This window comes from Chryseobacterium sp. FR054 (assembly GCF_056844565.1).
On record NZ_JBXDSA010000003.1, the window covers coordinates 1 to 57,671 of the forward strand.

Sequence of the window (57,671 nt, forward strand, 5' to 3'; positions counted from 1 at the left end):
TGATCTTTATATCTTCCGCTTTCATACTTCACTACTTTCTGTCGTTTCGTTCCGTATTTGCGAGTGCAAAAGTAATAACTTATTTCGTAATGACCAAATGTTTTGAAGAAAATTTTAAAGTTTTTTTTTCGTAACCTTAAATCCTTCCAAACCTCAATCTTTAACTCCTGCGCTTCCCGGTAAACCGGACTGCAAAGGTAAGCTTTTTTAACAAATCTCACAAACTTTATTTTCTAAAGTTTTTAAGAGACGTCTTTGCTTAATTATAGTGTATTATTAATGTCTTCTGCGCTTACTGAGCAACTCTCGTTTTCAGTGGGGCAAAGATAGCAACTTATTATAACGCAAAACAAGTTGAGTTAACATAAAATTTACATTCACGTAACGAAAAAAAGCTAAACAACTGTAATACAGGAAGAAAAATATTAAACTAATGTTTAATTATTTTGCTGAAGAATTTTTAAAATTACGTTTTACTGTTTTTTTGGCTGATAAATCAGGCTTAAAAACTCTGCATAAGATTTTTCCAATCCGATAATATCTCCTGATTTAAGATTTAACCCACCTACTCCTGAAGTATCGGATTTAACTTGAAGTGAGGAAATCTGGAAGTACAGATTCTCCTCTGCTGTTTTAGGCTGAACTTTAATGGTAGAACCTAATAATTTTTTTGTTGACATGGTATAGATCTCTCCGGGAATGATTTCCAGCATCAGATAAGATCTTGGGGAAAGAATGTAATCTTTTCTGTTGATATTTATTTTCTGATCTTTTTCCGAAGAGGCAAATATATGAAGCATTCCTTTCTGCCCTTCCAGTTTTTCTTTGGGTATATAATATAAAGCGAGTTTATAGTTGGCAGGATTGAATGGCTGGGGTGACCCGTCAACATTTTCAAAAGGTTTTAAGGTAATTGAATTGGCTCCGATCTCTTTTGCCTTTTTATAAATCATTGAAAAAACTGCGGCATCATCTTTTGAGAATCCCTGCACATCAATTTCGCCTAAATATTGGGCATCTGTAACAGCATCCGGTTTTTTGTATAAAAATTTATCTGTATTATCATTCACTTTCTCCACTTTCGTCAGATATACGTTTTGTGCACAAACCAGCTGGGCACATAATACAGAAAAGGTAAGCACTAAGTTTTTCATATCTATTATATTATTGCATCAGGATTTTGACACATTCTTCCAGGCTGTTTTCCCAATGTTTCGGTTCTATTTTATAGGTTTCTTCTATTTTATCCAGAGACATGGTACTTCTGGCCGGTCTTTTGGCGGGAGTGGGATACTGTTCCGTAGTGAGTGCATTTAATTTTACCGGAGAGTTTGAGAATTCCGCTATTTTCTTTGCAAAATCGAACCATGTTGTTTCGGGATAATTGGAAAAGTGGAATATACCAAAGGTTTTGTAAGGTGTTTCAATAATGTCCATAATAGCTTCGGCCAGATCGTTTGCATTGGTAGGCTGGCCAAACTGATCGGCTACAATTCCCAGTTCATCTTTTTGGGAGAACAGATTGAGCATGGTTTTCACAAAGTTTTTATTAAACTCGGAATACAGCCATGAAGTTCTGAGAATAATGGTCTGCGGGTGGATTTCCAGCGCCAGTTCTTCTCCTTTTCTTTTTGAATGTCCGTACACTCCGGTTGGATCGGTAAAATCATCTTCTGAATAAGGGAGATTGGTATTTCCGTCAAAAACATAGTCTGTGGATACATGGATCAGAATACTTTTATACTCTGTGCATGCCTGGGCCAGATGAGCCACTCCATATGCATTTACGGCAAATGCTTTTTCACTTTCTTTTTCTGCGAGGTCAACAGCTGTATATGCAGAAGCATTGATACAGTAATCCGGTTTATTGTCGTAGAAGAAATCATTAACCTGATCTTCGTCTGTAATGTCCAGTGTTTTTGAATCGGTAAATATAAACTCATAAGCATGTTCGAAATCAGGGGCTAATTTTCTGATACAATTTCCCAATTGTCCGTTGCTGCCTATTACTGCGATTTTTTTCATCTTTAACTTTATATGTGGGTTGTGGTAAGGAATGGTCCTAATCTGTTATGAATTTTTTGCGTTCTGTGATCTCAGGAATTTAACTCTCGGCTGAAATTCTTTTTGCTCAAGATCTACATAGAATTTCATGAAAGTTTCTTTTATATCTTCCGGATGAACTTCGGATCTTCTTGTTTTTACATTGAAGTAGATCACGGTAACCCATAAAACGGCATGAACTGTTTTTTCGTCCAGGCTTTTCATCAGAATCTCTACTTTTGCCGTTCTGTCCTGCACCTCAATGGTTTTACTGCTGATCACTACCTGGGTATTATACCGTACTTCTTTTAAATAGGCAATTTCATTCTGAATGGCAATCCAGGTACAGCCGGTCTGCTTGGTGTATTCTTCATAGGTAAATCCATAAAATGTTTCTACATGATCTTCTCTTGCATTGAACATATAGTCCAGATATTTCACATTATTCAGATGTCCTATCGGATCGCAATCACTGAAACGCACTTTTACCGTTGTTGATACTTCTTTTTCCATAGCGCAAAAATACAAAAAAAACCGCCTCTAAAAGGGGCGGCAGGATTTATAAAACTTTGTTAAATTCTTAGTTAATTCCTAATTCTTTTTTTACAGCAGCAGTAGCATCGATACCTGCTTTGTAAATGAAAGCCTGAGAGTTTGAATCCATGATATAATCATAACCATTGGCTTTAGCTACTTTCTCAACGGCATCGTTCAGTTTCTTTTCGATTGGTCCGAAGATCGCATCCTGTTTTGCTCCAAGATCTTTCTGAGCTTTTTCCTGCATTTGTCCGATTTCTTCACGGATTTTACCTAATTCAGCTTCTCTTGCTTTGTTTTCATCAGCAGTTTTCTTAGGAGCCTCCTCAGTATACTGCTTTAGTTTAGCTTCTCCTGCATCTACTCTTTTCTTAATTTCGGCTTGTTTAGTATCTAAAAATGTTTTTAGTTCAGCATCAGCTTTTTTCTTTTCGGGCATTGCATTAAGAACTGCAGATACATCTAAAGTAGCCATTTTCTGAGCTTTTGCCATACCTACTGATACAACCATCATCACCGCTGCAAATAATACACTTAATTTTTTCATAACTGGTTAATAAATAATTTAATTTGTTTTTTAGATTTCAAATGTAAGCAAAAGTTAATTGATGTTTTTATTTTTTACTTTTGCTGTTACTTTTCTCTTTTTTTTCTGTTCCTTTCAACAGAATATCAAGAACTTTCTCGGTATAATCATACTTTTTCTGGAGAAAAAGAACATTGTTACTTGTTTTATCAAGAACCGTGCCCAATCCGTTTTTCTCGGCCATTGTTTTGATGGCTCCCCAGATCTGATCCTGGAAAGGTAAAACGAGATTGGTTCTGAGTTTTGTAATTTCTCCGTTGGCCCCGAATCTTAAACTTGTTGTGGTTTTGATATTTTTATCAAGGTCCATTACCTCTTTTTCTCTAAGTTTCAGCTGATCTCCTATCAACAGAACCTTTTCACTTTCAAATGCGGCTTTTTTCCTTTCGTACTCAGACTGCAGATTCTGAAGTTCAGACTGCCAGGTATCGATCTGGGCATTAAGTCTTGCTTCTGCTTCTTTGTACTGAGGCATTTTATTCAGAATTTCATTAGTATCCACAACACCTATTTTCTGGGCTTTGGAAAAACCAATAAGCAGTAATAATACTAATGTGAAAGTTATTTTAAAGTTCTTCATATCTTATGAATTATAATGATTGGTTCATCAGGAAGTGGGTTTTCCATCCGGATGGTTCTGTACCGGAAATCGTTTTATCAAATCCGTACGCGAAATCGAACCCGATCAGACCAAATGCTCCCATATAGACTCTTACCCCTACTCCTACTGATCTTTTCAGCTGGAAAGGATTGTAAGTGCTCCATGAGTTCCATACGTTACCACCTTCCGCAAAAGTAAGGGCGTAGATTTTTGCAGTCTGGCTCATTGAGATCGGATATCTTAATTCCAGGGTGAATCTGTTATAGATGGTTCCTCCTCCCTTCTGGGTAATATCTTCTGCTTCGCCACCATAGGTAGATGCATTTTCATATCCTCTTAACGGGATAAGTTCACGACCGTCATATCTACCCCCGAAAAGCCCGGTTCCTCCTACATAGAATCTTTCGAAAGGCGGTGCTCCAAGCTGTTTGTTATATCCATCCATGAATCCCATTTCGGCGGAGGATCTCAGCACGAGTTTTCCTGCAATTTCGTTGTATACGTCAGCTTTAAATTTGATTTTGTAGAATTCCATCCATTTATATTTATTGATGGGACTCATTGTGGAGTAATCTTTATTGCTGAATAAGGAATAAGGAGGAGTTAACTTTGCGGTAAGTTCTATATTGGATCCCGTTGTAGGGAAAATAGGGTCTACCCCTGCAGAGTTTCTGCTTAACCCTAAGTTGATACTGAAGTTATTGGCATCTCCGTTATATTCTGTTGTATCTCCGAACTGGAAAGGATAGTTTTTAAAGTTATATTTCTGAAACTGGATTCCGGTATATAATGAGAAATAATCATCGGGCCAGCTCAGCAATCTGTTCAGACCTGCTGATGCGGAGAAGATATTTAATTTCTGGGCATTTCCGTAGGTATCATTATATTTCACTCTGGAATTGTTCACACTTACAGATAGCGCCGTCTGTTTTGTTCCGAATAACCACGGTTCTGTAAATGAAATTCCATAGTTCTGGAAGTACTGCCCTGCCTGTGCCTGGATAGACAGCGTCTGGCCATCTCCCTGAGGTACCGGCTTGAAGTCTTTAAATTTCAGGAAGTTTCTCAGAGAGAAGTTACTGAATGTAAGCCCCAGTGTACCGATAAAGCTGTTACCTCCGTAACCTGCCTGTAACTGTACCTGAGAAGCTCCTTTTTCAACCAGTTTCCAGTTGATATCTACGGTGTTATCCTGTTGATTAGGCTGAATATCCTGTCCTACCTGCTGAGGATCAAAGAAGGACATTCCTGCCAGGTCAAAGTAGGTTCTCTTGATTTCTGTCTTTTTGAAAAGTTCTCCCGGCTTTGTTCTCAGAGCTCTCAGTACAACGTGGTCATGGGTTGTTGTGTTCCCCTGCCATGTTACTTTATTCCAGGTAGCCTGCTCTCCTTCATTGATTCTGATCTCAAGATTTACGGCATCGCCTGATACGGATTTTTCTACCGGAGTTACATTGGAGAAAAGGTAACCGTTATTCATATAAACAGACTTGATGTCTGAATCGTCTTCCTTACCTCCGTCTTCACCAACTTTTTTGTTGAAACCTACGGCATCGTAGATATCTCCTTTTTTGTATCCCAATAATCTCTGTAAATATTCCGTAGGGTATACGGTATTTCCGGTGAATGTAATATCTCCGATGTAATATTTCTTACCCTCATTCAGTTTTACATTGATCTCGTAGTTGTTTCTTTTGTTTCTCCATACGGAATCGGATACGATTGCCGCATCTCTGTATCCTAATGAGTTGTAATAGTTGATAAGGCTTTGCTTATCTTCCTGATATTTATCTTCAATAAATTTTGAAGACTTCAGAATACCTCCGATTCCAAATCTCTTCTGCTTGGTTTCTTTGAAAGCTTTTTTTCTAAGTTTAGCATCGGAAACGCTCTGGTTGCCTTCAAATTCGATATGGTCGATTTTAATTCTTTTTCCTTTATCGATATTGATGGTCCAGTCTACCATAGACGGATCGTTTGCATTTACTTTATCCTGAATGGTAATTTTAGCATCTGAGAAACCCTTTTTTATATAGTCTTTAGGTATTTTGGTCTTAAGACTTGATATCAGGTTCTGAGTGATCTTGGTACCCGGTTTCAGGTTATTATCTTTAATGAACTTTTCATTTTTAGATTTACCGATGCCTTTACCGGTGAATTTTACTTCTCCAAGGTCTTTAAGGTCTTCCAGATAGAATCTCAGGACAACAGTCTGTCCTTCAATGCTCTGAACATACACTTCTACTTCTGAAAAAGACTGGGTATCCCATAGTTTTTTAACAGCATTACTGATTTTCTGTCCTGGAATATCCACAACTTCACCTTTACTTAGACCTGTAAAACGTAAGATCTGAGCTGGTGTATATTTTTTGACCCCATCTACAACAATGTCCTTAAGTGTGTAAGTTCCTGCTTCATTTTCTGCATGTACAGCACTGTTTACTTTTGTACTGTCCTGAGGAGTTACTTGTCCATAAAAATGTGCAGAAGCAGCAAACATTATGATGGGTAATAGTCTAAACTTCATTTTATCGAGTCTTTCTTTTCTTTAAAATTTATTGGGCTTTTATCTGATCGCCGGTAAGTCCGTATCTTCTTTCTTTGTTTTGATAGTCTACAATACACTGAAAGAAAATATCTTTGGTAAAGTCCGGCCATAGGACATTTAAAAACTGCAGTTCTGCATAGGCAATCTGCCAAAGGAGGAAGTTGCTTATTCTTATTTCTCCGCTGGTTCTTATCAAAAGGTCTACGGGAGGAAAGTTTTTGGTATAGAGATAGCTTTCAAACAGTTTTTCGTCAATATTTTCTGTCTCTATTTTTCCTTCTTTCACATCAGAACTTATATTTTTCACGGCTTCCAGGATTTCACTCTGGGATCCGTAGCTTATTGCCAATACTAAATTTCCTTTTGTGTTTTCTTTGGTAAGCTCTACTACACGTTCAAGCTGTTCTTTCACAAGGAGAGGAAGTTTATCCAGATTTCCTATCACGTGCATTCTCAATCCTTTGCTGAAGATCTCGTCGGCTTCCAGCAACAGGGTTTCCACCAGCAGATTCATCAGGGTATTGACTTCTTCTGTGGGGCGGCTCCAATTTTCGGATGAAAATGTGTAGAGTGTTAAATAGGGTATATTGATCTCATTGCAGGCATTAATGGCATTTCTTACTGCATTAATGGCATTTTTGTGACCGAAAGTTCTTTCTTCGCCACGGGATTTTGCCCATCTTCCATTGCCATCCATAATGATGGCTACATGTTTTGGTAAATTCTCAGAATTTATTTTATCTTTAATCAACGACATATCCATTAATCACAATAACAAGGAGGTCTTCCGAAAGAGTACGTAAGTCCTAAGCTGAAAGTATTCATCCAGTCTTTGGATCTTCCGTCACCAATATTTCTTTTTCCGATAAACTCTTTCTCTCTTTCTTTGGAAACGGCATAATAATTTCCGGACTGCAGCAGTGAACCGCCGGTAGCAGGATCCAGTATATCTGCATTAAAAGAAGACTTCACATCTTCTGATAATATTTTACTGTGATCCAGCTGATCAGTCAGGGTATATCTGAATGTAGCCTCCGCAAAGATTGCCCAGTTATGGTTAAACTTATATTTCAATCCTACTCCAAAAGGAATATGCATTGTCACTTTTTTCCCCAATGAATATTCTTCGGTAGTTTTGAAGTCTAATTCGTTGAGAGGAGCCTGCGCCACTCCGTCTGCATCTCTTCTGAAGTCGTTCACAAGGGTTGCTTTAGGAGCGTCAAACATCAAAGCACCGATACCTCCGAAGATGTATGGGCTTACCATGCTCAGCTGCTCGTTATTTACAGGAAAAAAGTTGTATTCGAACATTAAGCTTGCCTCGTATACATTGTTTTTTCCGTAAGAGTTTCTTTTCACTCTGTATTCTTCTTTTGCCGCTTTATCATTGAACTGAACCTGATTATATCCCAGATCCAATCTCACAGTCTGATGCGGGTTAAAATTAAATCTATATAAAATGCCTCCATAAAACGGAAAGCCCCATTCTGACACTCTGTCTAAATCCAATGGCTTTTGTAAAATATAATTGGTTCTCCCTACGTCCCCTACAAGATTACTCATCCCCAGGCGAACTCCCAATTCATTTCTTTGTGCTTTAACACTTACCATTCCGAGGAAGGCAAGGAAGCTAAACAATAATTTTTTATTCATAAAAGAATATGGATTTATGGTTATTTTAAAATTTAATTTTTGCAAATATAAAACATTTTTATATTAATGATATTCTTAATGTTTAGTTAAAAATAAACAAAAAAACATAATTTGTTATAAAGTAAACGGCAAAGTAACGAAAATATTCTTTTTTTCACAGAATTCAATTACTTAAAATATAAAGAAACCCCCAATGGATGAGGGTTTATCACTTTATTTTTTATTAAATATTGTCTGTACCTTATTCCTTATTTTTATCAGCAGAGGTTCTTTATAGTTTTTATCTTCATCAAAATATCCGTAGCCATAGCCATATCCGTAGCCGTATCCGTATCCATAACCGTAGCCCTGCTTGGTATTATAATCGTTATAAATAAGTCCAAGATGGCTGATCTCATTGGCATGGTATTTTTCCGTGATCATCTTCAGCATATATTTTTCGGTATATTCATGGCGTACCACATAGATATTGGCATCCGAATATTTCATTAATTCATAAGAATCTGCAACAAGTCCCACCGGCGGAGAGTCGATGATGATGAAATCATATCTTTTTTTCAGTTCATTTATAAATCTGATATTGCTTTCACTCATCAGAAGTTCCGACGGGTTAGGCGGAATAGGTCCTGATGTGGCAACATCCAGATTCGGGATCCTGGTTTTATTGATGATCTGATCTATATCTACTTCTCCTGTAAGGTAATTTGAAATACCATATTTATTATCAATATTGAAGTCTCCGAAAATTTTAGGTTTTCTAAGGTCCATTCCCAGAAGAATGGTCTTTTTATCGCTGAGACCTATTACTGATGCCAGGTTGATGGAAACATATGTTTTTCCTTCTCCTCCGATGGATGAAGTTACCAGAATAATTTTTCCGTTTCCGTTTTCGTTGCCTTCCATCAGGAATCTCATATTGGCCCTGATGCCACGGAATGCTTCTGACACGGATGATTTAGGCTGTTCAAGAACAGTCAGCATATTCTCATTGGTATTGTTTCCAATTACGCCCAGAAGAGGAATTTTGGTTGCACTCAACAGTTCTTTAATGTTACGGATCTTGTTATCCAGCACTTCCCCAATCAGGATAAATACCATCGGAAGCAGCAACAGTCCCATCATGATGGCCATTTTTATACCTTTTACGTTGGGTCCGATCGGAGCCTGCCCAAGATTCTTGGCCGGGTCAATCACTGTAATATCAGACTGATTGGTAGCCACCTTCATCTGAGCTTCGTTCTGTCTTCCCAAAAGGCTGTTGTAGGTTGCTTCAATCATGTTATACCCTCTTTCAGCATCCAGATATTTTCTTTCTTTTTCCGGATATGAAATGAGATCGGAATTGGCATCTGCCACCTGGCGGTCTATCTTATTGATTTCATCATAATATCTGGTATAATAATTTCTCAGGCTGCCGGATGATCCCATTCTTGCCTCATTGATAAGCCTGTTGATTTCTTTCATAGGCTCCGAATTGGGCTTATAGATGGTAGCCATTTCTCTTCTCTTGGTGTAGAGCGCTTTCAGTTCGCTAACGGAAGCCGAGAAGAATCCATCTTCAAAACCAGCCGCATTGGTGCTGATCATTTTTTCAAAATCCTGAGACTGAAGAGTATTTTTAATATTGTTCAGTGAGCTGATCTTGCTTACAAGGTCTGCTTTCTTTGCTTCAAGTTCCTTGATCTTTTCCAGTGACTTTTCATCTCTGTCTTTAATGTTATAAAGCTTTTCGGATGTCTTCAGGAAGTTGAGAACCGCCGCACTTGAATCCAGTTTTTTACGGATATTATCCAGATTTCCCTGAAGGTAGAGTTCCGTATTTTTATTAACTATATTCTTATCTGCAAGTCTTTTTTTCTGAAGTTCTGTAACCGATTTATTCAGAAAGTTTACTGTACTGTTAAGATTATAACCTTTTTTGGTGATAAACATGATCGTATTGATCTCCCTGTCGAAATCTACCCCTATTGTTGATACAATTTCATTCACACTCTGATTGATGGAAGTAAGATTGACGATAATGTTATCTACTTTAATTTTGGGAATTTCCGGGTTTTTAAGCAGTTTGAATCTCAGATTCGGGGTATTATACCATTCGTTAACCTTAATAATTTTATTGGCAGGTCTTGCATAGGCACTCACGGAATGGAATCCTTCGGTTTCATAATTGTACAAACTGGTAGACTGGCCTTCTTCAGGAAGAACCACTTCGAAAGAATCTCCACCCTTCGGAATCAGGGTAATCGGGTAATTAACCTGCTGAAGGTGTTTTTTATCAATCTGCAGGAATACCGGAGAATCTGTTTTATCGATATAGGTTGATTTGATTAACCCTTTGGTAGAATAATTCGTGAAAAGATCCAGTTCTTTTACCAGAAATTCGTTATGGGATCTGGAAAGAAGCATCTTTTTAAGATAAATTCCATCCTGATTCCCGCTCTGTCCCCAAATAAAGTTGATGGACTGATTGGGTGTAAAATAACTTGATGTATTATTGGAAATACTCAGAGAAAGGTCTGAGGCAAAAATATTCTGCGCGTAATATTTGCTGTATACCCATGAGATAGCATATCCGAGGAACAGCATGAAAACAAACCAGTACCAGTTCTTAAGTATACGTCTGAGAAAATGCTCAACATCAAATAATGCAAACGATCCGTACTTCTCCTTCTGGGGCTCGTTCTTCCCTATTTTTTCGTCTTTACCTGGAATCATGATTAAAGGTTTTTAAGAAGGAGATAAATTGATAATGCGGTGGTGATCACCGATACTCCGGTCGTTAAAGTCTGTACAGGATCTTTTCCGAATCCGTTAAGACTTTTTCCTCTGGTATTAAGATAGATTTCATCTCCGTTCTGTACATAATAATAAGGAGAGTTCATAATATCTTCACGGGTAAGGTCTATCTGAGCTTTTTTAATTCCTTCCGGAAATTTTCTGTGAATAACGATGTTTTTACGGTCTACCGTTCTGTTTAATCCACCGTTAATAGCCAAAGCTTCTGTGATGGTGAGTGTATTCTTATGAACCACTTTTTCTCCTGAAAGCCCTGTTGTTTCCACGTCTCCCAGAATGTAATAGGTAATTCCGTCTGTATTTAATCTTACTTCTGCTTTTCCTTCCTGGAAGTTTTCATTTACTTTATCCTGAAGTTCTTTGGTAATATCTTCAAGGGTTCTCCCTTCCGCTTTAATATATCCGATCCCGAATACATTAATATCTCCTTTGGAATCTACTTTCAATCCGTTGAAATAGAAGTTGATATTCCCTCCTGTACTTGATCCGCCTCCACCGGCTGCTCTTCCTCCGGCCAGAGCCGTGCTTCCTGCACCTCCCCCTGTTCCTCCGGAAGTATTGAGACTGGAATAAAACTGAGCAGCATCTCCTTTGGGAGTGGTTACAATATTAAGATTGAGAATGTCATTTTTGGTAATTCTGTAAACGGGAATATTGTAGGGAATAAGACCTTCTTCATTAATCACCAGGCTTTCGCTCGGCTGCATGTATCTTACATCTTTCTTGGTGATGCAGGATGTAATAAAAAAGGGTAATATTAAAAATAAATACTTAAAGTTCTTCATCATATTTGAATATTGTATGCAAAAGTAAAAATTATATTGATATTTTCTTGTTATTTCGTAAACGATAGATAAGATCCGGCAGATAAGCCCCTGAAAAGCCCAGCAGAACAATAATCAGCAACAGCAGGTTGATGTTCATATGTCTTAAGTAATAAGCTACCGCCACAATAAGAAGGTAATAAACAATAATATAAAATGTGGCCCTTCTATGGGTAAGGTCCAGTTTCAGCAACTTATGGTGGATATGGTTCTTATCTGCATCAAAAGGTGATTTTTTGTTACAAAGTCTCACAATAATTACATTCAGTGTATCTACGATCGGCAGAATGAGAATTGCTACTGCAACAGCCGGTGCCGACTGCAGATGGTACCTCGGAATATTCGGAAGTTCCTTATCTATAAAAATATCAATGAAACAGATGGAGGTAAATGCCAGGAGAAACCCCAGGAGCATAGAACCCGTATCTCCCATGAATATTTTATTGGTCCTGTAATTGGAAAGGTTGTAATACAGAAATGCCAGAACGGTTCCGATAATAACAACAGAAAGAACAACCAGCGGATAATTGTATTCTCCCAACCTGTAATAACTGATCCCGAACAGACCGCTGCAGATCACAGAATATCCTCCGGCCAGCCCGTCTATACCATCAATAAGGTTAAAAGCATTGATCAGTACAATAAAAGTAATGATGCTGAATAGTATACTTACCAGATATCCCAGTTCATAGATCCCGAATATCCCGAATAAGCTTCTGATCCGGATATCCGAACCAATGACCACCAATGACGATACAACGATCTGAGCTACAAGTTTCTTATAGGCCCTCATCACCACAATATCATCCATCACCCCGATATACAGGAGAATGATCAGTGAGGCAAAAAGGAATTTATAGAGATCAAAAAGCTCGTATGCAAAGATGGATGCGCAGATCCCGATGGAATAAAAAATAGCAATTCCTCCTAAATTAGGAACTTTCCTGAGATGTGAACTTCTCACTCCCGGCTCATCCATCAGATTTTTCCTTCTGGAAATCTTCACTATGGTGGGAATGGAGAAAAAAGTAATTAAAAAAGAGAATACGAAACCCAACCCTATTTTCACATAAAAAATAGAAATCCCCGATTCGCTTAAGAACAATTCAAAATTCTTCATTTTTTTCCTTTTCAAAGCACATATCGCCTCTAATGAAAACAATGACAAGAGATTACAAAATCCGTTCGTTAAAGTTTTACTGCCCGAAACAATTGTACCTGCATTTGTGTTTAGATCAATTTTCTTATCAATTTCTTCTGTCCTGCAAAAAACAACAGATAAAAAATCTTTTTTTTCAGTGGCAAAGATAAAAGATAATTCTTACCAAAACGACTATACCTCAATATATCTTGAATTTTTATTTCCCTTTCCTTCATGAAAACTGTCAGATCATCAGCCATTTTATAAAAAACCGCTTCATCTTTCACGTAAGCAAGGTAGGCCAGAAAAGAATAGACTCCCTCAAAAATCTGAAAATTCTTCAGTTCTTTTCTTTTATGGGAATACCCTGATTTTTCAAAAACGTTTTCTACATCTTTTACCGCTTTCAGAATATCAATTCCTTTTTCCGTATGGGTTTTGGTGATTGAATCGGTACGCTCCAGATACTGGTAATGGAAATTCTGGGTCTGTGCAATGACACTGCATTCCAGCAACAGCTGCGGAATAAGCTGAATATCTTCAAAATGGACTCCTTTTTTGAATCTTTTCTGCTGAAAAAGTTCTTTTTTAAAGAGCTTGTTACAGGCAAAGTAGCTGAGATCCGAAAATACCGGAAAATGATCTTCCAGTATAATTTTTTCAGGCATATTGGGGAGCTGCGTCAGCTTCTGGGTGATTTTTCCGTTCTGATCCACTTTCTGAATATTGCAGATCACCATTTTGGCATCATGTTTTTCCGCCAGCTGCACCATTTCTTCAAACATGGTTTCCTTCACATAATCATCACTGTCTACAAAACCTAGATATTCACCTGAAGCTCTTTCTATTCCGAAATTCCGGGCATCACTGAGGCCTCCGTTTTCTTTGGTAAATGCTTTTATCTTTACTGGAAACCTTTCAGCATAATCCTGAATAATCTTTTCTGAACCATCAGTACTGCCGTCATTCACGGCAAGGATCTCTATATCCTGAAGACTCTGGTTCACTAAGGAATCCAGACATTTTGCCAGATAATTTTCAACGTTGTATATGGGAACAATAACGGTAACTTTCATCGGTTGTTTTGTAGGTTGACTATACTTTCAGCAAGAAAATCGCTGAACTTCTGATATCCCTGTTCATTCAGGTGAAGCGGGTCTGCATACAATCCTCTGTCTTTATTAAAATCAGAGCTTACTTCATCGAAATTCAGGAGAACAATCCTGTTTTCCAGGCCGTTTTGTTTTAGTGCTTTCAGAAGCGCGTTCCGGTAATCTTTGATCTCAAATTCCTTACCGTTATTCAGAACAAGTTCAGCACCTTTATTGCTCAGGCTGCTCAGGATATTTTTTCTTTCAGAATCTTCTTTAAGACCAAATTCAGGAAGGGGGATCACAACCGGTTTAATACCATAATGCAGCAGTGTACTGATCATCATCACCATATGGTGGGTATAAAAATCCGGACCGACGTGAGTGGCAGCATCATTTACACCGGCAATAATGATACAGTAATCCGGCTTTTTCTCAATAACTTCTTTGGAAGAGAACTCTTCTTTCCTGTTTTTGAAGAGGTTTTCATAAATACGCTTAGTCTTTGCCCCCGGATTTCCGGATGCATACACTTCGGCATGGATTCCCTGTTCCATAAGTTTGGTTTCAAGAAGAGAATCCAGATTCTGCCGGACAACCCAGCTGTCTCCGATAATTCCTATCTGAAGCCCATTCTCGGGTTTTGTGTCGGAAGTAAAATATTTTTCCTGATCAGCATAGGAGTATTTATTCCAGAAATAAGCTGTACAGAAGAGCCCGATGAGCAGTACGGCAATAATTAAAATCTTTTTTTTCATCTGTGTGTATGGATATTAAAAGGTCAGCCTGGGATTAAGCATTCCTCTTTTTGCTTCTTCAAAATCTCTTTTTGAACAGGGAATACAGTTTTCTATATTCTCATCGTCGCCGAAATACCACAAATTACTGAATGTATCCCGCTTAAATGCGTACTGATCTTCTCCAATCAGGACATAAAACATTTCGTAATGCCTTTCCTTCGGATGCGATCTCTGGATATTGATCCCTTCGATAAGATACCAGATCATCTGTGCCAATAGCTGATGGTTCAGCTGGTTTTCGGTATAGATATTATAATTAAAAATTCCTACGGCTTTCAGGTTGCTGCTCAGTCCTATTTCTTTCATATAGGCACAGATTTCTCTCCGGTTCAGCCCGTTTACCTGTGGGTTTACAGAGAAAGGCTCACCAAAGCTTTCAATGGCATCACAGTTTACGGTTACCAGATCGGCTTTTCTGAAGAAAGGCTCTGTTTTCTCTGTGGAATTCATCATTTCTGCCAGACGGATAATATCAAACTGGACTTCTTTGATCAGTTTCACAGAATCCGCTTCATTAAGATGTTTCTGATACCCTAAATGGTGATAATTCTTAATAGAAAAATTTTTGGAACCTAAAATCTTTCCTAAGAATGTATATTCATTGATTTTTTCTCCCTGCTGAAGAGAGATAATATTGCTGATCTGGGTATAACTGATATTTTTCTGATGAAAATTCAGCGTTGAAAACAGTGAAAAGGCAAAATCGTTGGAACCTCCGATGATCACCGGAAGCGCTCTTTTATAATGGCAGGCAGAAAGAACTTCCTGCAGAATGTAATGGGTATCCTGAACCGACTTTCCAGATACCAGATCTCCAAGATCTACCACCGGAATTTCAAAATCAAGTTGCGAAAGCTTATAAAACTCTTTTCTTATCGCTGTAAAATCCTGTACCTCGGCATCACCATCCACCCCTCTGTAATCAGATACAAAGAGAAGAACAATGCTGTCTTCTTTTATATTTTTTGTGATCCTGCTGCCAATCTGCCAGCTTTCTGTTTTGAAATTTCTTGGTGAAATGATAAAATCTTCAAAATCCATATTGTAATCCAAAAATTGTGAAAAGTGATACTTTGTTGATACGGCAAACATACAAAAAAACCGCTGCAAGTCTGTATGAAGTCTTGGTTTATTGACAAAAAAAGCCGTCAACACTGCTGTTAACGGCTTCGTATCATTATTTTATGTTTATTTCTTCTTAGCAGCCGGCTTTTTCACAGCTGTGGTTTTCTTGGCTGCGGTCGTCTTTTTAGCTGTTGCTGTTTTTTTCGCTGCCGGCTTCTTCTTTTCTGCAAAAGCGTTTTTATCCTGATCGGTGATCCATTTTTTCACTTCATCCAGAGAAACTTCTTTCAGTTCTTCAGCCTCGTACTTGGTATCGTCCTTTTTCTTCGGAATTTTGAACATGGCTTTTCCGAACTTTACGAACGGGCCCCATCTTCCGTTTTCAATGGAAATTTTTTCTTTTTCCCACTGTTGGATATATCTGTTGGCTTCTTTTTCCAGCTTGGCATCGATCAATTCATTGATGTCGCTCTGGGAAAGATTGTCAAAATTATACTTTTTAGGAACGTTCACAAAAATATCCCTGTATTTGATGAACGGGCCGAATCTTCCTGAACCTTTCGTTACCGGTTCCCCTTTATAAGTCGCAATCGGTGCGTCTGCTTTTTTCTTTTCATGAATGATCTCTTCAGCTCTCGCCTGATCAACGGATAACGGATCTTCCCCCTTCGGAATGCTGATGAACGTTTCGCCCCATTTTACATAAGGTCCGAATCTTCCGACTCCCACAGAAACCGCCTGTCCTTCAAATTCATTCAGATCGAAAGGAAGTTTGAACAGTTCCAAAGCTTCTTCAAAAGTGATCGTGGCTATATTCTGTCCCGCCATCAGGGATGCAAATACCGGTTTTTCTTCATCATCGGTTTCCCCGATCTGAATCATGGCTCCAAATCTGCCGATCCTTGCATGAACATTTTTACCTGTTTTCGGATCTACTCCTAACAGCCTGTCTCCTGTGGCACGGTCTGCATTTTCTTCTACATCTTCAATTCTCGGATGGAATTTTGAATAGAAATCCGTCATCATTTCCTTCCATTTCTGATCTCCATTGGCAATCTCATCGAATCCTTCTTCCACTCTTGCCGTGAATCCGTAATCCAGGATTTCTTTAAAATTATCGGTAAGGAAATCATTAACCACCTCCCCTATATCTGTCGGAACAAATTTATTTTTATCTCCTCCGAATTTTTCTTCAAGAACTGCTTTTTTGATCTTATCCTGCGTTAAAGTCATTCTGATGACCTCCCGGATCTGCGGCTCAATCTCACGCTTATCCACATATTCTCTATTCTGAATGGTCTGAATAGTCGGTGCATAAGTAGAAGGACGGCCAATTCCCAGCTCTTCAAGTTTTCTTACCAGCCCTGCTTCCGTATATCGTGCACTTGGCTTGGTAAATTTCTCAGATGCCGTGATTGTTTTATAGTTTAAAACCTCACCTACTTTTACTTTTGGAAGTAGTTTTTCGTTGTTTTCCTCATCATCATCTTCTGTTTTCACGATTCCGTAAGCTTTCAGGAATCCGTCAAAAATAATTACTTCTCCCTGTGCTTCAAAGCTTTGCGAAAGTGAAGCATTTCCTATTTCAATAACCGTCTTCTCAATTTTGGCATTCGCCATCTGGGAAGCCAGTGTTCTTCTGTAAATTAACTGGTATAATTTATTCAGCTGGGCATCACCAATACTTTTCACCCCGAAATCCGTAGGACGGATCGCTTCGTGAGCTTCCTGCGCCGATGCCGATTTAGTGGTATAGTTTCTCGGTGAAGAATATTCTGCTCCGTATTCTGACGTGATCTGTTTTTTAGCTCCTTCAATAGCTTCCTGGGAAAGATTCACAGAGTCTGTTCTCATATAGGTAATATACCCTTCCTCATACAGCCTTTGTGCCAGACGCATGGTATTGGTCACATTATATCCTAATCTGGAGGAAGCTTCCTGCTGCAGGGTAGATGTGGTAAATGGTGCAGACGCAGAACGGGTTCCGGGTCTTGTTTCAACATTCAGAACTTTGAATTCTGCTGTTCTTGCCTGTTCCAGAAATTTTTCAGCTTCTTCTTCCTTTTCGAAATCTTTTTTTAGTCTGGCAGCAATTTCCTGCTCTGTTTTATTTAGGAAGATGCCGTCCAGTTTGAAACTCGCTTTCGGAACAAACTCACGGATCTCTTTTTCTCTTTCAACGATTAATCTTACGGCAACAGACTGTACTCTTCCGGCAGATAATCCCGGTTTTACTTTTTTCCAGAGTACAGGAGACATTTCAAAACCTACGATTCTGTCCAGTACTCTTCTAGCCTGTTGGGCATTAACAAGATTCTGATCAATATCTCTCGGATTTTCAATTGCTTTTAGAATGGCATTTTTAGTAATCTCGTGGAAAACAATTCTTTTTCTGTTTTCAGGCTTTAGCTTCAGTTCATCTGCCAGATGCCATGCAATGGCTTCTCCTTCGCGGTCTTCATCGGAAGCCAGCCATACCATTTCGGCTTTCTTTACTGCTGCTTTCAGTTCGGTTACCAATTTCTTTTTGTCTGCAGAAACCTCGTAATCCGGATCAAAGGTGGCAAGGTCTATTCCCATTCCTTTTTTAGGCAGATCACGGATGTGTCCGAAACTGGATTTCACGTCAAAATCCTTTCCTAAATATTTCTGAATAGTTTTTGCTTTTGCCGGAGACTCTACGATTACTAAATTTTTCGACATTCTAAAAATTTTTGCAAAAGTAAAGCTTTTTTATTATATACATTTTGTTATATCAGTTTAATTTGGCAATTAGATACGTTTAACATATATTCCTGAAGACACTTTCAGGTATGTAAAGTCCTTTATACAGTATTGATTAGCTTAAAAACAGGCCAGGGATATAGAATTTTTCATCAATGGCAATAGATGCAAAGTATATGAACATGATAAAAGCAGGACACAAACAGTCCTGCTTTTCATTTGCTGTATCAATGCTTAATGATTTTCATTACTGCTTCAGAGTTATTTATTCTGATCAGATAGACTCCGGAGGTTAAAGAAGAAACATTGGTTTTTCCGTTTTCAAATTTCCCGGATTTTACGAGCTGCCCTGAAAGATTGTAGATCTGGTAAGAATAGTCTCTATCCTGCACTGCATTAATGTAGAGCATATCCTTAACCGGACTTGGATATAAATTGATCTTCGTGTCTTTTAGTTCTTTCAGATCCTGAGTATTGAGAACTTCAGGGAATTTATTCACAGAAAGCGTCATAATCTGAGCACCGGGAACAGGACCTTCCTCTTGTCCTTCTGCATTGTATTTCATTTTTACACACCGGCAGCTCATTCCGAAATAAGGGTCATTATTATCATGAAAAGCAATGAATCGGTTGGCCGTAGAAGCCGCATCAAACAGAATATTAACCGCTCTGCCCATATAATTGGAAACCAAAGCTCCTGTCCAAACTCCGGGATACTGATAATTGATGCTGCCAAACGTTCCCTGAGGAGCCTGATTCCCCACCACACTTCTGAATCCACGGGATCCTGAATTGGGATAATTCCCGGTAACATAGGAGGCATTAATAAACATATACCCGATGGTAGAGGTAGTAGACGGATTTCTGACTCTTGCTCCGGCATAATCTGTGATGGCACTGTAAGAAGTTGCTATATTCTTGTCTTTTTTATACCAGGGAGTCTGTCCGAAATCCTGAAATGAGACAAGGGAAACACTGGTAAGGTCCGGAATTCTCCAACCTTCAGGACAGGGATCAAAAGGAGATTTTTCACCTCCGTGCCCCCATCTGTCCGGCGCTGAATTAGGCTCGGCGGCAAGCCAGTCTGTTCCGTTGGTATAATTGGGATTGCTGCTGTTGAAAGGGGCAAAAGTACTCGGAATCATATATACCAGAGGATTTTTCACAGAATAGGAAAGCACTTTCGCTACTTTATCCGCCGGTTTATCTGAAGACAGGACGTTTGAAGCTGCGGCATAAGTATTAAACGGTACAATATAATTTCCTCCCGGAGTGTTATATACAGCCGGAGTGAGAGTTGTATAAGCTATGGTTCCGGCATCTGATGCTGTTCCCAGATAAATGTTATAAGCGCTTCTGTTATCCGTATTCTGAAAAACAGGGATAGGATCTTTTCTTCCCCACTGATAATGCATTCCAGTAGAGGCTCTTATCTTAGCCAGTTCGGCAGTATTGGGGGTAAGCGGATTGGCAACGATCGGAAAGGCTTCAGTGGCTCCCAGGTTCCGGTCCATAAATTCAGTTTTAAGAACAACATCCGCTTTGGTAACATAATTGACATAATTTGTAGCTTCCAGCGCAGGCATTTCAGTGGTGTAGGCGTAAGACCCCAGAGGTGTATCGGTAATCCAGACGTGCCAGCTCCAATATACCGGGGCAGATATACTCCCGTTATGCAGGGTAATCACCGCATTTCCACTCTGATTGGGATTTACCTGCACAGCAATCCTGGAGTTGCTGATATCCTGAAGTGAAGAAGGAGAAGGATTGATTACAGAAATCGTATTGATCAACCCTGTATTGGTTGTCCATAATACATTTGCTTTTAAACTGCTAAAGCCTGAAGGTTCCAGTATACCCGGATTATTCAACATCTGACTCTGTACTGAAAATGCTTTACTGACAGGGATTTCAATGGTAAAAGACTGTGTACTTTTCACAGCCTGATAGGTATTCGGCTGATCTATACCTTCCCGGTACTCTACCGGAGGACTCAGGTATTCCGTAGGAAAACTATAATTATTGACAGCATACAGCGGATCTTTTATACACCGGCATCCGTTGGCATCTGAAGTATACATCCCCGAGAGCGGCATATAAAAGAACCTTCCTTTGATATTGGGGTAACCCGGGTCAGGGATATCCGGCTGTCCTTTGTCCGGAATCATCGTCAGCCCCCTTACACTTACGGCCGGTGAAGCATCAAAATGTCTGGCGAGTGTTGCCGTCCATAATGCCGTATGATGCTGATCACTGTATTGTCCGAGATGAGCATTTCTGAGCAGCTGTCCGGATCCCGGAAATATTCCCATATTCAGGCCGCCTACGTTTGAAAGATCGAAACCTAAATTAGGATACACTTTAAAACCTGTCATAAATGCAGGTGTTCCCATATCGGTCGGCCTGATGATATGATATCTGCTGTTTTCGAAAACATTTTTAGCCATATCTGTTCTTACGCCGAAGGGGGAGAAATCTATTCTTATATCATCCGTATAGGATGGGGAAGCTAGATTGGATACCAGCATGGAAGGAACTCTCCATCCGTTCGGACAGGGGTCAAAAGGTGATTTATCCCTGTAAGGCTGTGCACTGCTGTCGTTATTATAGCCTGTATCAATTCTGCCCTGTGAGTTATCAGACCATAGGTTCAGCTCACCCAGCCTGTTATCGGCCAGCCCGGCAACTTTACCAAACCAGTTAACAGGCAGATTAGCGTTGTTATTGTAATATGCCTGGCCGCTGTTGTCATCTTTATTAACATAGATAAGGCTTAACGGATTTCTCACAGAAAGCATGATGTTCTTACTTACTTCTGCATTGGAAAGCAGGACTGTTTTGGTAAGATTGTCAATACTTACGGCACCGGTAAAGTTTTTCGCCCCTCTGTGCCTTACTCTTCCTATGGATCCTGAGACTTCATAAAAATCATTAGCCCTTGTAATTAAAGGCGGAATAGGATCTTTTCTTCCCCACTGATAAAGCAGTCCGGTATTCCGGCTCCAGTCGGAGGAGGTAATGGAACTGCTGAGTGCTCCCAAATTACGGTCCATCCACCCCCAGTCCGTATCAGGAACAGGTTCTATTGTTCCGTTGGACCTTTGTCTTGTAATTCCGTTAAAACTTTTATAGGTTGATCCATTCGCAGGATTATCTGTTACCCAGATATGCCAGCTCCAGTAAACTTCACCGTTTACTTTAAGGGCTATAACAGCATTTCCTTTCCGGGTTTTATTAACGGGAACCTTCATTTTTGCATTTTCTCCGGAATCAATAATTTCCAGTGAATAACCGGGGCCGGACTTAATCAGACCGGGAGTATCTTCCCATAATACTTCCGCCGTCATTTTACCGGCAGGAATTCCTTCCCCTTTAAGATAGCTGCCTTCTTTCCACATAGCAAAAGCTTTTTTAACGGGAACAACCAATCCGTCACCGGGAAGAGAGGGGTCGAAAATGTAGCTGTTAGGAGCTTTGGTCCAGTCGCGGACTTCAGCTTTTCTGAGTTGCCCCAGAGCAGGGATGCCGGATATATTTTTATACTGCTTATCTGCAAGATCATTTTTACCTCCCTCATTCTGAGCATAAATACCCGTCGATACCAGGCAATATATTGCCGTCAGATTTTTAACCAAATTTTTCATATCCTTAATTTTGTGTACTATAACAAGACATCAATTTTTAAGCCTTAACGAAAAATAATCAATATTTAATATAAATAATAATGAAATATTAAAATTACATTACAAAATAGCCAATATTTTCTATTTACGAATACAATAACCGCTTAAAACAAAGTCTATTTCCAGAGCACAGCAAAAAAAAGACAGCCTCAGGCTGCCTTATATATTTTTTATATCAATATTATTACGGAAGTACATGGTTTTTATAAAGATCCACCGTGAAACGCCCGATCTTGATATTGTTAAAGAAGCCGAAGACCACAAAATTAAAGACCACAAGAGAGATAATAAATGTATAGATCGCTTTTTTCATCCCATCTGACACCACATACATGGAATTGATGATAATGATGTACGAGAATGCGATGAATGTTCCCGCAAGTCTTGAAGAAAATATCGGGTTATTCCTGAAAATAAAGTAGAAACAGATTCCTATTACCGCATAATTCCTATGGTATTCATAATAGGGATAAAGTTCTTTCATTTTGGTATCGAATGCAAAGAGGAAGAATGTGAGAATTGCCATCATTCCTTCCGGAATTCCGAAACCTCCGTTCAGTCTCTGTACAGATTCTTCCATATATCCGCTAAAACCTTCTACCAGCATATTATCAGATGCCATGTCATTCAAAAAACTACCAAATGCCCTGTACACCTCAAAGGGTGACAGAAACACAGAAGTAATGATTAAAACAAGCATTATTGATTTATTTAACGGTACCCGGGCCAGCCAGTACATAGGAAGGAACATATAACATACACTATGAATTCCCGCTCCGAGAAGTATGAAGAAGAGGTAATGCCAGAATTTCTGCTCTTTAATATAGCGTATGGCAAAATAGACAATAAATGTTCCCAGGTTCTGCCTGATCTGGCCGCTTTCCCCAACAAAAAAGTTAGGAATAAACATAAACAGCGTAAATGTAAAGGGGTAAAAGGTATTATCTTCCGTATACTCTATCTTAAAGATGATTGCAATGATCGCAATAACCAGGGTAAGCATATAAAAAGGAGCATTGAAGATGTTCAGCAGGATTTTATTGATCAGGGTATAGAGCCATTCCACATCGAGATGGTCGGGACCTTCCATATGAAGCATCTTCATAAAGATACTCTGGTAGCTTTTGGTATCTGAGTAGATGTAAAGTCCTTTATAACTTCCGTAATCCGGCCCCACGTTATCTCTGAACCCAACGAGAATAATAAGATAAATCCCGAGATACCAGAACCATTTCTTTTCTACTTTTTTGCCAAAGACTTCCTGGATGCTGAAAAACAGCATATAGATCATTGCGATAATAAAATATGGATGCAGTAAACTCATGCTGATTTTAAAGAATTATTAAACCGGTGACAGGCAACAACAGCGCCTGTAAGAAATAGCGGCAGGAAAAGCCTTACTTCCCAGTAAAGCCCTACCATAGTGATCATAAGAAGATATGGGGTGGAAAAAAAAATATACTTTTCAAAGACCGTCCTGTTTTCACTGCCTGTACATAGTTTATACATAAAATAAAGTACTATGACGGTAAAAATTAAACCCGCCAGATTAAAGGGACTTGAAAAATTTCTATCGATATAAAGACCCTCTACAAAAGTTACAGTATCTTTTCCTACGATCATTCTCAGGATTAAATAAGGAATAATAAAAGCCAGAACCAATGGAATAATCTTCCAGACTACGTTATAGTTTCCGGACTTTATTTCTTTTATATTAACCAGTACTGCGGCAAAAAAGGCAATATTCAGACAGGCAGTTTCTCTTACAAAGGTAGAGAATGCTGTAAGTACAATCAAAAGATAAAAATACCCGGTTTTCTGTGTATGGAAATATTTTAAGGTTAAAAGCATTCCCGTCAGATAGCAGCACAGCGCAATAGTATCACAGTTGGTGGGCGCATATTGCGTAATGACAATAAAGAAAACAGACAGCAGGTGAACGATCCTCCTTGCGCTGATGTTCTGAAAAAAACTTACCGCACTAAGTCTGTACAAAGAATCCAACAGAACAGAGCACCATAAAAAGAAAATACTGTTCATTAAAAAAAGTCCGTGATAGAAAGGGGTTCCGTTTTTAGAAAGAAACTCTTTAAAAAAAATAAGAGGACCGTTAATCAGTGTATACATCAGATCGGTCATCTGTACACTGAGATAATTCGGGATCACCCGGTACGCATATACGGAGGTGAATAAAAAAGACGGCGTTTTTTCTGATGTTTTCAGTCTTGTATAGGACGATTCGAATCCATAATAAGACATGGCAAACAAAAGAAGAGGGAGTACTATTACAAATAGAAATCCGTTTATTTTTTCATCATTCTTTTTCAACATATCTAAAACAGATTCTTATTTTTTTAATAATAATTGAGGTTTAAAATACATTTCATTAAAGGGGAACTTTTGCAAAAGTAGAATTTTTTTTTATTCTTCCTAGAATATTTTATTGATTTTCAGACAAAACTTATCGCTTAAATGTTTTGAACTAATACTGAAAAATTTAAATTTGCAGACTCGATTTTACAAGGTAATGCATCATTTTTTTATATTTTTATATTATCTGATCTCTAAAAACAGGATTCTTTCCGTAGCTGCTGCATTAGGAATTGCGGTGATATGCGGATTTTTCGCTTCAAAAATCAATTTTGAGGAGGATATTAACCAGATAATCCCTAAAAATGAAAAGTCTGATCTTACTGCTAAAGTTCTAAAGCAGCTTAATTTTTCGGATAAGATTATTGTTATTATAGAAAACAGATCACATGAAGACGGCTACCATCTTTCTGAAACGGCAGATGCCTTTATGAACAGGATAGAACCTCTGAAAAAATACATTGGTGCAGTACAGGGAAAGGTAAATGATAATGAAATTGCAGAAACTTTTGATTTTGTAAATCAGAATCTGCCCCTTTTTCTCGATGAAAAGGATTATCAGGAAATTGAACGCAAGCTTCAGAAAGACAGTATTGCCCGGCAGGTAGAAAACAATTATATTTCCCTGGCTTCTCCCACCAGTCTGGTAACGAAGGATTTCATCAAAAAAGATCCTCTTGGAATTACGTATCTGGGAATCAAAAAACTGAATGCTTTAAACATCAGCCAGGACTTCAGGCTCGAGGACAACTATATCGTTACCAAAGACGGAAAAAGCCTTCTTCTTTTTATTGAACCCAAAAATAAAAGCAACGACACCAAAAATAATGAAGCTTTTATTGATCAGCTGAATACGATAAAGGAGACCGTCAACAAAGAATTTAAAGGAAAAACGGAACTCAGCTATTTTGGTTCTCCGGTAATCGCTGTGGCGAATGCAAAACAGATCAAAAAAGACATTCAGAATACGGTAATGATCTCTATGACGGTACTTCTGGTGCTCCTGATCTATTATTTCAGGAATTTTTTCACTCCGGTTATTGTATTTCTTCCGACTGTATTTTCGGTATTGCTGGCATTGCTTATCCTTTATTTCATTAAGGACAAAATTTCTGCGATCTCGTTAAGCGTGGGCGCGATTCTTATCGGGATCACCATCGATTATGCCCTGCATATTCTCACCCATTATAAACACAACAACAATATTGAGGAACTGTATAAAGAAATCACCCAGCCCATCGTACTGAGCAGCGCCACAACGGCTGTCTCTTTCCTCTGCCTGGTATTTGTACGATCAGAAGCCCTGAAAGATCTCGGACTTTTTGCGGCTATTACCGTTATGCTGTCTTCAGTAACAGCACTGATCATTGTTCCCCAGCTTTACAAACCCAAAGTAAAAGAAGGAAATAAAGGAAAACCGAATACCAATTTTATCGATAAGATCGGGTCTTATCCTTATGAGAAAAACAAACCGCTGATTATCGGCTGTTCCCTGCTTATCATTGCCTGTCTTTTCGGGTTCCGGCATGTCGGCTTTAATGAAGATATTGGTGAACTGAATTACATTCCCAAAGAATTAAAAATAAGTGAAGCCAAGCTTCAGAAGCTTTCCGATATTACGTCTAAGTCTATTTATACCATTTCTTACGGGGATTCTGAAAATGAAGCTCTGACCAGAAATTCTCAGTTGGCCCATTTTCTTGAAAAAGAAAAGCAGCAGGGGAAAATTCTGAGCTACAATTCTCTGGGAAATGTGGTTCTCTCTGAAAAAGACCAGCAGAAAAGAATCGACAGCTGGAAAAGATTCTGGGATGAAGGCAAAAAGAGCAGCACCTTTTCAGAACTTGTAAATAACGGGACTAAGCTGGGCTTTAACAGCAGCGCATTTGCCGGGTTCAATGAAATTCTGAATAAAAATTATCAGGTTTTAAGCCTGAAAGACTACGAAAAGGTAAAAGCCCTGCAGATCTCTGAATTTCTGAGCAGTGAAAAAGGGTTTTACACCGTTTCCAATGTGGTAAAAGTAGATGAAAAGAAAAGAGATGCCTTCATTAAAGATATAGAAAAGGAACATGATGTTCTGGCTATTGACCGCCAGCAGATGAATGAAAACTTTCTGGGACTGCTGAAAAGGGATTTCAGTACCCTGATCAATTATTCCTTACTGGCTATCATCCTGACGATCATTGTTTTCTTCAGAAATTTTGAACTGACTGTCCTTACCATGTTCCCGATCGTTCTGACCGGAGTGGTAACAGCAGGAATCTTATATTTCCTGGGACTGGAACTTAATATTTTCAGTACCGTAGTGTGTACGCTCGTTTTCGGGGTGGGTGACGATTTCAGTATTTTCCTTACAAAAGCCATGCAGAAGGAGCATACCACAGGAAAGAATGAGCTTCCCACGTACAGGATTTCAATTATTCTTGCAGTATTTACCACTATTCTATCTATCGGTTCCTTGATCTTTGCCAGACATCCGGCGCTTCATTCCCTGGCTTTAGTGGCTTTGATCGGAATGTTCTCCGTTATCATCATTACGTCAACATTATATCCTTTCTGGTTCAGACTACTGATCACCAACAGAGCAAGGAAAGGACTTTCCCCGATCACTTTCAGACTCTTCCTGCGGTCTGTATTTTCATTTATTTATTACGGACTGGGAGGATTTGTATTTTCACTGGTCGGGAGTATGTTCATCAGAAAAGCAAAAGGCAGAACACTGGATATGATCAAACTGATTCTGGCTAAATTTTTATCATCGGTATTGCATACAACGCCTTTTGTCAGAAAAAAGGTCATCAGGAATCCTGCTGAGGATTTCAGTAAACCGGCTGTGATCATTGCCAACCATACTTCTTTCCTGGATACTCTTGCTATTGCTATGGCCACTCATAAAATCATTTATCTCGTCAACGACTGGGTATATGATTCCCCGGTTTTCGGAAGACTGGTAAAAGCATTAGGCTTCTATCCGGTTTCGCAGGGGATAGAAAACGGAAAGGAGAAACTGAAAGAAAAGATTGATCAGGGATATTCGCTTGTTGTTTTCCCGGAAGCGGAACGTTCCTATACCAATGATGTGAAAAGATTCCATAAAGGAGCCTTTTATCTTGCTGAAGAATTCGGGCTGGATATTCTTACTTTGTACATCCACGGGAATTCTGAAGTACTTCCCAAAGGAGACTTTATCATCTATGACGGCAGCATTACCGTAAAAGTAGGGGAAAGGATCAGCAAAGATGATATGAGCTTCGGAAAAAACTATTCTGAAAGAACGAAAAAGATCAATGCTTATTTCAGGCAGAAGTTTGCAGAACTCAGAAATGAAATTGAAGGTGAAAATTACTTTAAGAAAAAACTGTTCCTGAGCTATCTGTATAAGGAAAATGAAGTGGTAAGTGAAGTAAAAGAAGATTTCAAGGTTAATAAATCTGTTTACTTTGAGCTGAATAAGCATATTCCAAAGGATGCCAACATCCTGCATATGGCTGACGACTTCGGACAGAAAGATATTCTCCTCACTCTTTATCAGGCGGAAAGAAGGATCTTTTCCCTGATTCAGGATGATGAAAAAAGGGCTGTTGCAATTCATAATTACATGGTAAAAAGAAGAAAACTTCATTACATAAAGGATATCTCTGAGGTCACAAAAACAATAGATGTACTTTTGGTTTCGGATAAAAATTCTGACATCAGCACACTGCAGGATATTCCTGAGACCGTTATCTGTCTGAATATGGAAACTTCAGTACCTGATCTTTCGGATTATCATCAGGAATTCAGCACTGAATCAATAAAAATATTCAAAAAACACTAAATAAATATGAAAAGCATATTTTTGTAACCGCTAAAGAATATTAATGAAAAAAAATATACTCGTTATATATTACTCACAAACCGGGCAGCTGGAAGATATTGTGAAAAATATGGCTCAGCCTTTTGAAGCCAAAAAGGAGGAGTATGAAGTCACGTACTATAACATCCGCCTGAAAGAGGATTTCCCTTTTCCGTGGCCGGAAGATGTTTTTTTTGATACTTTCCCGGAGTCTTATCTTCAGATCCCGAAAGAGATCTTTCCGCCTTCTGACGAAATCCTGAATAAGAAATACGACCTCATCCTTTTTGGTTATCAGGTATGGTACCTTACCCCGTCTATCCCGATTATCTCTTTTCTGAAAAGCGGATTTGCAGAGAAGATCCTGAAAGACACCAATGTAGTTACCATTTCCGGAACCCGTAATATGTGGATGCTTTCCCAGGAAAAACTGAAGGGATATTTAAGGGATCTGGGAGCAAAACTGGTGGGAAATATAGCCCTGGTAGACCGTCATGACAATTACACCAGTGTACTGACGATTCTCCGATGGCTGACTACGGGACAGAAAGAAAAATCGGGAATGCTTCCTGCTGCAGGGGTTTCAGACGAAGAAATTTCAGGATCGGTAAAGTATGGCCGGATTATAGAAAAACATTTCAGTAACAGCAGTTTACCGGATCTTCAACCTGAACTGGTAAAGAACGGAGCCATAGAGATCCGCCCTTTCCTGGTACGCGTTGAAAAAGTAGGAAATAAAATTTTCACCGTATGGTCTAACCTGATTATCAAGAAAAAAGAAAAACGCCCATTGCTGATAAAATTCTTTAAGGTATATTTGATGGCTGCGATTTGGATAATTTCTCCGGTCGTTCTGGTTTTACACTTACTGACAACCCCTATTTTCTGGTTTAAAAGACAAAAACAAAAAAGATATTTACAAGGAATTAATTTAAAATAGAATGTACGACGTATTTATAACAAAAGCATCAACATATTTACCGAATCACCCGGTATCGAATGATGAAATGGAGGCCTACCTGGGCCTGATTAATGATGCTCCTTCTAAAGCGAGATCACTGATCTTAAGAAATAATAAAATTACGACAAGATACTATGCTTTAGATAAAGAAGGAAATCCTACCCATACTAATGCACAGCTTACCGCGAATGCTATTGAAGGTCTGTTTGATGAAAATTTCAAAAAAGAAGATATGAAGCTGTTATCGGTAGGAACTACCTCTCCGGACCAGATCCAGCCTTCACATGCTTCTATGGTTCACGGCGAACTGAATATCGGAAAGTCTATTGAAATTAATACAGCAACGGGGCTCTGCAACTCCGGAATGAATGCACTGAACTACGGATTCCTATCTGTAAAGGCAGGTGTACACGAAAATGCGGTATGCGCAGGTTCTGAGAGAATGTCTGCCTGGATGACTGCAGATAAATTCAACCATGAAGCTGAAAATTTAAAATTACTGGAAGAAAGACCCATCATCGCCTTCAAAAGAGAGTTCCTGAGATGGATGCTTTCTGACGGTGCAGGATCTTTCTTACTGGAAAATAAGCCTAGAGAGAACAGTACTTCTTTAAAAATAGAATTCATCGATTTCTACTCTTACGCTCATGAGATCGAAGCCTGTATGTACGCAGGATGCGATAAGCAGGAAGACGGAAGCCTTAAATCATGGGCAGATTACCCGTCAGACGAATGGCTGAAACAATCTATCTTCGCGATCAAGCAGGACACTAAAATCCTCGACAAATACATCCTGGTAAAAGGAGCTGAAAGTTTAAGAGCTTCTTTCGACAAACATAACCTTGATCCTGACAAGATCGATCATGTTCTCGCTCATATTTCTTCCGGATACTTCAAAGAAGGTCTGAAGGACGAATTTGCCAAAAAAGGAATGGATTTCCCGGCAGAAAAATGGTTCTACAATCTTTCTGATGTCGGAAATATCGGAGCAGGATCTATCTTCGTAGCTTTGGAGGAACTTATGAATTCAGGGAAGCTGAAAAAAGGAGAAAAAGTTCTTCTGTGCGTTCCTGAAAGCGGAAGATTTGCTTATTCCTGTGCATTATTAACGGTTTGCTAATGGAAAACAGACTGCCTGCCACTGATAAAGATTTTGTGGAAAGCCTTATTCCGCAGCGCTATCCTTTTGTAATGGTTCATGAACTGACAGAGTTTTCTGAAGACCGCCTCATCTCCGGATTTGAAATCAGAGAAGATAATATCTTTGTTCAGGACGGTACCTTCCAGGCATCAGGACTGATTGAGCATCAGGCACAGAGCGTGGCTCTCCACACCGGATACAAGTATTATTTATTAGGTAAAGAAGCCCCTACCGGGTATATTGGTGCCATCAAATCTTTTGAGACAGATGCTCTTCCCAAAACGGGAGACCAGCTGGTTTCTGAAGTAACGATCCTCAACGAGGTAATGGGTGTAACCCTGGTAGACATCGTCACCAGGCTGAATAATGAGATTATTGCAAAGTCTCAAATGAAAACTGCAGTAAAATAACAGGAAATGGAAATCAGGGAAGACCAACTCATCAATATACACAACTTTCTGCCGCACCGCGAACCGATGCTGATGGCGGATTATATCCTGGAATTGACCGAAGATAAGGTGGTAACTTCCTTCGACATAAAAGAAGACAATGTTTTTGTCCGCAATAATGAATTCGCAGAATGCGGTTTGATTGAAAATTTAGCACAGACCTGCTCGTCTATCATGGGGCAGAGCTTCTTCGAAAATCCTGAAGCGGATACCAAAGTCATCGGCTTTATTACCAACATTAAGAAGATTGAAATTTTCGGACTTCCCAAAGTAGGAGACAAAATCATTTCCAAAGCTTCACTGATCTCGCAGTATGATAATATCTGTAATATTTTCTGTGAAACTTTTCTTCTTGATGAAATACTCATCAGGGCAGAGATCAACCTGTTTATTCAGGAAGTGAAATCTTAAAAATACATTCAACCGATACGAAACCGTACATGATTGTGCGGTTTTTTTATTTTATTACGGGTAATAGGTTTTGGCTAAAGCCAATGGATTTTATTTATTGTAAGGCGGGTTAAAGCCCAGCTCTATTGAATATACAGCTTTACGTTTATTTGATAGGCAGCGCTTGATATACTTATTTTCCTTACCGCTCACCAGTCGATAAAAATGTTATTAAACCACAATTTCTGATGCTCCATTTCACGTGAAACATTCTAATAGTCTGTGAAACCTTCATGATCTGGTAGATTCATTTTATGCAACAAAAAAGCGGAACATTTCTGCTCCGCTTTTTCAATTATTTAAACCGAAAGGATTAGTATCCGAAGATCTCTTCAAGAGAAACTTCCTGGAACTGCCCCATTTTGTTGATGGATTCCATGTTCAGGTTTTCTTTCTTACCGATAATAGCCGTGTTGTACTTCACTGGCTTTACTTCAGTATTGTAGAAGGTTGTAAGCTGTGGTAATGTCAGCCCCTGGATTTCAGAATAAATATCTTTTCTGATGTCATAATCAACGCCTAGTTTTTTAAGTGCTAACTGATTGAAATAAATATTCGTTCTGTTGATTCTGTTGGACGCGATCTGCTTCAGTGCGGAACCTCTTGCATTCTCAAACTGTACCGGAATCTGCGGCAGGGAAACCATAAGGTCATTCATCGCATTAACCGCCAATGGAAGCTTATTGGACTGTGTACCGATATAGTTCGTGATATAGTTAGGATGCCCTTTCTCAGATGCCGTTCCATAAGAAACATAGGCAGTATATGCCAATGACTTACTTTCTCTGATCTCCTGGAATACGATGGAAGAAAGACCTCTTCCGAAATACTCATTGAATACGTTCACCTTTCCGAAGTTTCCAAGATTTACGGTATTTCCTTTTGCTACTTTAGACATTTCCATCTGAACCATGTCATAGTTGGTGAAGTAAACTTTTCCTTCCGTAGCAGGTTCAGGATATTCTTTAGCTTTTGCCGGCTGAAGGCTGGCCGTTGTAATGTAAGGTTTCACCGCTTTTTCCAACCCTGACTGTTCTTTTCCGTAAAGGAAAATCTCATAAGGATATTGAGTCAGTGCTTTAATCTTCTTCGTAAGTTCAGATGCATCCATACTTTCAAGACGTTCTTTGGAAACGATGTCTGTCATTCTGGAATTCTTTCCGTATTTGGCATAGTTGGAAAGCGCTGACATGATTCTGGTTTTATCTTTTTTGGCAACCGCTCTTGATTCCAGCATGGTCTTAACCGTTTTGCTGTAAATATCCTTATCTGCCTTTGCATTCGCTATCCAGTGGTTCATCAGCTCTACTCCTTTTTTCATATTGCTTTCAAGACCGCTTAATGTAACAGTAATCTGGTCATTGGAAACTCTGAAGCTGTTGGTAATTCCCAGCTTATAAAACTCTTCTTTTAACTGTTCGGGAGTATATTTGTCCGTTCCAAGATATTCGAAGAACGTTAACGCGATAGGAAGCTCTTTATCATTGTCTGTCCCGAAAGGGAAAACATAGCTTACCTGGGCAACATCGTTGTATTTGTTGTTGACAAAGCTTACTTTTTTGTCTTTGATCTGTGTGGTCTTGATCGCCGCATTATAATCAATAAACTCAGGCTTGATCTCTGCTACTTTTGTGTTTAAAATATCTTTAAGGAAAGGAGACTGAGCCTCTCTGTTCAGTTTAATCGGGGTAATTCCCGGATTTTCCACACGCACAAGCTTATCATTCACTCCCTTTTCCTTGTAGATCACTACATAATTATCTTTAAAGAAATTGTTGGCAAACTTTACGACATCTGCTTTCGTAATCTTTTCATATTCGTTGATTTCATCCAGTTCCTGCTGCCAGGTTCTTTCGTTGATGTATGAATCGTAAAGATCCGTAGCCAGCCCGTCCGCAGTTTCCCATGTCTTCATACGCTGCACTTTCTTCTCGTTCACAATGGCTTTCAGCATCCACTCAGGGAACTCTCCTTTTTTCACAAGATCCAGCTGGTCAAGAAGAAGTTTTTTAGCTTCATCAAAGCTTTGTCCTTCTTTCGGAACCACTACCATTACAAAAGCACCGTAGGTTTTATAAGGTGATTCATAAGCACCGGCTCCTAACGTTTTCTGCTTCTGGCTGATATTAAGGTCAATAAGCCCCGCATCTCCTCTGTTGCTCAGGATTTTAGATACCACATCCGCCAGTCTTGCTTCCTGCGAACCGTAAGAATCTGTTCTCCAGGCCATCGTCATTCTAGGTGTCGTAGGGCTTTTTACTGTTCTGGATACAATTTGGGTCATTGGCTCCTCACTCACCATTTTCTTCATCGGAAGCTCTTTGTATTTGAAAGAACCGAAATACTGATCTACAAGCTTGATGGTTTTATCGTAATCAAGATCTCCGACTAATACCACTGCCATATTATTAGGAACATAATAAGTATCAAAATATTTATGGATGGCTACCATAGACGGGCTTTTCAGGTGCTCGGAAGTTCCGATTGTGGTCTGCTGCCCGTTCGGATGTTTAGGAAAAAGGGCATCCAGCATGGCGTAGTTTACCAGACGGCCGTCATTATCCTGCGCTCTGTTGTATTCCTCGTATACCGCTTCCAGCTCTGTGTGGAAAAGACGGAGAACCAGTTCCGAGAAACGTTCTTTCTCTATTTTAAGCCATTTTTCAAGTTCATTGGAAGGAATGTTATTTTTATAAACCGTTTCATCAAGAGAAGTATGGGCATTGGTTCCCGTTGCTCCCAGCGAAGAAATCGCTTTATCATACTCGTTGGCAATCGCATATTTGGAAGCTTCCTGGGAAACCTCATCGATCTTTTTGTAAAGTTCTTTCTTTTTTACAGGATCTTTTTCCGCTTTATGCTGCTCGTAAAGATCAGAGATCTGCTGAAGAAGAACCTTTTCTTTTGCCCAGTCCTGAGTTCCCAGGTGTGAAGTTCCTTTAAAAACCATATGCTCCAGGTAGTGCGCCAGTCCGGTATTGTCACTCGGATCGTTATTAGAGCCCGTTCTTACCGGAATATAGGTCTGGATTCTGGGAGCATCATCATTTTTGGCAAGATAAACCTTCAAGCCGTTTTTCAGGGTGTATACTCTTACTCCCGTCTGGTCATTTTTCACAGTCTCGTAGGAATATCCCTGAGCATCTGTCATCTTCTGTGTATCAAACTTCTGCGCCATCGCATTCAGCATACAGAAAACAGAAACAGAAATAAAAAATTTCTTCATAACACTTATTTATTTTTAATCTAAATTTCTAATTGGAATTAGTCTCTATAACCAATACACTTGTTACAATGAAATTATTACATGTTTGGACCTAAAGACCTTTACGCAAAAATAGGACTTTTTCACAGCCAGCACCCTTGAACACTGTTGATTTTTAACATGATTTACATATTGTGTATTTTCACTATTTTAGCCACCTGATTATAAACAATCAAAAGAAGGGAACCTTATTTCTTCTGAAATCTAAAAAATAATACTGTTTGCATGAAAAAACAAGACCTGCCTCAGGACGAAAGCAATCTGAAGTCTGCCAACATGACCGAAGTCTTGTACGTGACGGACGAAAACGATAATTATACAACCGCCAACAGCACCGGCTGGGATGCTAAAAAAGCAGCCCTGGACGAATCTATGGAACTTATTCATGAAAGAATTGAGGAAGCCAGACAGGACGTTGCCAACGGAAAGGTAAGTCCGGTTATCTATTTTATGGAACTGAATAAGATGGACCTTGCTGTACTTGCCGCTTATGTGGGAATGTGGCAGTGGAGAGTGAAAAGACATGCAAAACCTAAAGTATTTAAATCCCTGAGCGAATCTGTCCTGAAAAAATATGCGGATGCATTTGGGATCTCAACAGATGAACTGAAAAACTTCGACGGAAAATAAAATGAATCCCCGCATCCCTGATCCGGACTCATTTGACAATGAAAAGACCATAGCTGAACAATGAAACTAAACTTTGAACACCATCAGACCGCCCATTGCGAAAACGGTGTTGCCTCCAATCTTCTGCTTAATAAAGGCTTAAAACTGAGTGAACCCATGATCTTCGGGATCGGTTCCGGACTGTTTTTTGTCTATTTACCTTTTCTGAAAGTAAACTTTGCCCCCGGCTTCAGCTATCGTCCGATGCCCGGTGCTATTTTCAGCAAAGTAGCCAAAAGACTGGGAATAAAAATCAAAAGAGAAAAATTTTCTAATCCGGCAGATGCCCAGAAAGCACTGGAAAGGAATTTAGAACACAATATTCCTACCGGACTTCAGGTGGGCGTTTTCAACCTTACCTATTTCCCTGAGGAATATAAATTCCACTTCAATGCCCACAATCTTGTGGTATACGGAAAAGAAGACGGAAAATTCCTGATCAGCGATCCTGTGATGGATTATACCACTTCCCTTACGGAAGCCGAACTTGAAAAAGTAAGATATGCCAAAGGAGCCCTGCCTCCGAAAGGCCATATGTATTATCCGGTTTATATTCCGGAAAATGTAAATCTGGAAGAAGCCATTAAAAAAGGCATTAAAGATACCTGTAAAAACATGCTGGCTCCCGTTCCTCTTATCGGGGTAAGAGCTATGAGATGGGTAGCGAAAAGCATTCCGAAATGGGCAGAGAAAAAAGGGACCAAAGTGACCAACCACTATCTGGGACAGCTGATCAGAATGCAGGAAGAAATCGGAACCGGCGGCGGCGGATTCAGGTTTATTTACGGTGCTTTTCTTCAGGAAGCCTCAGTAATTCTTAAAAATGATGAACTGAAGGAACTTTCCAGAGAAATCACCGCTATTGGCGACCTTTGGAGGGATTTTGCCGTTGATATTGCCCGTGTTTACAAAAACAGGAATTCCAAAAGCAATATTTATAATGAGCTTTCAAAATCCATGCTTCATATTGCCGATCTGGAAGAAACTTTCTATAAAAAACTGAGAAAAGCGATCTGATATGGCCGAGAATATAATTGAGATCAACAACCTGTATAAAAAGTACAAAAACGCTGATGAGTTTTCGGTGAATGATATATCCCTGAATATCGAAAGGAATGAAATCTACGGAATTTTAGGACCTAACGGGGCAGGAAAAACTACGCTGATCTCTATGCTTTCGGGATTGATCAAACCTACTTCCGGGCAGTTTAAGATCAACGGACTGTCTCCTCAGAAAGACAGCTTCAAAATCAAGCAGATCATCGGGATTGTTCCCCAGGAATATGCACTCTACCCAACGCTTACCGCCAGAGAAAATCTGATGTTCTTCGGAAGCCTGTACGGTTTAAAGCATAAGTATTTAACAAAAGCTATTGAAGAATCCCTGGAAATCATGGGCCTTTCAAAGTTTGCGGATAAAAAGGTAGAACAGTTTTCAGGAGGAATGAAACGCCGATGCAACCTCATCGCAGGAACCCTTCACAATCCGAAGGTGCTGTTTCTGGACGAACCCACCGTTGGAGTTGACGTACAATCCAAAAAAGTGATCATTGACTTTCTTCAGGAGCTGAACAAGAACGGCACCTGCATCATTTACACTTCGCATCACCTTTCTGAAGCAGAGGAATTCTGCACGAAGATCGCGATCATTGATAAAGGAAGAATTCATGCTGTGGGAACACCGGAAGAGCTTGTAGCCCAGATCGCGAATGCTGAAAATTTAGAAGATGTTTTCATTTCATTAACCGGAAAAGAATTAAGAGATGTTGTTGTATAAACTGTGGAGAAGCTTTATTAAGGAAATCCTTCTTCTGAAAAGAGATATCGGGGGAATCGTCATCATTTTCGTCATGCCGCTCCTTCTGATTGTAACGATCACCCTGATCCAGGATTCTACATTTAAAAACCTTGAAGGCTCAAAGATCCCGATCATCTTTATTGATAACGATCAGTCTGAGGTTTCAAAGAATATAAAAAATGAACTGGAAAGCAGCAAAACATTTCAGCTGCTGACCAATTACAATGAAAAATCTGCCCGGGAAGCGGTTTTTTCCGGTGATTACCAGATGGCCATCGTCATTCCTGAAAATTTAACGAAAGATTTAAATTCAAATATTGATTCCAAAGTTCAGACGATCGTAAGCTCGTTCGGGCTGGAAGGAGATTCTGCGAAAACACAGAAAGCGGTCCCAAAAGCTAAGGAAATTCATCTTTACTTTGATCCGGCAACCAACGCAGGATTTAAAAACTCGGTGATGAATTCCGTAAATAAAATGGTATTTGAGATTGAAAATAAAAAGATCTACAAAGCTTTCCAGGAGCAGCTGGGTACGGACGAGAATCTTGAGGAAAACAAAAACCTCATCAGCTTTAAAGAAATCACCCCGAAAAAGGGGGCTATGGACGTGATGCCGAATTCGGTACAGCATAATGTTCCTGCATGGACTTTGTTTGCGATCTTCTTTATTGTAGTTCCGCTTTCCATTAATCTTGTGAAGGAGAAAAGCCAGGGAACCAGTGTAAGGGCAAGAATCAGCCCGACCCCGTATTTTGTGCATATTTTAGGAAAAACATGTACCTATCTTATCATCTGTATGATCCAGTTTCTGCTGATGGTGGCGGTAGGCGTTTACCTTTTCCCGTATATGGATCTTCCTGCTTTTGATGTTACCGGAAAAATGTTCCATCTGATGATCGTAACGCTGTTTGCCGGGCTGGCTGCCATCGGATTCGGAGTTCTGTTGGGAACCCTTGCAGATACGCAGGAGCAGTCGGCACCGTTCGGAGCAACTTCAGTAGTGGTTCTGGCGGCTATCGGAGGAATCTGGGTTCCGGTTTTCCTGATGCCTGAATTTATGCAGACTGTCGCCAGATTCTCCCCGATGAACTGGGGGCTGAATGCTTATTACGATATTATTCTCAGAAACAGCGGGATTGCAGGAATAGCCAAAGAGCTGGCGCTATTGCTGGCGTTTTATATTGCAATGGTCTCTATTTCTATTTTTTACGAAAGAAAACGTCATAATATTTAATTATATTTCATCATTAAAATTTCCGGAAATTTCCGGCAACCATAAAAACAAAAATGCAGTCTAAAGAAAACAGTTTAACCTGTACGGAGGAAGTAAGGGTACGGTTCAATGAAACAGATCCGCTGGGCATTGTCTGGCACGGACATTATATTGTTTATTTTGAAGACGGACGGGAAGCCTTCGGAAGGGAACACGGACTCACTTATCTCGATATTCAGAAGGCCGGATTTGTAACACCTATCGTAAAAAGTACGTGTGAACACTTCCTTCCCCTGAAATATGGGGAAACGTTCAGAATTGTCACCACCTTCATCAATTCGGTTTCTGCCAAACTTATTTACAGGTATGAGTTATTCAACCAGGACGGCCAGCTGGTATGCAGCGGGGAAACCATCCAGGTATTTTTAGACAACAACGGAAGCTTATGTTTATACAATCCTGAATTTTATCAGGCATGGAAAGATAAAATGGGATTATCATGAAGAAGGAAATCTATATTACAGACTACAACTGCGTCACTCCTCTGGGATTTGATGTTTCTTCCAACTGGAACGCTCTTCTGGAAGGAAAATCCGGGGTGGCATTACATAAGATCACCGAAAGTCAGGAAGCCTTTTATGCTTCTATGATTGATACTGAAAAACTGGATGAAGCATTTGGCAGCCGTTTCACTGAAACTCATTTTACAAGGCTGGAAAAAATGTTTCTCATGAGCCTGGAACCCTTAATAAAAAGACATCCGGTTTCTGAAGAAACAGCATTTATTTTATCCACCACGAAAGGAAACATCAGCCTGCTGAAGAATCAGTCTGAACTTCCGGAAGGAGTTTATCTTTCCAAACTGGCTCAAAAAATTGCGGATTATTTTGGCTTTACTACCAAACCTGTTGTGGTTTCCAATGCCTGCGTTTCGGGAGTAATGGCTATTGCTGCCGCTAAAAATATGATCCTGACCGGGAAATATAAAGATGCTTTTGTGATTGCAGGTGATGAGCTTTCAGAATTTGTGATCTCCGGGTTCAATTCATTCCAGGCAATTGGAGACGGACCTTGTAAGCCTTATGATAAAAACAGGAACGGAATCAATATCGGTGAAGCTGCCGCCGCCGTTTATATCACCTCTTCCCTATCCGGAAACGAAAAATTAAGGTTTAAAGTTTTGGGTGATTCCGCAGTGAATGATGCGAACCATATTTCCGGACCTTCCAGAACGGGAGACGGTTTATATGCCAGCATCCGGAACGCAATGGCCGAAGCTGGGGTAATACCGGAACAGATCGGTTTTATCTCTGCCCACGGAACGGCAACCCTGTACAACGACGAAATGGAGTCTATTGCCTTCAGCAGAATGAACCTTCAGCATATCCCCCTCAACAGCATGAAAGGCTATTACGGCCACTGCCTGGGAGCTTCCGGGCTTCTTGAAAGCATTATTTCAATGGAAAGTGCCCTTCACGGAACCCTGATCCCTTCAAAAAACTTTGTGGAAATGGGAGTTTCGGAGCCATTAAATATCATTAAAGAAAACCGGCAGGCAGAGATTAAGTATATTTTAAAAACGGCTTCGGGTTTTGGTGGATGTAATGCGGCAATTGTTTTAGAGAAATATTAAAATGAAAGCCATGAAGAAAACAACCTACTGCACCATAGAACATTCAAAAATAACCGTAAACGGAAACCTTATTTTTGAAAGTCCCGGCACTGCTTTTCCGGAATTTGCAAAAGAAGCCTACAAAAGTTTAGAACTCAGCTATCCTAAGTTTCATAAAATGGACAGCCTGAGCAAGCTGGCTTTCCTTGCCGCCGAAATGCTTTTAAAGGATGAAGACCACAGCCGTACCGCCGTAGTTTTTGCCAACCGGTCTTCCAGTCTGGACACTGATCATAAATACCAGGAAAGCATCAATTCGCAGGAAAATTATTTTCCGAGTCCTGCCGTATTCGTATATACCCTTCCCAATATCTGTGTAGGGGAAATCAGTATCAGACACAAAATGCAGACCGAAAATGCCTTCTTTGTTCTCGATGAATATGATGAAGAATTCTTAAACGATTACGCCGCACAGCTCCTTTTATCCGGAAAAGCAGAAAAAGTTCTCTGCGGATGGACAGAACTTTATCAGGATAATTACAAAGCTTTTGTATATTTGCTGACCTTATAAAAATTAAACACTATAAATACAATGCATGCTTTTTTTGAATTTTAAGGATTGATAAACGATGCATTGTTGAATTGTTACATTATTAAACTATTTTATGGAAAACTTAAAAACTGAATTAAAGCACAAAATCATTGAAGTTCTTAACCTTGAAGATGTTTCTGCAGAAGAAATTAAAGACTCTGATCCGTTATTCGGTGGCGGGCTGGGGCTTGATTCTATTGATGCTCTTGAGCTGATCGTTCTGCTGGATAAAGACTATGGTATTAAATTATCCGATCCTAAAAAAGGAAAGGAAATCTTCCAGTCTATCGACACTATGGCTAAGTTCATTGAGGAGAACAGAACAAAATAAACATAATAATGTAACAGCGTATCAACCTATCCATAATTGGTAAACTGTTACATTCATACATTGTTACATTATTTAACAGAATGAGTCAGAAAATTGCCATAACAGGAATGGGCATCATTTCTTCCATAGGAAACAATGTGGAAGAAAATTTTGTTTCACTGAAAACCGGAAAACATGGTATTTCAGACATTCAGATGTTTGAAACCCGCCATGCCGGAACACTGAAGACGGGTGAAATAAAAAAATCCAATGAAGAACTTGTACAGCTGCTTCAGCTCCCTGAAGACAACCATGTGACAAGAACTTCTTTATTGGGTATGATTGCGGCTAAAGAAGCAGTAGAAAGTGCCGGGATATCAGATATCAACGGATACAGAACCGGGCTGATCTCTTCCACCAGTGTAGGCGGAATGGATATTACCGAAAAATATTTCTACTCTTACGAAGACTTTCCTGAAAAGCAAAAATACATCGATGCTCATGATGCGGGAAATTCCTCGCTGGCTATTGCTGATTACTTAGGTCTGAAAGGGATGGTTTCTACCATCAGTACAGCCTGTTCATCAGCCGCCAATGCCATTATGATGGGGGCTAAACTTATCAGAAACGGAGTCTTGGACCGCGTCATCGTTGGCGGAACAGATTCCCTTTCCAAATTTACCCTGAACGGATTCAATACCCTGATGATCCTTACCGATTCTTACAATACCCCTTTCGATAATGACAGAAAAGGGCTGAATCTGGGAGAGGCAGCCGCTTACATCGTTCTTGAATCTGATGAGGTGGTAAAAAAAGAAAACAAAAAGGTTCTTGCTTATCTTTCAGGATACGGCAATGCCAACGATGCCCATCATCAGACCGCTTCTTCCGAAAACGGGCAGGGTGCCTATCTTGCCATGCAGCAGGCCCTGAAAGTATCCGGATTGGATAAAAAAGACATCGGCTACATCAACGTTCACGGAACTGCAACGCCTAATAATGATCTTTCGGAGGGAATTGCCATGATCAGGATATTTGGCGAAGGTGAGGTTCCTGAATTCAGTTCTACCAAAGCATTTACCGGCCATACATTAGCAGCCGCAGCAGGCATTGAAGCCGTATATTCCATTCTGGCGATGCAGGAGGGAGTTATTTTCCCGAACCTGAATTTCAGAACCAAAATGAAGGAGTTTGACCTGACACCCGTTACAGAGCTGAAAGAAAAAAACATTCATCATGTTCTTTCCAATTCATTCGGCTTCGGCGGAAACTGTTCTACTTTAATTTTTTCAAAATCATGAGTGCCGTTTACATCAACAGTGCATCCTGCATCTCTGCTCAGGACACTTTAAAAGAGAACTTCTTTCAAAACCTCAATCCTGAGAATTCGGTTCAGACCTTAAAAGCGATTGATCCCAATTATAAAGAATTCATTCCTCCTGCCATGATCAGGAGAATGTCTAAAACCGTAAAAATGAGCGCCGTAGCTTCTCATTACGCTTTGAAAGAAGCCGGAATAACACAGCCGGATGCCATTATTGTAGGTACCGGAATGGGATGTTCCCAGGATTCTGAAAAGTTTCTGAAAAATGTAATCGACAATCATGAGGAATTTCTTACCCCGACATTCTTCATCCAGTCGACACATAATACCGTAGCCGGGCAGATCGCATTAGGACTGCAGTGCCATGCTTATAATTTCACTTATGTGAATACCTCTTCATCCCTGGAATTTTCATTTCTGGATGCCAGACTTCAGATCAGCGACGGAGAGGCGGAAAATATTCTGGCAGGATCTACCGATGAGCAGACGGGCAGAACAATGGAACTCTACTGTTTAAACAATACCATCAAAAAAGAAACAGATCTTCCTGCCGATTATCTGCATTCTGAAAGCAATGGAGTTATCTGGGGAGAAGGTGCCGCTTTCTTTGTGCTGGGAAAATCTAAAACGGAAACTTCCTATGCACAGCTTAAAGACATTCAGATCAGCAGTAAAGTAGATCCGGATGAAACTCAAACTTTTATTGAAGGATTCCTGGCAAAGAACAACCTGAAAAATGAAGATATTGATGCTGTGATCTTAGGGTTCAGCGGAGATGCAAAGTCAGACGGATATTATCATCAGGCGGCAGAACTTTTTCCGGCCTCATCATTGCTGTATTATAAGCATCTGAGTGGAGAATTCAACACGGCAAGCGGTTTTTCAACGTTTATGGCCTGCCATATCCTGAAGGAACAGCATATTCCGGATGTTATGATGATCAATGACGTGAAAAAAGGGGAAATCAGAACGGTTCTTCTTTACAATCATCTGGCTGGAGAAGATCACAGTCTGGTACTTCTGGAAAGAGTCTAGATTTTGATTTTAACGGTGAAAGCTGATAACGGGAAATATTAAAAACGTTTTGACAGGCTGTCTAAAGCTTACAACCTTTGGAATTCTGATGCTGAAAATTGAAAATAATTAATGTTTTAACGGTGAAACACTATCCATTTATACTTTTCTATCTTTTCTGTAACGTGATGATTTATGCGTTTCATGGAAGTTTATGGGTATATATTGCAGGATTTCTCGCTTTTTCCGCTGTTGTGATCTGGGGTTCTTTTGATATTGAGCTGGGATATTTCGTCAGCAGTATCACCCATAAAAGGACTAAAATCAAAGAAACAGCTCTCACTTTTGATGACGGTCCTACTGAATTTACCCCAAAGTTTCTCGATCTCCTGAAAGAGCATGAAGTAAAAGCCACTTTTTTCTGCATCGGTAAACAGATTGAAAAGTATCCTGAAATTTTCCGGAGAATTATTGCTGAAGGGCATACCATTGGAAACCATACCCTTTCTCACTCCAATTCAACAGGTTTTTTATCAGCATCAAAAATGACGGAAGAAATTGAAAAATGTGATGAAGTGATAATGAAGACAGGAAATATTAAAACAGAACTGTACAGACCGCCTTTCGGGGTTACCAATCCGAATATCGCCAAAGCCATCAGGAAGACAGATAAAAAAAGCATCGGCTGGAATGTCCGGTCACTGGATACCGTTATTGATGATGAAAAGAAAATTTACAAAAGAATAACCAAAGACCTGAAAAAAGGCAGCATTATCCTCCTTCACGACACGTCTGAAAAAACGTACCGGGTATTGACCGATTTATTATTATTTTTGAAGGATAAAAATTATTCAACGTTCACCGTTGATACTCTTATAAAATCAAAGAAAAATGATTAAAAATATTGCTTTTGGAGCATTTTTATTAGTTTCTGCCTTATTTTCTGCACAGAATACTTCTATGTCTGCGGCAGAAGCCAAAGCGTTTGTCTCCAAAGTTTCATCAGAAACCCAGGAAATCAAAACCCTGCAGAGTGATTTTACGCAGACCAAGAAAATGGATTTTCTTGACAAAAGCATCGTTACTTATGGCAAAATGTCGTTGAAAACACCCAATATGCTAAGCTGGAGATACACCAAACCCTATCAGTACAGCATTGTTTTCAAAGACAATAAAATCTTTATCAATGACCAGGGGAAAAAATCTTCCGTGGACGCCAAAAGTAAAACCTTTGAAAAGATCAACAAACTGATTGTGGGAAGCTCAAACGGAAAAATGTTCAATGACCCGGAATTTACAGTGGCTTATTTCAGGAACGGAAATTTTAACATTGCCCGGTTTACTCCAAAATCAGCCCAGCTGCTGAAGTATATCAAACAGATCGAGCTTCATTTTCCTAAAAATCAGTCTACCGTTTCACAGGTCAATATGACGGAAGCTTCGGGAGATACCACGAATATTGTTTTCAAAAATACCAAGATCAATGCTGCCATTGCTGCGTCAGAGTTTAGCTTATAGTCTGGTCTTCATCCTGCTTGTTTCCTGTAAAACCTATCAGCTTACGGAGGCAAAACCTGTTTCTGCTTCAGAAAAGAATGTAGAAAATCTGTACTTCTCTTCAGGGGAAGATTATGTCTACAAATGTCAGATGGACATTTACAAAAATCATGTAAGCGGTATTCTGATCATCAAAAAACTGAATGAAACCACTCACCGGGTTGCCATGACCTCAGATTTCGGAAATAAGCTGATTGATTTCGAGATCTCCGAAAATGATTTTAAACTGAATTACGTTCTGCCTGATCTGGATAAAAAGATCGTCATCAATTTTTTAAGAAACGATTTCCGTGAACTTCTCAGGAAACAATATCCGGTGAAAGAAACTTTTGAGAATGAACATTCCAGGATATTCCTGTCCCAAACGGATAAGAAAGCCTATTATCTGTTCTTCGGAAAAGAAAATGGATTGCTGCAGCAGATCGTCTATACGAAAAACAGAAAGGAAAAAATTGATTTTACTTTTGATGCAAAAAAACATATCTTCGCAGACAGTCTGAACCTCCACCATAAGGATTTCAGGATCAATATAAAACTATACCAAATAACAGAAACTGAAACTGATTAACCATGAAAAAACTTATTATTTTATCTGTCGTAATGATGTCCACCCTGTCTTTTGCACAGGTTACTTTCAGCCCGGGAATCAGGGCAGGTGCCAATTTTTCGCATTTTTCCAACACCGAGCAGTTTAACTATTATTATGCAGAAGAGTTTCCCAATGCGCCCAAACCTTATCTGGAATTTAAAACAAAAACAGATTTTTATATCGGGTTTTTAGGAAACATCCGTTTTACAAAATTTTATGCTCTTCAGCCTGAGATCAACTATTCAAGACAGGGAGCTAAAATCGATACCAATGTGAATAACTGGAACGGAACGAAACTTTCCGTATCATATTTGGGACTTCAGCTTGTGAATAAATTTTATTTCAAGCAGTTCAATGTGCATGCAGGGCCTACTCTGGAATTTGTACTGGACAATAAGAATTTTGAACCTCAGAACAAGGTCGATATCGGGGTAACTGCCGGTGCAGGATATGACATCACCCCCAATCTGGGTATTGAAGCCCGTGTAAAAAAAGGATTTGTTCCTGTGGAAGGCTATAATACCAACCATTATAATGTAGTTTTCCAGACAGGACTCTACTATACATTTAATCTGAAAAAATAAGATCATGCAGACGCTACTTACAGACTTTTACACTTTAGATTCCCACGAAAAGGGAGAAAACGGAAATTTTACAGCCTATATCAGCCTGCATAAGGATCATGATATATTCAAAGGGCATTTTCCGGGAAATCCGGTAACTCCGGGAGTCTGTATGATGCAGATCGTAAAAGAACTGGCTGAAGAATTCACCGGCTCAGAGCTATTTCTGAAAACCGCATCGAATGTAAAATTCATGGCGATTATCAACCCTTTTGAAACTCCGGATCTGAAACTTCAGCTGGACATTACTGAAGACGAAACGGATGTTAAAGTAAAAAACATCACCTCTTTTGGCGAGACTATTGCATTAAAAATGACGGTAAGCTATAAAAAATCAATGTCATGAAACTTATTTTATCCTTAGTAACGGCTTTTATTTTTTTCTTTCAGACTGATCTGGAAGCCCTGAGAAACAGCTACGCAAAAGCTAATTCATCCAACACGAATACGGAAGCATTCATCAATCTGGCAGAAAAACAGACCGGCTCTGATGCGGTAACCTCCGGTTATAAAGCCGCCGCACAGATCATGGAAGCTAAAATCGCTAAAAAGAACAGAAAAGCACTCGTAAAAAACGGGGCCACCAGTCTTGAAAGCATTATCAAAAACAATCCGAATAATATTGAACTCCGCCTGATCCGGTTAAGCGTACAGGAAAATATTCCGAAAATTGTAGGATACCGCGGCAGCATCAAGGATGATAAAGCTTTCCTTATCGCCAACTACACTAAGCAGAATGCAACGCTGAAGAGCTATGTCAAAAAATTTGCCATGCAGTCCCAATCTTTCTCAGACGCTGAAAAAGCTTCTTTAAAATAAAACAATGACCCTTTCTGAAGTACAGAACGCGATCTCAGAAAAAAAGATCTGCGTTTTAATACCCACCTACAATAATGAAAAAACTCTGAAAAGAGTAATAGACGGTGTACTGGAATACACCGGGGATATTATTGCAGTAAACGACGGCTCAACAGATTCCACACCACAGATTCTTGCCCGGTATCCACAGATCACTGTGATTACCCTCACAGAAAACCAGGGAAAAGGAAACGGGCTGAAAACCGGCTTCAGAAAGGCTAAAGAACTCGGCTATCATTATGCCATAACAATCGATTCAGACGGACAGCATTATCCGGATGACCTTCCTGTTTTTGTAGAAGCTCTCCTTCAGGAAAAAGAAGATGTTCTCCTGATCGGGAACCGCAATATGTCCCAGGACGGAATTCCGAAAAAAAGCAGCTTCGGAAACCGTTTTTCCAATTTCTGGTTCTGGTTTGAAACCGGAATCAAACTGGAAGATACCCAATCCGGATACAGGCTCTATCCCCTGCTTAAAATTCCGAAGAAATATTTCACCCCAAAATTTGAATTTGAGATCGAAATTATCGTAAGAACAGCCTGGAGACACGTTCCGGTAAAGAACGTTCCGGTGAAGGTACTGTACGATCCGTCAGAAAGGGTTTCCCATTTCAGGCCTTTCAGGGATTTTACAAGGATCAGCATTCTGAACACTATTCTGGTAACGATTACTCTTTTTTACATTATTCCGAGAAACTTTGTGAATAATTTCAAAAAAAAAAGCTTTAAAAGGTTCATAAAGGAGGATGTCCTGGAAAGCGACGGAAGCAATCGTATCAAGGCTTTTTCCATTGCACTGGGGGTCTTCATCGGTCTTTCTCCGTTCTGGGGATTTCAGACCCTTCTGGTCATCAGTTTATCTGTTCTTTTTAAACTGAACAAAGTACTGGCGTTTGTGGCTTCCAATGTGAGCCTGCCGCCTTTTATTCCTTTTATCATCGCTGCTTCTCTTTTTTTAGGAGCTCCGTTTGTACAGGGAGACAGCAATATTCTAAGCCACGATCTCGATTTTGAACTGGTCAAAAATAATCTGCTTCAGTATGTTATCGGAAGTTTTATCCTGAGTACAACTTTATCTTCTCTTACCGGAATTGCCGTTTTTCTTTTTCTGAATAAACTGAATCCGGGGAATGATTAAGATGGAATCATTATTTCAACTTTTTAAAATCTAAAATTTTCTTTTCAAAAGGTAATGCGTAATTTTTTTAGCGCAAAGAACATTGACAGGCAATGCACATTTAAAGGGAGCCAAGAGTGGAATCAACTACGTTGATCCGATGAAGCGCGCGTTAACTATCTGCCTAATCAGCGACGAAGTCGCGCTACTTTGCTCACTTGAATAGAACACTCGAATTTCTTTTCCTTTGCGTTATTTTTTTCTTTTAAAATATATAATTCTTAATTTTTTTTACGCAAAGTTATAATCCTGATACTGTTGATTTTAGGTGGCAAAGTGATGAATCAACTCCGTTGATCCGATGAAGCGAACGTTTAATTACCTGCTTAATCAGAGACGAAGTCGCACTACTTTGCTCACTTGAATAGAACACTCGAATCTCTTTTCCTTTGCGTTATTTTTTTCTTTTAAAATATATAATTCTTAATTTTTTCACGCAAAATTCTAATTATGATGCCGTTGATTTTAGGTGGCAAAGGGATGAATCAACTCCGTTGATTTGATGAAGCGAACGTTTAATTACCTGCTTAATCAGAGACGAAGTCGCACTACTTTGCTCACTTGAATAGAACACTCGAATTTCTTTTCCTTTGCGTTATTTTTTCTTTTAAAATATATAATTCTTAAAATTCTTTCACGCAAAATTCTAATTATGATGCCGTTGATTTTAGGTCCCAAAGGGATGAATCAACTCCGTTGATTTGATGAAGCCGACGTTTAACTACCCGCTTAATTTTCATCCTTAAAAATTGATAGCATCTTATGTGGAAATCTTTTTTGCCACTGATACACGAATCATTTTATGAGTGCATTAATGACGGAAAGAATATGCCGTTCCATACTCACCTTGCTGCTCTAAAAAATAACCTCATTAAGTGAGCAGGTCAAACTTAATGAGGTTATTACCGAAGATTGATATGGCATCAATCTTCCATTTTTCAATTGTGGATAACTTGTTAGTAACGTATCAGCAAACTATCAGTAACCTGTTAAAAAACTCATATTCAATTTATTTTAAAACAAACTGAATAAGATCATTTAAAAATTCCTGATCCACATTTCCTTTGATTCCATAATCTTTCGGGGAAGGCGTACCGGAACCTTTGATGAACAGGTGACTTAGTGCCGGATACCATTTGAATACCGCTGTTTTGTTATTTTTAAGAGTATTTTTCCAAAGGCTGAAATCTTTTTCTGTAACCTGGTAGTCTCTGCCTCCCTGCGCAAAGAACATCGGCGACTGTATAGCTTTCACCTCATCCAGCGGTTTATAGGCCTGCAGATATTTCCAGTAAGCTGAAGAAAGTCCCAAAGGAAGCTCAGATGAAGGTGTATCCGGAGTGAATTTTCCCGAATTCAGGAATGCAACCTGCTTTTTCATTTTCGCGACTTCTTCTTCCGGTAGTCCGGCAGGATTAACTTTATGAATATACTCGTACTGGTCAATGATCAGATCCTGCATAGGTCTCGCATTTCCGGCCATAAAAATATATTTTGAAGCCTTAACCTTCTCTGCAATCTTCGGCATCAGATAAGCACCAAGACTGTGCCCCAGTACTGTAATCCGGTAATCTTTGTAGTCCCCGTTGTTTTTAAAATAATTTACCGCATTTACCGCATCATTGATGGTTTCATCCGCTGCCGTAGACTGCCCGCCGAAGGTTTCCGGATCGGAATATGTGCGTTTATCATACCGGTACGAGGCTATTCCGTTTTTGAAAAGCGCTTCGGCAATATCTTTAAAAGGTTTATTTTCCCCAATGCTCTCATCCCTGTCCTGGGGTCCCGACCCATGAACAAAAACAACTAATTCCTTCTTTGGATTCTGCTCGGGAAGCAGCAATGTTCCTTTTAATTCAATATCACCGCTTTTGATTTTTAAAGCCGTTTTATCATCCGCCTTATCAAAAATCTTATGAGGAACCAGAAGAAAACCAACAATCTTATTCTGCTCATTAAAAGTGATCAGGATATCCAGTTTTGATTTCTGAAATTCTGAATAATAGTAGTATTTATCATTTTCCTGATTGATTTCAATTACATTTTTAAATGCTCCCAATTGGTTCAGAACCTTGTCCACAACATTTGTAAGTTCAGCTGCCGGCACCTGTCCTGCTATGGAGGCATCGAAAGAAGAATGCGCCTTTTCAACATTTTTATCCACCAAAAGAGTTTTGATAAAAGTATTTCCCAGCTCTTTCCTGTCCTGGGCAAATGAGACTAAGGATATTAGAATCAATAATAAAGTGAAAAAATTTTTCATGGTAATTTTATTTATAAACAACATCTGAAAACGATAACGGACTCATCACAACGGTCACAAAAACTGCGAGAATCACCAGAACCAACTGAGTAGTATGATATAGCTTCCCACGATCTTCTTCCTTGATTTCAAAAGTAAATTTAATTTTATCCGGTCTGCTGATGATCTGCCAGATAAACAGAAGGATAGCCAGATTCAGCAGAATGGGAGCAAAAAGAAACAGTTTGCTTCCAAAACCGTCATTCTTTCCTCCATAGCCGTGAATAGGAATGATTTCCGGAATTGAGCTGTATACGTTCAACAGATATAAGGTATAAATGATGATGATCACAAAAGGGATACTGAAAAGCAGCTTGATATGTTTCGGAATCATTTTAGTTTTTTTAGTGTTTTCTTCAGATATTTTTCTACATTTTTCCGGTCGGGGACGGTAGTAATCTCTTTTGTAAGGGCTGTTTCAAAAGCTGTTGCGGCTTTTGAATATTCTTTTTTATTAAAATAATACTTTCCTGCCTGGTAATATGTTAGCCAGAAATCAGGATTCAGCGATTCATAATGAGGAATGAAATCTTCTGTAAGCATGATATGTTCACTGTCGGCGGCATTATTCACCTCGGTGCTCATCAGCTTATACACTTCGTACTTCTCAAAGTCTTCAGAATCTGCGAACGGATCTCTGGCGATATTCAATGCTGTCTTTGCTTTCAGACTTTCTGCCATGTTTTTACCTGAAAAAATTTCATTAAGATCGTAACAGACAAATTCGCCCAGCTGGTAAGGGCTGGAAGAAACCCACACCAGCTTTTTCTCAGGGGAAAATATAACGGCATGATGAGCCAGCAGCTGATTCAGCGCTTTTTCATTTCCGTATCCTATTTTTTCATGTTTCAGCCCTGAACGGTCTCTTAAAATAGCTGCCATCTTTTCAGGATTCAGTTTTTTATTTTCCTGTAAAAGCTCCTGAAGTTTTTCATACCGGTATTCCGAATGGCTTTCTGCGATATGTTTCTGATTTCTTTTATCGTCTTTATAAGCATCAGACTGGAAATGGTTGGTACAAACAAGCTGACTGGTATTCTGTACTTTATACACACCGAAGTTTTTAGGTGAAACTTCAATAATCACTGCATTTTTATCATGGGCACTTCCCACCAGGATAGATTCTGAGACGAATACTTTTCTTTTTTTAGCGATGGTGATGGCTTCATCAATATTTTTCGCATACTGAAGGATTTCCCTGGTCACGAAGGAAATCGGAGTTTTGGCAGTGAGTGGAATTTTAGATTTCCCGGCATTGATCGTTACGGTGATTCCTTCTTTATTCATCCCTGAAACAACGCCTGTCATTCCCGGCCAGCTTACTGACATGTACGGAATTCCGTTTTCCGGTTCTACAAATTCTATCAGCTTGTTTTTAGCAAAATCCTCTCCTACATAGAAATCAAAATTCCGGCCGATGAGAAGGTCTCCGTCTTCTGTATTTTCATTCCATACGGCCAGCGAAGAACAGCCAACCATAGCCAGGTCCTGTAAAGCGTGGCCAATGTCGTGGGCTCCGTGAAGATAGAGGCTTCTCAGGTATTTCGGAGCGATAAAGTTGTATTTATCTGATGAATATCGGGATAAACCGTATAATTCTGCCTGATAATCTTCTCTCACATTGAGGTACATTTTTCTGTTGTACCATTTCAGGAATCCGCGCAGCAGCTTCTGTCTGAATTTTGACGGTACAAATCCCTCGACTTTAGAAAAGAAAATCTCTTCCTGGTGCTGCATCAGATCCCGGGTGAGCGCACCATTGTTATAGCCAAGCTGAAGAGGATTTCCTTTGATATACAATTCCCACAGCTGCTGTTTATTTTTCGTCAGATAATTGCTGTTGAAACTGAATGTAGAATCATTGATCTTATTCACCTTTGGCGTTTCCAGCGTATATGGGCTGATATCCGGAATATGACGGACAGATTTTGAAACCCCACAGGAAACAAGGGTAATAAGAAGGATACAATAAGCTCCCCGGCATCCGGCAAACAGCCTGTTATAGTTTTTCATTATTCTTGATCATTTGAGTCAGGCGGGCATCAATATGCTCTTTTCCGAGGATTTCCGCACAGGTATTGAATGCGCCGATCGTTACCCCGAGAATTCCGTGCATATTGACAGACTGCCCGGTAAGGAAAAGATTGTCGATCTTCGTTCTCGGTGAAACCATTGTTTTTAAAGGATTATCCGAACTTTTCATGTATCCGTACATATTTCCTTCAAAGCTGCCGATATAATCCCGGTAAGAGAGCGGTGAGGAAGTATAGACCCTTTTAACAGCATGCCTGAGTCCCGGAAGTTTCTTTTCCAGAGCTTCGATCATCTTCTCCGCCTTTTTCAGCTTGAACCTTTCATAAGATTCTCCCCGATCATGTTCATTGGCAACAGTACTGACTGTCTTTTCCCATATTTTCACTTCTTCAAAATCCATATAGGAGATCGCTGTAAGGCTTTCTGCATATTCAGGGTGATGTTTTGAAGGAGTGGAAGAAAGCATATAGGTTTCAGGCCAGCTTTTTTTATGGTATTTATAAGCATTCCATACCTGTTCTTCGGATTGATAGTGGTACAGATTGTAATTGAAATTCGGAACCGACTGCGGTTTTAAAACCAGATATACACTGAAACATGAAGAAACAGGCTTCCAGCTTAACACCCTGTTCAAAAACGACTTTTTCAGCCTTTCTTCCCCGATAAGCTTTATTGCTGAACGGATTTCTATATTGGAAATAAACTTTTTTGCAGTGTATTCTTTTCCATTAATTGTTTTTACGGAAACTAATGCATCATTTTCATTGAAAATAAATTCGGAAACCTCGGAATGTTTATGAACTTCTGCCCCATACTGCCGAAGTTTCCTGATCAGCAGTTTTGAGATCTGGCTTCCTCCTTTTACACATTTGTAAGCACTCTGGATGTAAGAGTTTACAGTGAGCGCGTGTACATAAAACGGTATATTTTCCGAGTCTCCGGCATACAGGAAATTGGATCCCAGTAATACGGACTGCAGTTTTTTATTTTGGGTAACGGATTCTATAAATCTTTTGGTATTGAGGTGCAGGATCTCTTCGTTGTAACTGTCTTTTCCAACAACATGATATCTTGGAAACTGCCCGCAGACATATTGAATTTCTTCGCAGTAATTTTCCAGGTTTTCTTTTTCATCCGGAAAATACGCTGTGAGCTGTTCGATAAAATTGTTGTATCCCTGGGCATGCGGATATTCAATATTTTCATCCCCGAAACTTATTTTATCATAACCGTCTTCATCCATTTGATGGAGTTCCAGTTCATCCATGATCTCAAGGTAAGAGAAAAACTGATGGAGGTTCTGCCCTTCTGAAAGACCACCCAGATAGTGAACTCCGGTATCAAAGATCAGCTTGTCTCTGGAAAAGGTCTGCAGATTTCCTCCGTATTGGTTGTTTTTCTCCAGAACGCATACTTTCAGACCTTCTTTCGCCAAAATAAGAGCCGAAACAAGACCTCCCAATCCGCTGCCGATCACAAGTATGTCGTATTCTTTTTTCAAAAGGAGAAAAATTGAGTGTTTTTAATTAAAAATCCGGAAAGTAAGGGATTCTTTAAATGTTGATTTTTTCTTATCATCCCGCTTTCCAAATGATTTGAGTCCGTTATTTAGTTTTCAGGGATAAAATTAGAAAAATTAATCAATATCATCCCAAAAATCGAAATAATTGAACCATTGAAGCGGATATTTTTTAATCATCGATTCAAGATTGTGTACATAGGAATTAAGAAGTCCCTGGGAATCACGGTTTTTAATATTCTGAGCCACTCTTGCATACAGATGGTAATGCAGATTGTTTTCTTTCATCACATATACGTATACCACAGGTACTCCAAGCCGTGAAGCGATCAGGAAAGGTCCGGCCGGAAATTTCGCACTTTTCCCCAGCAGATCGGCCTCCAGGTATTTGGACCCTTCGAAATAACGGTCTCCTGTAAAACAGATCAGTTCATTGTCTGATAAAGCTTTATTGATGTCGAAAATATGCGACATATCTTCTTTTACGTAGATGAATTTAATGTTGCTTTTTTTTACGGCAACACTTTCAAGGTATTCTTTAATGACGGTTACTTCCTGATCTGTGGTTACCAGATTGATCTGGCAGTCGAAATCGATGTCGGCAAAGAAATGTTCGGCAATTTCAAAATTTCCGATGTGGGCACTGATGAGAACGCCACCTTTTTTCTGGGCGAGAAGGTTTCTGAGATTCTCAATACCGTCAAATTCATAGGTATATTTTTCCCGCAGTCCTGCCGAAATAGCGGTTTTGTCAATCAGTACTTTTCCAAAGGTGAAATAGCTTTTAAATACTGAAACTTTGGCTTTCCAGTAGCCATAGTTCAGTCTTTTCCGGAAATAATAAAAGATATAGCGGTTGCTTCTGTTCAGAAACAGAAAATAATAGGAAGCTACGAAATAAAGAACAGCATAAGAACTCCGTACTCCGATATTTCTAATACACCAGACGAATATTTTGTATCCTGTGATGGTTCCTTTAGATTTACCTTTCCACTTGTTCATATATAAAGTTTACCAATGTAATCATATGCCCATGTAACAATATTTTTCATTGATACAACGCTACATTATTACATTGGTACATTTTTTAATTCAGTCGATAGCTAAGCGTTTTTCTCTGCGATCTTATGTTCAATCGTTGTATAGAAATCGTCAAACGTGACCATTTTCTTAAAGTCTGCTTCTCCTAATTTCACCCCGAAATTAGATTCAATCACTACCACCATATCGATATAATCCAGACTGTCTAATCCCAGTGTGGTTTTAAGGTTGGCATCATTGCTGATCTCATCACCATCCACTTCGAATTCGTTTACTAAGAAATCATTAACGATGGCAACAATTTTTTCCCTTTCCATGTTTTTAATTAAATTTTTTTACAATTAATGCGGAGTTGGTTCCCCCAAATCCGAAAGAATTCGACAAAAATACATCAATTTTTTGATTTTTCGTTTTTGGGACTAAATTTATCTTTTGAGCCTCATTATCAGGGTTTTCCAGATTGATATTCGGTGCCACAAAACTGTTCTGCATCATCAGAATTGAGTAGATCACCTCACTTGCGCCGGCCATCCAGCACTCATGACCGGTCATCGATTTGGTAGAACTTACCGGAACTTCACTTCCAAAGATCTCAAAAATAGCCTTTGCTTCATTGGCATCACCAATCGGAGTGGATGTAGCATGCGCATTGATATAATCGATGTCTTCAGGTTTCAGTCCGGATTGCTTTAAAGCTCTGTCCATAGCCAAAGCAGGACCGTCTACGTTCGGTGTGGAAATATGTCCTCCATTGGAGGAGAATCCGTATCCTATGATCTCTGCAATAATCGGAGCTCCTCTTCTCTGTGCAGATTCCAGGCTTTCCACCACGAGGGAAGCTGCCCCACCACTCGGAATAAGGCCGTCTCTGCCTGAATCGAAAGGTCTTGAAGCCTTTGCAGGCTCATCTTCTCTTACCGAAAACACCCCTAATCCATCAAAACTGGCCATTGAATATTTATTGGTTTCCTGTGCTCCACCGCAAATGATCATATCCTGGAAACCGTTTTTGATCATCATATAGGCCAGTCCCAGGGAATGCGATCCGCTGGCACAGGCTGCACTGATGGTAAGATTAATTCCTTTCAGCCTGAATATCGTTGAAAGATTCATCGTTACGGTAGAATTCATTGATTTGAAGATCGCACCGGACCCCATCAATGTAGTATCTTTCTTTTCTCTTGCAATGTCTATGGATTCTACAACTGCCTGAGAAACACTGTCGTTTCCGTACAGGATCCCCACCTCATGGGCATCCAGAAATTCCTGATCTATCCCTGCCTGTTTTAATGCGTCTGTGGTAGCCAGGTAAGCATATTCGCTTTCTTCGCCCATGCTTATACGCTGGCGTCTGTTGAGGAGATTTTTCAGATCCGGTTTCGGAACCACCCCTGTAAGGCCTGATCTGAAGCCGAATTCTTTTCTCTCCTGCACTAAAGCGATACCGGATTTTCCTTGATATAGGGATTCTCTGACTTCTTCCAAAGAGGTCCCGATGCAAGAATAAATTCCCATCCCGGTAATTACAACCCTATTTTCCATTTATTTATATTGAATTTAACAATGTATCAGTATAGCAATGTCACAATATTTTCATTGAGATCAATCAACAGTGTACTGGTACCTTGTTATCCTGTTACATTATTCTATGAGTAAATTCCACCGTTAATATTCACCACTTCCCCTGTAATATAAGAAGCTTTTCCTGAAGCCAGAAAGGCAACCAGGTCTGCAACTTCTTCCGCTTCACCAAATCTGTTGGCTGGAATCATTGCTTTAAGCTCCTCTTCGTTGAAATCCTGGGTCATATCTGTTCTGATGAATCCCGGAGCTACCGCATTTACGGTGATATTTCTCTTGGCAACTTCCTGGGCAAGTGCTTTTGTTGCTCCAACCAAAGCTCCTTTTGCAGCGGAATAGTTGGTTTGTCCAGCCGTTCCTTTTACTCCTGAAACCGAAACCATATTGATGATTCGTCCGTATTTGTTGCGGAGCAGTTTCTGAATAAAGAAATTGGTTACATTGAAGAATCCGTTCAGGCTGGTATTGATAACGCTGGTCCAGTCGTCTTGCTGCATCCACATAAATAATCCGTCTCTGGTGATTCCGGCATTGTTTACAATTACCTCTACCAAAGCATCGGGATTATTATCCTGCCATGTGGTAAGAACATTCCGGGTTTCTGCGGCATCCGCTACATCGAATTTAAGAATTTCTCCCGTAGCACCCATCTCCTGTACCTTTGCTAATGTTTCGTTTGCTGCTGCTTCATTGGAAGCATAGTTAATCAGTATATGGTAATTCTTTTCTTCTGCCAGTTTCAGACAGACTGCCCTGCCGATACCCCGGGAGCCGCCTGTTACGATTGCACATTTCATGTGTTAGCTGTTTAGTTTTAGTTTTTTTAAGTTAATTTTTAATCCTTAGTTTACTGACAATTTAATCTGATGAACAGTTACATTGCCTTTAAATATTTTTTTACGTCCTCCAGATACGGATACATCACCATATCGCTGGAGAATGCCGGAATAATCTTTCTGATTTCGTCATAAAGTTCTTTGGTAGAAGACGAAACCTTATCCTGGAATCCAAGATATTCAATAGCCTGAATGATCGTAATCACTTCAATAGCCAATACCTCAAATGCATTCTCGATTACTTTTCTGCAGATCACAGCAGCATTGGTTCCCATGCTCACAATATCCTGATTGTCATTATTATTAGGAATACTGTGTACATACATGGAATTCGACAGCATCTGGCTTTCTGCCGTGGTAGATGTTGCCGTAAACTGAACGCCCTGCATCCCGAAATTGAAGCCTAATTTACCTAAATTTACAAAAGGAGGCAAAATTTCGTTGATCTTTGCATTC

The 57,671-nt window shown here is 39.5% G+C and carries 51 protein-coding genes (1 of these 51 running past the window's edge); 22 read left to right on the forward strand and 29 right to left on the reverse strand.

The genetic code is table 11. The features are described from left to right. From AC106S_RS12745 to AC106S_RS12835, 19 genes are all read right to left on the reverse strand, one after another. On the reverse strand, positions 1 to 221 hold a 221-nt coding region (locus tag AC106S_RS12745; RefSeq protein WP_482439595.1), incomplete at its 3' end, for a hypothetical protein. Between the two features lie 252 nt (positions 222 to 473). Beyond that, positions 474 to 1,154, reverse strand: a complete 681-nt coding sequence (locus AC106S_RS12750; RefSeq protein WP_482439596.1) for a hypothetical protein — start codon at positions 1,152 to 1,154, stop codon at positions 474 to 476. A gap of 10 nt (positions 1,155 to 1,164) precedes the next feature. Beyond that, complete coding sequence (gene rfbD / locus AC106S_RS12755) at positions 1,165 to 2,025, reverse strand: dTDP-4-dehydrorhamnose reductase (protein WP_482439597.1); 861 nt, start codon at positions 2,023 to 2,025, stop codon at positions 1,165 to 1,167. 45 nt (positions 2,026 to 2,070) lie between these two features. After that, the gene (locus tag AC106S_RS12760; protein ID WP_482439598.1) at positions 2,071 to 2,556 is read right to left on the reverse strand and encodes an acyl-CoA thioesterase; all 486 of its coding nucleotides are present in this window, start codon (positions 2,554 to 2,556) and stop codon (positions 2,071 to 2,073) included. A gap of 67 nt (positions 2,557 to 2,623) precedes the next feature. Beyond that, complete coding sequence (locus AC106S_RS12765) at positions 2,624 to 3,127, reverse strand: OmpH/Skp family outer membrane protein (RefSeq protein WP_482439599.1); 504 nt, start codon at positions 3,125 to 3,127, stop codon at positions 2,624 to 2,626. A gap of 67 nt (positions 3,128 to 3,194) precedes the next feature. After that, positions 3,195 to 3,746 carry an OmpH/Skp family outer membrane protein gene (locus AC106S_RS12770; protein ID WP_482439600.1) on the reverse strand — a complete coding sequence of 184 codons (552 nt, stop codon included), beginning with the start codon at positions 3,744 to 3,746 and terminating at the stop codon, positions 3,195 to 3,197. Between the two features lie 10 nt (positions 3,747 to 3,756). After that, positions 3,757 to 6,294: an outer membrane protein assembly factor BamA gene (bamA, locus tag AC106S_RS12775; protein WP_482439601.1), complete on the reverse strand. Its 2,538-nt coding sequence runs from the start codon at positions 6,292 to 6,294 to the stop codon at positions 3,757 to 3,759. A gap of 28 nt (positions 6,295 to 6,322) precedes the next feature. Continuing rightward, positions 6,323 to 7,072 (reverse strand): isoprenyl transferase, encoded by a 750-nt coding sequence (locus AC106S_RS12780; RefSeq protein WP_482439602.1) that lies wholly within the window; start codon positions 7,070 to 7,072, stop codon positions 6,323 to 6,325. 5 nt (positions 7,073 to 7,077) lie between these two features. Further along, positions 7,078 to 7,968, reverse strand: coding sequence for a type IX secretion system protein PorG (porG, locus tag AC106S_RS12785; protein WP_482439603.1), 891 nt, complete (start codon positions 7,966 to 7,968; stop codon positions 7,078 to 7,080). 213 nt (positions 7,969 to 8,181) lie between these two features. Continuing rightward, a complete protein-coding gene (locus AC106S_RS12790; protein ID WP_482439604.1) occupies positions 8,182 to 10,683 on the reverse strand; it encodes an exopolysaccharide transport family protein in 2,502 nt (833 codons plus the stop codon). Positions 10,684 to 10,685: 2 nt separating this feature from the next. Further along, positions 10,686 to 11,552, reverse strand: a complete 867-nt coding sequence (locus AC106S_RS12795) for a polysaccharide biosynthesis/export family protein (protein ID WP_482439605.1) — start codon at positions 11,550 to 11,552, stop codon at positions 10,686 to 10,688. A 28-nt stretch (positions 11,553 to 11,580) separates the two neighbouring features. Further along, on the reverse strand, positions 11,581 to 12,708 hold the full coding sequence (locus AC106S_RS12800) for a glycosyltransferase family 4 protein (RefSeq protein ID WP_482439606.1): 1,128 nt from the start codon (positions 12,706 to 12,708) through the stop codon (positions 11,581 to 11,583). Between the two features lie 110 nt (positions 12,709 to 12,818). After that, positions 12,819 to 13,805, reverse strand: coding sequence for a glycosyltransferase family 2 protein (locus AC106S_RS12805; RefSeq protein ID WP_482439607.1), 987 nt, complete (start codon positions 13,803 to 13,805; stop codon positions 12,819 to 12,821). Continuing rightward, positions 13,802 to 14,578 carry an SGNH/GDSL hydrolase family protein gene (locus tag AC106S_RS12810; protein WP_482439608.1) on the reverse strand — a complete coding sequence of 259 codons (777 nt, stop codon included), beginning with the start codon at positions 14,576 to 14,578 and terminating at the stop codon, positions 13,802 to 13,804. Before AC106S_RS12810 ends, AC106S_RS12805 begins: the two co-directional genes overlap by 4 nt. 15 nt (positions 14,579 to 14,593) lie before the next feature. Continuing rightward, positions 14,594 to 15,661, reverse strand: a complete 1,068-nt coding sequence (locus tag AC106S_RS12815) for a formimidoylglutamase (RefSeq protein WP_482439609.1) — start codon at positions 15,659 to 15,661, stop codon at positions 14,594 to 14,596. Between the two features lie 147 nt (positions 15,662 to 15,808). After that, complete coding sequence (topA, locus tag AC106S_RS12820) at positions 15,809 to 18,388, reverse strand: type I DNA topoisomerase (protein WP_482439610.1); 2,580 nt, start codon at positions 18,386 to 18,388, stop codon at positions 15,809 to 15,811. Between the two features lie 248 nt (positions 18,389 to 18,636). Then, complete coding sequence (locus tag AC106S_RS12825; protein ID WP_482439611.1) at positions 18,637 to 22,053, reverse strand: T9SS type A sorting domain-containing protein; 3,417 nt, start codon at positions 22,051 to 22,053, stop codon at positions 18,637 to 18,639. 223 nt (positions 22,054 to 22,276) lie between these two features. Then, positions 22,277 to 23,416 (reverse strand): EpsG family protein, encoded by a 1,140-nt coding sequence (locus AC106S_RS12830; protein ID WP_482439612.1) that lies wholly within the window; start codon positions 23,414 to 23,416, stop codon positions 22,277 to 22,279. Further along, positions 23,413 to 24,423 (reverse strand): hypothetical protein, encoded by a 1,011-nt coding sequence (locus tag AC106S_RS12835; protein ID WP_482439613.1) that lies wholly within the window; start codon positions 24,421 to 24,423, stop codon positions 23,413 to 23,415. Before AC106S_RS12835 ends, AC106S_RS12830 begins: the two co-directional genes overlap by 4 nt. Positions 24,424 to 24,595: 172 nt before the next feature. On the opposite strand from AC106S_RS12835, the gene AC106S_RS12840 reads away from it, so the two are divergent. From AC106S_RS12840 to AC106S_RS12860, 5 genes are read left to right on the forward strand one after another with little or no spacing between them, the layout of a single operon-like run. Then, entirely contained in the window at positions 24,596 to 28,282 is a 3,687-nt protein-coding gene (locus tag AC106S_RS12840; protein WP_482439614.1) for an MMPL family transporter, read from the forward strand. Between the two features lie 43 nt (positions 28,283 to 28,325). Next, positions 28,326 to 29,240: a dialkylresorcinol condensing enzyme DarA gene (locus AC106S_RS12845; protein ID WP_482439615.1), complete on the forward strand. Its 915-nt coding sequence runs from the start codon at positions 28,326 to 28,328 to the stop codon at positions 29,238 to 29,240. A gap of 1 nt (position 29,241) precedes the next feature. Beyond that, the gene (darB, locus tag AC106S_RS12850) at positions 29,242 to 30,381 is read left to right on the forward strand and encodes a dialkylresorcinol biosynthesis protein DarB (RefSeq protein WP_482439616.1); all 1,140 of its coding nucleotides are present in this window, start codon (positions 29,242 to 29,244) and stop codon (positions 30,379 to 30,381) included. Next, positions 30,381 to 30,812, forward strand: a complete 432-nt coding sequence (locus AC106S_RS12855; protein WP_482439617.1) for a hotdog family protein — start codon at positions 30,381 to 30,383, stop codon at positions 30,810 to 30,812. Before darB ends, AC106S_RS12855 begins: the two co-directional genes overlap by 1 nt. Before the next feature lie 6 nt (positions 30,813 to 30,818). Continuing rightward, positions 30,819 to 31,262 carry a hotdog family protein gene (locus tag AC106S_RS12860; RefSeq protein WP_482439618.1) on the forward strand — a complete coding sequence of 148 codons (444 nt, stop codon included), beginning with the start codon at positions 30,819 to 30,821 and terminating at the stop codon, positions 31,260 to 31,262. A 352-nt stretch (positions 31,263 to 31,614) separates the two neighbouring features. Here the strand turns inward: AC106S_RS12860 and AC106S_RS12865 are convergent, their stop codons facing one another. Beyond that, positions 31,615 to 34,527 (reverse strand): M16 family metallopeptidase, encoded by a 2,913-nt coding sequence (locus AC106S_RS12865; protein WP_482439619.1) that lies wholly within the window; start codon positions 34,525 to 34,527, stop codon positions 31,615 to 31,617. 264 nt (positions 34,528 to 34,791) lie between these two features. Between AC106S_RS12865 and DarG the strand changes: the two genes are divergently transcribed. The 17 genes from DarG to AC106S_RS12950 all read left to right on the forward strand — a co-directional run bounded on the left by DarG (position 34,792) and on the right by AC106S_RS12950 (position 47,863). After that, positions 34,792 to 35,196 (forward strand): flexirubin biosynthesis protein DarG, encoded by a 405-nt coding sequence (DarG, locus tag AC106S_RS12870; RefSeq protein ID WP_482439620.1) that lies wholly within the window; start codon positions 34,792 to 34,794, stop codon positions 35,194 to 35,196. Between the two features lie 60 nt (positions 35,197 to 35,256). Beyond that, positions 35,257 to 36,252, forward strand: a complete 996-nt coding sequence (gene darH, locus AC106S_RS12875; RefSeq protein WP_482439621.1) for a BtrH-related acyltransferase DarH — start codon at positions 35,257 to 35,259, stop codon at positions 36,250 to 36,252. A 1-nt stretch (position 36,253) separates the two neighbouring features. Further along, a complete protein-coding gene (locus AC106S_RS12880; RefSeq protein WP_482439623.1) occupies positions 36,254 to 37,012 on the forward strand; it encodes an ABC transporter ATP-binding protein in 759 nt (252 codons plus the stop codon). Continuing rightward, positions 36,999 to 38,267 (forward strand): ABC transporter permease, encoded by a 1,269-nt coding sequence (locus tag AC106S_RS12885; protein ID WP_482439625.1) that lies wholly within the window; start codon positions 36,999 to 37,001, stop codon positions 38,265 to 38,267. Before AC106S_RS12880 ends, AC106S_RS12885 begins: the two co-directional genes overlap by 14 nt. Before the next feature lie 53 nt (positions 38,268 to 38,320). Next, complete coding sequence (locus tag AC106S_RS12890) at positions 38,321 to 38,749, forward strand: acyl-CoA thioesterase (RefSeq protein WP_482439627.1); 429 nt, start codon at positions 38,321 to 38,323, stop codon at positions 38,747 to 38,749. Continuing rightward, complete coding sequence (locus AC106S_RS12895) at positions 38,746 to 39,879, forward strand: beta-ketoacyl synthase N-terminal-like domain-containing protein (protein ID WP_482439629.1); 1,134 nt, start codon at positions 38,746 to 38,748, stop codon at positions 39,877 to 39,879. The genes AC106S_RS12890 and AC106S_RS12895 overlap by 4 nt, the downstream gene beginning before the upstream one ends. A gap of 10 nt (positions 39,880 to 39,889) precedes the next feature. After that, positions 39,890 to 40,429 carry a 3-oxoacyl-ACP synthase gene (locus AC106S_RS12900; protein WP_482439630.1) on the forward strand — a complete coding sequence of 180 codons (540 nt, stop codon included), beginning with the start codon at positions 39,890 to 39,892 and terminating at the stop codon, positions 40,427 to 40,429. A gap of 94 nt (positions 40,430 to 40,523) precedes the next feature. Then, a complete protein-coding gene (locus AC106S_RS12905; RefSeq protein ID WP_482439631.1) occupies positions 40,524 to 40,781 on the forward strand; it encodes a phosphopantetheine-binding protein in 258 nt (85 codons plus the stop codon). Positions 40,782 to 40,861: 80 nt separating this feature from the next. After that, complete coding sequence (locus tag AC106S_RS12910) at positions 40,862 to 42,061, forward strand: beta-ketoacyl-[acyl-carrier-protein] synthase family protein (protein ID WP_482439633.1); 1,200 nt, start codon at positions 40,862 to 40,864, stop codon at positions 42,059 to 42,061. Further along, entirely contained in the window at positions 42,058 to 43,119 is a 1,062-nt protein-coding gene (locus AC106S_RS12915) for a beta-ketoacyl synthase N-terminal-like domain-containing protein (RefSeq protein WP_482439634.1), read from the forward strand. Before AC106S_RS12910 ends, AC106S_RS12915 begins: the two co-directional genes overlap by 4 nt. Positions 43,120 to 43,241: 122 nt before the next feature. Continuing rightward, entirely contained in the window at positions 43,242 to 43,997 is a 756-nt protein-coding gene (locus tag AC106S_RS12920; protein ID WP_482440601.1) for a polysaccharide deacetylase family protein, read from the forward strand. After that, positions 43,990 to 44,616, forward strand: coding sequence for a flexirubin biosynthesis/transport protein LolA2 (gene lolA2 / locus AC106S_RS12925; protein WP_482439636.1), 627 nt, complete (start codon positions 43,990 to 43,992; stop codon positions 44,614 to 44,616). The genes AC106S_RS12920 and lolA2 overlap by 8 nt, the downstream gene beginning before the upstream one ends. Next, positions 44,582 to 45,223 (forward strand): flexirubin biosynthesis protein LolB2, encoded by a 642-nt coding sequence (lolB2, locus tag AC106S_RS12930; RefSeq protein ID WP_482439637.1) that lies wholly within the window; start codon positions 44,582 to 44,584, stop codon positions 45,221 to 45,223. The genes lolA2 and lolB2 overlap by 35 nt, the downstream gene beginning before the upstream one ends. 2 nt (positions 45,224 to 45,225) lie before the next feature. After that, complete coding sequence (locus AC106S_RS12935) at positions 45,226 to 45,828, forward strand: porin family protein (RefSeq protein ID WP_482439638.1); 603 nt, start codon at positions 45,226 to 45,228, stop codon at positions 45,826 to 45,828. Positions 45,829 to 45,832: 4 nt separating this feature from the next. Continuing rightward, positions 45,833 to 46,213, forward strand: a complete 381-nt coding sequence (locus AC106S_RS12940) for an ApeI family dehydratase (RefSeq protein ID WP_482439639.1) — start codon at positions 45,833 to 45,835, stop codon at positions 46,211 to 46,213. Continuing rightward, positions 46,210 to 46,686 (forward strand): hypothetical protein, encoded by a 477-nt coding sequence (locus AC106S_RS12945; RefSeq protein WP_482439640.1) that lies wholly within the window; start codon positions 46,210 to 46,212, stop codon positions 46,684 to 46,686. The genes AC106S_RS12940 and AC106S_RS12945 overlap by 4 nt, the downstream gene beginning before the upstream one ends. Before the next feature lie 4 nt (positions 46,687 to 46,690). Further along, on the forward strand, positions 46,691 to 47,863 hold the full coding sequence (locus AC106S_RS12950) for a DUF2062 domain-containing protein (RefSeq protein WP_482439643.1): 1,173 nt from the start codon (positions 46,691 to 46,693) through the stop codon (positions 47,861 to 47,863). A 1,048-nt stretch (positions 47,864 to 48,911) separates the two neighbouring features. Here AC106S_RS12950 and AC106S_RS12955 read toward each other — a convergent pair. From AC106S_RS12955 to flxA, 9 genes are all read right to left on the reverse strand, one after another. After that, positions 48,912 to 50,165, reverse strand: a complete 1,254-nt coding sequence (locus AC106S_RS12955) for an alpha/beta hydrolase (protein ID WP_482439644.1) — start codon at positions 50,163 to 50,165, stop codon at positions 48,912 to 48,914. 7 nt (positions 50,166 to 50,172) lie between these two features. After that, complete coding sequence (locus AC106S_RS12960; protein ID WP_482439645.1) at positions 50,173 to 50,538, reverse strand: hypothetical protein; 366 nt, start codon at positions 50,536 to 50,538, stop codon at positions 50,173 to 50,175. Continuing rightward, positions 50,535 to 52,217: a C45 family autoproteolytic acyltransferase/hydrolase gene (locus tag AC106S_RS12965; protein ID WP_482439648.1), complete on the reverse strand. Its 1,683-nt coding sequence runs from the start codon at positions 52,215 to 52,217 to the stop codon at positions 50,535 to 50,537. Before AC106S_RS12965 ends, AC106S_RS12960 begins: the two co-directional genes overlap by 4 nt. After that, on the reverse strand, positions 52,204 to 53,739 hold the full coding sequence (locus tag AC106S_RS12970) for a phytoene desaturase family protein (RefSeq protein WP_482439649.1): 1,536 nt from the start codon (positions 53,737 to 53,739) through the stop codon (positions 52,204 to 52,206). Before AC106S_RS12970 ends, AC106S_RS12965 begins: the two co-directional genes overlap by 14 nt. Positions 53,740 to 53,874: 135 nt before the next feature. Further along, positions 53,875 to 54,759, reverse strand: coding sequence for an LpxL/LpxP family acyltransferase (locus tag AC106S_RS12975; protein WP_482439650.1), 885 nt, complete (start codon positions 54,757 to 54,759; stop codon positions 53,875 to 53,877). Between the two features lie 101 nt (positions 54,760 to 54,860). Further along, a complete protein-coding gene (locus tag AC106S_RS12980) occupies positions 54,861 to 55,115 on the reverse strand; it encodes an acyl carrier protein (RefSeq protein WP_482439652.1) in 255 nt (84 codons plus the stop codon). A gap of 4 nt (positions 55,116 to 55,119) precedes the next feature. Further along, positions 55,120 to 56,340, reverse strand: coding sequence for a beta-ketoacyl-[acyl-carrier-protein] synthase family protein (locus AC106S_RS12985; RefSeq protein WP_482439654.1), 1,221 nt, complete (start codon positions 56,338 to 56,340; stop codon positions 55,120 to 55,122). A 104-nt stretch (positions 56,341 to 56,444) separates the two neighbouring features. Further along, positions 56,445 to 57,176 carry a flexirubin biosynthesis SDR family reductase FlxB gene (gene flxB, locus AC106S_RS12990; protein WP_482439656.1) on the reverse strand — a complete coding sequence of 244 codons (732 nt, stop codon included), beginning with the start codon at positions 57,174 to 57,176 and terminating at the stop codon, positions 56,445 to 56,447. 77 nt (positions 57,177 to 57,253) lie between these two features. After that, a protein-coding gene (gene flxA / locus AC106S_RS12995; RefSeq protein WP_482439658.1) for a flexirubin biosynthesis tyrosine ammonia-lyase FlxA crosses the window boundary here: on the reverse strand, positions 57,254 to 57,671 show its end. The gene runs 1,103 nt beyond the window's last position; only the last 418 of its 1,521 coding nucleotides appear in the window; its start codon lies off the right edge, out of view — the gene reads right to left on this strand; the stop codon is at positions 57,254 to 57,256.

What these genes read in the sequence shown, in the direction of transcription:
- AC106S_RS12855 (WP_482439617.1), top strand. Translation starts at nt 30,381, where the DNA reads ATGGAAAACAGACTGCCTGCCACTGATAAAGATTTTGTGGAAAGCCTT.
- AC106S_RS12835 (WP_482439613.1), bottom strand. Translation starts at nt 24,423, where the DNA reads ATGTTGAAAAAGAATGATGAAAAAATAAACGGATTTCTATTTGTAATA.
- AC106S_RS12825 (WP_482439611.1), bottom strand. Translation starts at nt 22,053, where the DNA reads ATGAAAAATTTGGTTAAAAATCTGACGGCAATATATTGCCTGGTATCG.
- rfbD (WP_482439597.1), bottom strand. Translation starts at nt 2,025, where the DNA reads ATGAAAAAAATCGCAGTAATAGGCAGCAACGGACAATTGGGAAATTGT.
- AC106S_RS12860 (WP_482439618.1), top strand. Translation starts at nt 30,819, where the DNA reads ATGGAAATCAGGGAAGACCAACTCATCAATATACACAACTTTCTGCCG.
- AC106S_RS12960 (WP_482439645.1), bottom strand. Translation starts at nt 50,538, where the DNA reads ATGATTCCGAAACATATCAAGCTGCTTTTCAGTATCCCTTTTGTGATC.
- topA (WP_482439610.1), bottom strand. Translation starts at nt 18,388, where the DNA reads ATGTCGAAAAATTTAGTAATCGTAGAGTCTCCGGCAAAAGCAAAAACT.
- AC106S_RS12915 (WP_482439634.1), top strand. Translation starts at nt 42,058, where the DNA reads ATGAGTGCCGTTTACATCAACAGTGCATCCTGCATCTCTGCTCAGGAC.
- AC106S_RS12945 (WP_482439640.1), top strand. Translation starts at nt 46,210, where the DNA reads ATGAAACTTATTTTATCCTTAGTAACGGCTTTTATTTTTTTCTTTCAG.
- lolA2 (WP_482439636.1), top strand. Translation starts at nt 43,990, where the DNA reads ATGATTAAAAATATTGCTTTTGGAGCATTTTTATTAGTTTCTGCCTTA.
- darH (WP_482439621.1), top strand. Translation starts at nt 35,257, where the DNA reads ATGAAACTAAACTTTGAACACCATCAGACCGCCCATTGCGAAAACGGT.
- AC106S_RS12975 (WP_482439650.1), bottom strand. Translation starts at nt 54,759, where the DNA reads ATGAACAAGTGGAAAGGTAAATCTAAAGGAACCATCACAGGATACAAA.
- AC106S_RS12810 (WP_482439608.1), bottom strand. Translation starts at nt 14,578, where the DNA reads ATGAAAAAAAAGATTTTAATTATTGCCGTACTGCTCATCGGGCTCTTC.
- AC106S_RS12890 (WP_482439627.1), top strand. Translation starts at nt 38,321, where the DNA reads ATGCAGTCTAAAGAAAACAGTTTAACCTGTACGGAGGAAGTAAGGGTA.
- AC106S_RS12955 (WP_482439644.1), bottom strand. Translation starts at nt 50,165, where the DNA reads ATGAAAAATTTTTTCACTTTATTATTGATTCTAATATCCTTAGTCTCA.
- AC106S_RS12880 (WP_482439623.1), top strand. Translation starts at nt 36,254, where the DNA reads ATGGCCGAGAATATAATTGAGATCAACAACCTGTATAAAAAGTACAAA.
- AC106S_RS12805 (WP_482439607.1), bottom strand. Translation starts at nt 13,805, where the DNA reads ATGAAAGTTACCGTTATTGTTCCCATATACAACGTTGAAAATTATCTG.
- AC106S_RS12935 (WP_482439638.1), top strand. Translation starts at nt 45,226, where the DNA reads ATGAAAAAACTTATTATTTTATCTGTCGTAATGATGTCCACCCTGTCT.
- lolB2 (WP_482439637.1), top strand. Translation starts at nt 44,582, where the DNA reads ATGCTGCCATTGCTGCGTCAGAGTTTAGCTTATAGTCTGGTCTTCATC.
- bamA (WP_482439601.1), bottom strand. Translation starts at nt 6,294, where the DNA reads ATGAAGTTTAGACTATTACCCATCATAATGTTTGCTGCTTCTGCACAT.
- AC106S_RS12790 (WP_482439604.1), bottom strand. Translation starts at nt 10,683, where the DNA reads ATGATTCCAGGTAAAGACGAAAAAATAGGGAAGAACGAGCCCCAGAAG.
- AC106S_RS12800 (WP_482439606.1), bottom strand. Translation starts at nt 12,708, where the DNA reads ATGAAGAATTTTGAATTGTTCTTAAGCGAATCGGGGATTTCTATTTTT.
- AC106S_RS12815 (WP_482439609.1), bottom strand. Translation starts at nt 15,661, where the DNA reads ATGGATTTTGAAGATTTTATCATTTCACCAAGAAATTTCAAAACAGAA.
- AC106S_RS12910 (WP_482439633.1), top strand. Translation starts at nt 40,862, where the DNA reads ATGAGTCAGAAAATTGCCATAACAGGAATGGGCATCATTTCTTCCATA.
- AC106S_RS12965 (WP_482439648.1), bottom strand. Translation starts at nt 52,217, where the DNA reads ATGAAAAACTATAACAGGCTGTTTGCCGGATGCCGGGGAGCTTATTGT.
- DarG (WP_482439620.1), top strand. Translation starts at nt 34,792, where the DNA reads ATGAAAAAACAAGACCTGCCTCAGGACGAAAGCAATCTGAAGTCTGCC.
- AC106S_RS12885 (WP_482439625.1), top strand. Translation starts at nt 36,999, where the DNA reads ATGTTGTTGTATAAACTGTGGAGAAGCTTTATTAAGGAAATCCTTCTT.
- AC106S_RS12950 (WP_482439643.1), top strand. Translation starts at nt 46,691, where the DNA reads ATGACCCTTTCTGAAGTACAGAACGCGATCTCAGAAAAAAAGATCTGC.
- AC106S_RS12795 (WP_482439605.1), bottom strand. Translation starts at nt 11,552, where the DNA reads ATGATGAAGAACTTTAAGTATTTATTTTTAATATTACCCTTTTTTATT.
- flxB (WP_482439656.1), bottom strand. Translation starts at nt 57,176, where the DNA reads ATGAAATGTGCAATCGTAACAGGCGGCTCCCGGGGTATCGGCAGGGCA.
- AC106S_RS12750 (WP_482439596.1), bottom strand. Translation starts at nt 1,154, where the DNA reads ATGAAAAACTTAGTGCTTACCTTTTCTGTATTATGTGCCCAGCTGGTT.
- AC106S_RS12845 (WP_482439615.1), top strand. Translation starts at nt 28,326, where the DNA reads ATGAAAAAAAATATACTCGTTATATATTACTCACAAACCGGGCAGCTG.
- AC106S_RS12865 (WP_482439619.1), bottom strand. Translation starts at nt 34,527, where the DNA reads ATGAAGAAATTTTTTATTTCTGTTTCTGTTTTCTGTATGCTGAATGCG.
- AC106S_RS12905 (WP_482439631.1), top strand. Translation starts at nt 40,524, where the DNA reads ATGGAAAACTTAAAAACTGAATTAAAGCACAAAATCATTGAAGTTCTT.
- porG (WP_482439603.1), bottom strand. Translation starts at nt 7,968, where the DNA reads ATGAATAAAAAATTATTGTTTAGCTTCCTTGCCTTCCTCGGAATGGTA.
- AC106S_RS12900 (WP_482439630.1), top strand. Translation starts at nt 39,890, where the DNA reads ATGAAGAAAACAACCTACTGCACCATAGAACATTCAAAAATAACCGTA.
- darB (WP_482439616.1), top strand. Translation starts at nt 29,242, where the DNA reads ATGTACGACGTATTTATAACAAAAGCATCAACATATTTACCGAATCAC.
- AC106S_RS12760 (WP_482439598.1), bottom strand. Translation starts at nt 2,556, where the DNA reads ATGGAAAAAGAAGTATCAACAACGGTAAAAGTGCGTTTCAGTGATTGC.
- AC106S_RS12830 (WP_482439612.1), bottom strand. Translation starts at nt 23,416, where the DNA reads ATGAGTTTACTGCATCCATATTTTATTATCGCAATGATCTATATGCTG.
- AC106S_RS12985 (WP_482439654.1), bottom strand. Translation starts at nt 56,340, where the DNA reads ATGGAAAATAGGGTTGTAATTACCGGGATGGGAATTTATTCTTGCATC.
- AC106S_RS12765 (WP_482439599.1), bottom strand. Translation starts at nt 3,127, where the DNA reads ATGAAAAAATTAAGTGTATTATTTGCAGCGGTGATGATGGTTGTATCA.
- AC106S_RS12895 (WP_482439629.1), top strand. Translation starts at nt 38,746, where the DNA reads ATGAAGAAGGAAATCTATATTACAGACTACAACTGCGTCACTCCTCTG.
- AC106S_RS12770 (WP_482439600.1), bottom strand. Translation starts at nt 3,746, where the DNA reads ATGAAGAACTTTAAAATAACTTTCACATTAGTATTATTACTGCTTATT.
- AC106S_RS12940 (WP_482439639.1), top strand. Translation starts at nt 45,833, where the DNA reads ATGCAGACGCTACTTACAGACTTTTACACTTTAGATTCCCACGAAAAG.
- AC106S_RS12980 (WP_482439652.1), bottom strand. Translation starts at nt 55,115, where the DNA reads ATGGAAAGGGAAAAAATTGTTGCCATCGTTAATGATTTCTTAGTAAAC.
- AC106S_RS12780 (WP_482439602.1), bottom strand. Translation starts at nt 7,072, where the DNA reads ATGTCGTTGATTAAAGATAAAATAAATTCTGAGAATTTACCAAAACAT.